The sequence below is a fragment of the Rhizobium sullae genome, from assembly GCF_025200715.1.
In the GTDB taxonomy this organism is placed as follows: domain Bacteria; phylum Pseudomonadota; class Alphaproteobacteria; order Rhizobiales; family Rhizobiaceae; genus Rhizobium; species Rhizobium sullae.
In genome coordinates this window covers 2,991,174-3,047,862 of the sequence record NZ_CP104143.1, presented here as the reverse complement: position 1 = coordinate 3,047,862, position 56,689 = coordinate 2,991,174, and the positions used below count along the sequence as shown (strand labels likewise).

General features: G+C 59.9%; 51 protein-coding genes and 3 pseudogenes (2 of these 54 only partly in view). 29 read left to right on the top strand and 25 right to left on the bottom strand.

Annotated features, from left to right (window positions below; genetic code table 11):
* From N2599_RS15390 to N2599_RS15370, 5 genes are all read right to left on the bottom strand, one after another.
* Window positions 1-668 carry the 5' portion of an ABC transporter permease gene (locus N2599_RS15390; RefSeq protein ID WP_027507920.1) on the bottom strand. Its footprint begins 148 nt before the window's first position, so 668 of the gene's 816 nt are visible here — the first part of the coding sequence; it begins with the start codon at window positions 666-668; its stop codon lies off the left edge, out of view.
* Window positions 658-1,626, bottom strand: coding sequence for an ABC transporter permease (locus N2599_RS15385; RefSeq protein ID WP_027507921.1), 969 nt, complete (start codon window positions 1,624-1,626; stop codon window positions 658-660). Before N2599_RS15385 ends, N2599_RS15390 begins: the two co-directional genes overlap by 11 nt.
* The gene (locus N2599_RS15380; protein WP_027507922.1) at window positions 1,623-2,609 is read right to left on the bottom strand and encodes an ABC transporter ATP-binding protein; all 987 of its coding nucleotides are present in this window, start codon (window positions 2,607-2,609) and stop codon (window positions 1,623-1,625) included. The genes N2599_RS15385 and N2599_RS15380 overlap by 4 nt, the downstream gene beginning before the upstream one ends.
* A gap of 164 nt (window positions 2,610-2,773) precedes the next feature.
* A complete protein-coding gene (locus N2599_RS15375; protein WP_027507923.1) occupies window positions 2,774-3,934 on the bottom strand; it encodes an ABC transporter substrate-binding protein in 1,161 nt (386 codons plus the stop codon).
* Window positions 3,935-4,056: 122 nt separating this feature from the next.
* Entirely contained in the window at window positions 4,057-4,965 is a 909-nt protein-coding gene (locus N2599_RS15370; protein WP_027507924.1) for a LysR family transcriptional regulator, read from the bottom strand.
* Between the two features lie 179 nt (window positions 4,966-5,144).
* On the opposite strand from N2599_RS15370, the gene N2599_RS15365 reads away from it, so the two are divergent.
* Window positions 5,145-5,834: a hypothetical protein gene (locus N2599_RS15365; protein ID WP_027507925.1), complete on the top strand. Its 690-nt coding sequence runs from the start codon at window positions 5,145-5,147 to the stop codon at window positions 5,832-5,834.
* Between the two features lie 76 nt (window positions 5,835-5,910).
* Here N2599_RS15365 and lysS read toward each other — a convergent pair whose 3' ends face one another.
* From lysS to N2599_RS15345, 4 genes are all read right to left on the bottom strand, one after another.
* On the bottom strand, window positions 5,911-7,407 hold the full coding sequence (lysS, locus tag N2599_RS15360; RefSeq protein WP_027507926.1) for a lysine--tRNA ligase: 1,497 nt from the start codon (window positions 7,405-7,407) through the stop codon (window positions 5,911-5,913).
* A 16-nt stretch (window positions 7,408-7,423) separates the two neighbouring features.
* Complete coding sequence (gltX, locus tag N2599_RS15355) at window positions 7,424-8,881, bottom strand: glutamate--tRNA ligase (RefSeq protein WP_027507927.1); 1,458 nt, start codon at window positions 8,879-8,881, stop codon at window positions 7,424-7,426.
* Between the two features lie 195 nt (window positions 8,882-9,076).
* Window positions 9,077-10,846 (bottom strand): SLC13 family permease, encoded by a 1,770-nt coding sequence (locus tag N2599_RS15350; RefSeq protein ID WP_027507928.1) that lies wholly within the window; start codon window positions 10,844-10,846, stop codon window positions 9,077-9,079.
* Window positions 10,847-10,958: 112 nt separating this feature from the next.
* A complete protein-coding gene (locus N2599_RS15345) occupies window positions 10,959-11,714 on the bottom strand; it encodes a bestrophin-like domain (protein ID WP_027507929.1) in 756 nt (251 codons plus the stop codon).
* A gap of 145 nt (window positions 11,715-11,859) precedes the next feature.
* Between N2599_RS15345 and N2599_RS15340 the strand changes: the two are divergent.
* Window positions 11,860-12,214 (top strand): annotated as a pseudogene (locus N2599_RS15340) (hypothetical protein).
* Window positions 12,215-12,259: 45 nt separating this feature from the next.
* Here the strand turns inward: N2599_RS15340 and N2599_RS15335 are convergent.
* The 3 genes and pseudogenes from N2599_RS15335 to N2599_RS15325 form a co-directional block, all read right to left on the bottom strand.
* Entirely contained in the window at window positions 12,260-13,009 is a 750-nt protein-coding gene (locus N2599_RS15335; RefSeq protein ID WP_027507930.1) for a TerC family protein, read from the bottom strand.
* Window positions 13,010-13,111: 102 nt separating this feature from the next.
* Window positions 13,112-13,509, bottom strand: a pseudogene (locus N2599_RS15330) (GyrI-like domain-containing protein); the annotation flags it as partial.
* Between the two features lie 64 nt (window positions 13,510-13,573).
* Complete coding sequence (locus tag N2599_RS15325; RefSeq protein WP_027507932.1) at window positions 13,574-14,251, bottom strand: TetR/AcrR family transcriptional regulator; 678 nt, start codon at window positions 14,249-14,251, stop codon at window positions 13,574-13,576.
* Window positions 14,252-14,406: 155 nt separating this feature from the next.
* Here N2599_RS15325 and N2599_RS15320 point away from each other — a divergent pair, with 155 nt between their 5' ends.
* The 5 genes from N2599_RS15320 to xylA all read left to right on the top strand — a co-directional run bounded on the left by N2599_RS15320 (window position 14,407) and on the right by xylA (window position 21,362).
* Window positions 14,407-15,633: an HlyD family secretion protein gene (locus N2599_RS15320; RefSeq protein WP_027507933.1), complete on the top strand. Its 1,227-nt coding sequence runs from the start codon at window positions 14,407-14,409 to the stop codon at window positions 15,631-15,633.
* Between the two features lie 22 nt (window positions 15,634-15,655).
* Complete coding sequence (locus N2599_RS15315) at window positions 15,656-17,242, top strand: DHA2 family efflux MFS transporter permease subunit (protein ID WP_027507934.1); 1,587 nt, start codon at window positions 15,656-15,658, stop codon at window positions 17,240-17,242.
* Window positions 17,243-17,374: 132 nt separating this feature from the next.
* Complete coding sequence (locus N2599_RS15310) at window positions 17,375-18,400, top strand: LacI family DNA-binding transcriptional regulator (protein ID WP_027507935.1); 1,026 nt, start codon at window positions 17,375-17,377, stop codon at window positions 18,398-18,400.
* 16 nt (window positions 18,401-18,416) lie between these two features.
* Window positions 18,417-19,871, top strand: a complete 1,455-nt coding sequence (gene xylB / locus N2599_RS15305; RefSeq protein WP_027507936.1) for a xylulokinase — start codon at window positions 18,417-18,419, stop codon at window positions 19,869-19,871.
* Window positions 19,872-20,051: 180 nt separating this feature from the next.
* Window positions 20,052-21,362, top strand: a complete 1,311-nt coding sequence (gene xylA, locus N2599_RS15300; protein WP_027507937.1) for a xylose isomerase — start codon at window positions 20,052-20,054, stop codon at window positions 21,360-21,362.
* A 47-nt stretch (window positions 21,363-21,409) separates the two neighbouring features.
* Here the strand turns inward: xylA and N2599_RS15295 are convergent, their stop codons facing one another.
* A complete protein-coding gene (locus tag N2599_RS15295) occupies window positions 21,410-22,441 on the bottom strand; it encodes a LacI family DNA-binding transcriptional regulator (protein WP_027507938.1) in 1,032 nt (343 codons plus the stop codon).
* A 167-nt stretch (window positions 22,442-22,608) separates the two neighbouring features.
* Here N2599_RS15295 and N2599_RS15290 point away from each other — a divergent pair, with 167 nt between their 5' ends.
* The 10 genes from N2599_RS15290 to N2599_RS15245 all read left to right on the top strand — a co-directional run bounded on the left by N2599_RS15290 (window position 22,609) and on the right by N2599_RS15245 (window position 35,897).
* Window positions 22,609-24,135: a sugar ABC transporter ATP-binding protein gene (locus N2599_RS15290; protein ID WP_027507939.1), complete on the top strand. Its 1,527-nt coding sequence runs from the start codon at window positions 22,609-22,611 to the stop codon at window positions 24,133-24,135.
* A 73-nt stretch (window positions 24,136-24,208) separates the two neighbouring features.
* On the top strand, window positions 24,209-25,219 hold the full coding sequence (locus N2599_RS15285; protein ID WP_027507940.1) for an ABC transporter permease: 1,011 nt from the start codon (window positions 24,209-24,211) through the stop codon (window positions 25,217-25,219).
* 67 nt (window positions 25,220-25,286) lie between these two features.
* Window positions 25,287-26,237 carry a substrate-binding domain-containing protein gene (locus N2599_RS15280; protein WP_027507941.1) on the top strand — a complete coding sequence of 317 codons (951 nt, stop codon included), beginning with the start codon at window positions 25,287-25,289 and terminating at the stop codon, window positions 26,235-26,237.
* Window positions 26,238-26,485: 248 nt separating this feature from the next.
* Window positions 26,486-27,538 (top strand): sugar phosphate isomerase/epimerase family protein, encoded by a 1,053-nt coding sequence (locus tag N2599_RS15275; protein WP_027507942.1) that lies wholly within the window; start codon window positions 26,486-26,488, stop codon window positions 27,536-27,538.
* A 190-nt stretch (window positions 27,539-27,728) separates the two neighbouring features.
* Window positions 27,729-28,916, top strand: a complete 1,188-nt coding sequence (locus tag N2599_RS15270) for a Gfo/Idh/MocA family protein (protein ID WP_027507943.1) — start codon at window positions 27,729-27,731, stop codon at window positions 28,914-28,916.
* Between the two features lie 277 nt (window positions 28,917-29,193).
* On the top strand, window positions 29,194-30,567 hold the full coding sequence (locus N2599_RS15265; protein ID WP_027507944.1) for a GH1 family beta-glucosidase: 1,374 nt from the start codon (window positions 29,194-29,196) through the stop codon (window positions 30,565-30,567).
* Between the two features lie 412 nt (window positions 30,568-30,979).
* Window positions 30,980-32,053, top strand: coding sequence for a methionine ABC transporter ATP-binding protein (locus tag N2599_RS15260; protein ID WP_027507946.1), 1,074 nt, complete (start codon window positions 30,980-30,982; stop codon window positions 32,051-32,053).
* A complete protein-coding gene (locus tag N2599_RS15255; protein ID WP_027507947.1) occupies window positions 32,043-32,708 on the top strand; it encodes a methionine ABC transporter permease in 666 nt (221 codons plus the stop codon). The genes N2599_RS15260 and N2599_RS15255 overlap by 11 nt, the downstream gene beginning before the upstream one ends.
* Window positions 32,709-32,740: 32 nt before the next feature.
* Entirely contained in the window at window positions 32,741-33,517 is a 777-nt protein-coding gene (locus tag N2599_RS15250; protein ID WP_027507948.1) for a MetQ/NlpA family ABC transporter substrate-binding protein, read from the top strand.
* A 172-nt stretch (window positions 33,518-33,689) separates the two neighbouring features.
* Window positions 33,690-35,897, top strand: coding sequence for a bifunctional diguanylate cyclase/phosphodiesterase (locus N2599_RS15245; protein WP_027507949.1), 2,208 nt, complete (start codon window positions 33,690-33,692; stop codon window positions 35,895-35,897).
* 2 nt (window positions 35,898-35,899) lie between these two features.
* Here the strand turns inward: N2599_RS15245 and trhO are convergent, their stop codons facing one another.
* The 3 genes from trhO to N2599_RS15230 form a co-directional block, all read right to left on the bottom strand.
* Window positions 35,900-36,829 (bottom strand): oxygen-dependent tRNA uridine(34) hydroxylase TrhO, encoded by a 930-nt coding sequence (trhO, locus tag N2599_RS15240; protein WP_027507950.1) that lies wholly within the window; start codon window positions 36,827-36,829, stop codon window positions 35,900-35,902.
* A 94-nt stretch (window positions 36,830-36,923) separates the two neighbouring features.
* Window positions 36,924-37,820, bottom strand: a complete 897-nt coding sequence (locus N2599_RS15235) for a CHAD domain-containing protein (RefSeq protein ID WP_027507951.1) — start codon at window positions 37,818-37,820, stop codon at window positions 36,924-36,926.
* The gene (locus N2599_RS15230; RefSeq protein ID WP_027507952.1) at window positions 37,798-38,286 is read right to left on the bottom strand and encodes a CYTH domain-containing protein; all 489 of its coding nucleotides are present in this window, start codon (window positions 38,284-38,286) and stop codon (window positions 37,798-37,800) included. Before N2599_RS15230 ends, N2599_RS15235 begins: the two co-directional genes overlap by 23 nt.
* Window positions 38,287-38,437: 151 nt before the next feature.
* Between N2599_RS15230 and N2599_RS15225 the strand changes: the two genes are divergently transcribed.
* The 4 genes from N2599_RS15225 (at window position 38,438) to N2599_RS15210 (ending at window position 40,860) form a co-directional block, all read left to right on the top strand.
* Window positions 38,438-39,076 (top strand): 2-dehydro-3-deoxy-phosphogluconate aldolase, encoded by a 639-nt coding sequence (locus N2599_RS15225; RefSeq protein ID WP_027507953.1) that lies wholly within the window; start codon window positions 38,438-38,440, stop codon window positions 39,074-39,076.
* 104 nt (window positions 39,077-39,180) lie between these two features.
* The gene (locus tag N2599_RS15220; protein ID WP_027507954.1) at window positions 39,181-39,900 is read left to right on the top strand and encodes a tellurite resistance TerB family protein; all 720 of its coding nucleotides are present in this window, start codon (window positions 39,181-39,183) and stop codon (window positions 39,898-39,900) included.
* 64 nt (window positions 39,901-39,964) lie between these two features.
* Entirely contained in the window at window positions 39,965-40,657 is a 693-nt protein-coding gene (locus N2599_RS15215) for a GNAT family N-acetyltransferase (protein WP_027507955.1), read from the top strand.
* On the top strand, window positions 40,654-40,860 hold the full coding sequence (locus N2599_RS15210; RefSeq protein WP_027507956.1) for a hypothetical protein: 207 nt from the start codon (window positions 40,654-40,656) through the stop codon (window positions 40,858-40,860). Before N2599_RS15215 ends, N2599_RS15210 begins: the two co-directional genes overlap by 4 nt.
* Before the next feature lie 4 nt (window positions 40,861-40,864).
* Here the strand turns inward: N2599_RS15210 and N2599_RS15205 are convergent, their stop codons facing one another.
* The 3 genes from N2599_RS15205 to N2599_RS15195 form a co-directional block, all read right to left on the bottom strand.
* On the bottom strand, window positions 40,865-41,938 hold the full coding sequence (locus N2599_RS15205) for a nickel/cobalt transporter (RefSeq protein ID WP_027507957.1): 1,074 nt from the start codon (window positions 41,936-41,938) through the stop codon (window positions 40,865-40,867).
* Window positions 41,932-42,573 (bottom strand): DUF1007 family protein, encoded by a 642-nt coding sequence (locus N2599_RS15200; protein WP_027507958.1) that lies wholly within the window; start codon window positions 42,571-42,573, stop codon window positions 41,932-41,934. Before N2599_RS15200 ends, N2599_RS15205 begins: the two co-directional genes overlap by 7 nt.
* Before the next feature lie 103 nt (window positions 42,574-42,676).
* A complete protein-coding gene (locus tag N2599_RS15195) occupies window positions 42,677-43,570 on the bottom strand; it encodes a LysR family transcriptional regulator (RefSeq protein ID WP_027507959.1) in 894 nt (297 codons plus the stop codon).
* A 524-nt stretch (window positions 43,571-44,094) separates the two neighbouring features.
* On the opposite strand from N2599_RS15195, the gene odc2 reads away from it, so the two are divergent.
* Together odc2 and N2599_RS15185 are read left to right on the top strand one after the other, a co-directional pair.
* Window positions 44,095-45,228, top strand: coding sequence for an ornithine/lysine decarboxylase (gene odc2, locus N2599_RS15190; RefSeq protein ID WP_027507960.1), 1,134 nt, complete (start codon window positions 44,095-44,097; stop codon window positions 45,226-45,228).
* Between the two features lie 88 nt (window positions 45,229-45,316).
* A complete protein-coding gene (locus tag N2599_RS15185) occupies window positions 45,317-45,907 on the top strand; it encodes a GNAT family N-acetyltransferase (RefSeq protein WP_027507961.1) in 591 nt (196 codons plus the stop codon).
* 33 nt (window positions 45,908-45,940) lie between these two features.
* Here N2599_RS15185 and N2599_RS15180 read toward each other — a convergent pair whose 3' ends face one another.
* The gene (locus N2599_RS15180) at window positions 45,941-46,900 is read right to left on the bottom strand and encodes an NAD-dependent epimerase/dehydratase family protein (RefSeq protein ID WP_027507962.1); all 960 of its coding nucleotides are present in this window, start codon (window positions 46,898-46,900) and stop codon (window positions 45,941-45,943) included.
* Window positions 46,901-47,050: 150 nt separating this feature from the next.
* Here N2599_RS15180 and N2599_RS15175 point away from each other — a divergent pair, with 150 nt between their 5' ends.
* Window positions 47,051-48,061 carry a serine hydrolase domain-containing protein gene (locus N2599_RS15175; protein WP_027507963.1) on the top strand — a complete coding sequence of 337 codons (1,011 nt, stop codon included), beginning with the start codon at window positions 47,051-47,053 and terminating at the stop codon, window positions 48,059-48,061.
* Window positions 48,062-48,105: 44 nt separating this feature from the next.
* On the opposite strand, the gene N2599_RS15170 is transcribed toward N2599_RS15175, so the two are convergent.
* From N2599_RS15170 to N2599_RS15160, 3 genes are all read right to left on the bottom strand, one after another.
* Window positions 48,106-49,095, bottom strand: coding sequence for a WD40 repeat domain-containing protein (locus N2599_RS15170; RefSeq protein WP_027507964.1), 990 nt, complete (start codon window positions 49,093-49,095; stop codon window positions 48,106-48,108).
* Window positions 49,095-50,192 carry a CobW family GTP-binding protein gene (locus tag N2599_RS15165; protein ID WP_027507965.1) on the bottom strand — a complete coding sequence of 366 codons (1,098 nt, stop codon included), beginning with the start codon at window positions 50,190-50,192 and terminating at the stop codon, window positions 49,095-49,097. The genes N2599_RS15170 and N2599_RS15165 overlap by 1 nt, the downstream gene beginning before the upstream one ends.
* 132 nt (window positions 50,193-50,324) lie before the next feature.
* Window positions 50,325-51,218 carry a LysR family transcriptional regulator gene (locus N2599_RS15160; RefSeq protein WP_027507966.1) on the bottom strand — a complete coding sequence of 298 codons (894 nt, stop codon included), beginning with the start codon at window positions 51,216-51,218 and terminating at the stop codon, window positions 50,325-50,327.
* A gap of 104 nt (window positions 51,219-51,322) precedes the next feature.
* On the opposite strand from N2599_RS15160, the gene N2599_RS15155 reads away from it, so the two are divergent.
* The gene (locus N2599_RS15155; protein ID WP_051336450.1) at window positions 51,323-52,234 is read left to right on the top strand and encodes an NmrA/HSCARG family protein; all 912 of its coding nucleotides are present in this window, start codon (window positions 51,323-51,325) and stop codon (window positions 52,232-52,234) included.
* Window positions 52,227-52,488, top strand: a pseudogene (locus N2599_RS15150) (DUF2798 domain-containing protein). The gene N2599_RS15155 and the pseudogene N2599_RS15150 overlap by 8 nt, the downstream one beginning before the upstream one ends.
* Window positions 52,489-52,578: 90 nt before the next feature.
* On the opposite strand, the gene N2599_RS15145 reads toward N2599_RS15150, so the two are convergent.
* A complete protein-coding gene (locus tag N2599_RS15145) occupies window positions 52,579-53,370 on the bottom strand; it encodes a creatininase family protein (RefSeq protein WP_027507967.1) in 792 nt (263 codons plus the stop codon).
* Window positions 53,371-53,457: 87 nt separating this feature from the next.
* Between N2599_RS15145 and N2599_RS15140 the strand changes: the two genes are divergently transcribed.
* The 3 genes from N2599_RS15140 (at window position 53,458) to N2599_RS15130 (ending at window position 56,086) form a co-directional block, all read left to right on the top strand.
* Window positions 53,458-53,970, top strand: a complete 513-nt coding sequence (locus N2599_RS15140) for a MarR family winged helix-turn-helix transcriptional regulator (RefSeq protein ID WP_027507968.1) — start codon at window positions 53,458-53,460, stop codon at window positions 53,968-53,970.
* Between the two features lie 120 nt (window positions 53,971-54,090).
* The gene (locus N2599_RS15135; RefSeq protein WP_027507969.1) at window positions 54,091-55,113 is read left to right on the top strand and encodes a LacI family DNA-binding transcriptional regulator; all 1,023 of its coding nucleotides are present in this window, start codon (window positions 54,091-54,093) and stop codon (window positions 55,111-55,113) included.
* 16 nt (window positions 55,114-55,129) lie between these two features.
* Window positions 55,130-56,086: a 2-hydroxyacid dehydrogenase gene (locus N2599_RS15130; protein WP_027507970.1), complete on the top strand. Its 957-nt coding sequence runs from the start codon at window positions 55,130-55,132 to the stop codon at window positions 56,084-56,086.
* On the opposite strand, the gene N2599_RS15125 is transcribed toward N2599_RS15130, so the two are convergent.
* Window positions 56,075-56,689, bottom strand: the 3' portion of a protein-coding gene (locus N2599_RS15125; RefSeq protein ID WP_027507971.1) for a gamma-glutamyl-gamma-aminobutyrate hydrolase family protein. Its footprint extends 168 nt past the window's final position; the window shows 615 of its 783 coding nt (coding positions 169-783); its start codon lies off the right edge, out of view — the gene reads right to left on this strand; its stop codon occupies window positions 56,075-56,077. The genes N2599_RS15130 and N2599_RS15125 overlap by 12 nt on opposite strands.

Sequence of the window (56,689 nt, the reverse complement as noted above, 5' to 3'; positions counted from 1 at the left end):
ATCGGCAGCGTCGATTGCTGGCCGCCGGTGAAGGTGGTGACGATGACTTCATCGAAGGACAACGCAAAGGCGAGCATGCCGCCGGCAAGCAGCGCCGTGCCGATATTCGGCAGGATGACGTGCCGGAAAGTCTGGAAGCTGTCGGCGCCGAGATCCATCGAGGCCTCGATCAGCGAGCCGGAGGTGCGGCGGAAGCGGGCGACCGCATTGTTATATACGACCACAACGCAGAAAGTGGCGTGACCAAGTACGATTGTCCAGACCGAGAACGGGATGTCGAACAGGCTGAAGGCCGAGCGCAGCGCAATGCCCGTGATGATGCCGGGAAGCGCGATTGGCAGGATGACGAGCAGGGAGATTGCCTCACGGCCAAAGAACTTCGTCTGGCTGACGGCAGCGGCGCAGAGCGTGCCGAGCACCAGCGCGATGGCTGTGGCGATGCAGGCGACTTGCACAGAAAGGCCGAGGGCCGCCCAGACATCAGGCCGGTTCCAGGCCACGTCGAACCACTGCGTCGTCAGGCCGGGCGGTGGCCACTGGTAGCTCTTTTCCTCGGTGGTGAAGGCATAGATGAAGATCAGCAGGATCGGCAGATGCAGGAAAAGCAGGCCGCCGGCAGCTGCGATCTTCAGGAGGAGAGGGGAGCGTTGTCCGCGATCAGAGCGCATCGAAAGCTCCCTGCTTCTTCGCCATCCAGAGATAGATGGCCATGATGACGATCGGCACGACGGAGAAGGCGGCGGCAAGCGGCACGTTTCCGGCTGTGCCCTGCTGCGCATAGACCGCCTGGCCGATGAAGAGACGCGAGGAACCGATGATCTGCGGGATGATGTAATCGCCGAGGGTCAGCGAGAAGGTAAAGATGGAGCCGGCGACGATGCCGGGCAGCGCCAGCGGGAACAACACCGTGCGGAAGGTCTGGCTCGGCGTGGCGCCGAGATCGGCGGACGCCTCGATCAGGTTTGCAGGCACGCGCTCGAGGGCGGCCTGCGTCGGCAGGATCATGTAGGGTAGCCAGATATAGACGAAAACGACGAAGGTGCCGAGATAGCTCACCGAAAGCGAATTGCCGCCAACGACCGGCAGCGTGAGAATGCTGTCGAGCAGCCAGGAGAGGTGCAGCTTGGCGAAAATCCAGGTGAGGATCCCTTCCTTGGCGAGAATCAGCTTCCAGGCGTAAACCTTGACGAGATAGCTCGACCAGAGCGGCAGCATAACGGCCAGATAGAAGAAGGCCTTCCATTTTCCCTGTGCGTAGCGCGCTGCGTAGTAGGCGATCGGGAAGGCGATGACGGCAGAGGCGATCGTCACCATGGCCGCCATCACGACGGTACGGACGATGATATCGAAATTGGTGGGGTTCAGAAGCTCAGCATAGGTCGCGAGCGTGAACTCGTAATTGACCAAGCCGGAGAAATCGTCGATTGAGAAGAAACTCTGCAGCAGCAGTGCGAACAGCGAGCCGATATAGATGATGCCGAGCCAAAGCAGTGGCGGCGTCAGCATCAGCAAAAGCAGTAGCTTCGGATGGCGCCAAAACGCGTCCGAGAGTCCACCGAAGAAACCGCCGCGCCCAGGCAGGATTGAGGTCGTAGCGCCGGGCTTTGTCATGGCGAGCGCTGTCATGCTGCGTCATCCATGTAGTGCACGTCGGCCGGCTGCCAGGCGAGGCGCACGCTGGCACCGATATCCGGCACATTGACGCCGGCAGGCAGCGTGACATGCAGGCGCGTGCCCCTCATGCCGACCGTCAGGCGAGTCGCGGCGCCAAGGAAACTGGTGTTTTCGACCGCTGCCTCAACGCCGTCGCCGGAGATGTGAATCGCTTCAGGACGCAGGCTCGCCCAGCGCCTTTCGCCGCCGAGGAGGATCATCACATCCGGCGAGATCACGTTCGAGGAACCGACGAAATCGGCGACGAAGCGTGTCTTCGGGCGGCGATAGATATCCTGCGGCGTGCCTTCCTGCACGGTGCCACCGTTATTGAAGACGGCGACGCGGTCTGCCATGGATAGCGCCTCGCCTTGATCGTGGGTGACGAAAACGAAGGTGATGCCGAGTGCGCGCTGGAGGCTCTTCAACTCTTCCTGCATTTGCTCCCGCAGCTTCAGATCAAGCGCGCCGAGCGGCTCGTCGAGCAGCAGAACCTTTGGCTTGTTGACCAGCGCGCGGGCGAGCGCCACGCGCTGCCGCTGTCCGCCGGACAACTGGCCCGGACGACGCATGCCATAGCCTGGAAGCTTCACCAGCTCGAGCGCTTGCTCAGCCGCCTTGGTGCGTTCCACCTTACCGATACCCCTGACCATCAGCCCGTAGGCGACATTGTCCAGGATGTTGAGATGCGGGAAGAGCGCGTAGTCCTGGAAGACGGTGTTGACGTTGCGGCGGTAGGGCGGGACGCCTTCAGCCTTTTCGCCGAAAATCTGGATATGTCCCTCGGTCGGCTGTTCGAAGCCGGCGATCAGACGCAGGCAGGTGGTCTTGCCGGAGCCCGAAGGGCCGAGCATCGCGAAGAACTCGCCCGGCGCGATTTCGAGATCGACGCCGTCGACGGCGCGAACCTGGCCGAAATGGCGCGAAACCTTCTGGAAACGGACGGCGTAGGTCATTGGGGCTCCATGGTGTCTACGAGGTCGGGCGCATCAGCCAACCCCTTACAACCCTCCTCACAAGGGGGAGGGATGTAAATTGCCGTGTTCGCTATCTGCCGGCACATGGCAGCACGTTGCCGTTCAAGCCTCTCCCCGTGGGGAGGGGTTGGAGAGGGCTTTCCTTACCGCCCGCCGATCACGCCGATATAGTCCGACACCCAGCGATGATACGGCACGCATTCGCTCTGCGTCGTGCACTTGGCGACGGGCGTCTTCCAGAATTTGATCTTGTCGAAATGGTCGAAGCCGTTGGTGGTGCAGCCGGCATCGGTCAGCAACTCGTTGCCCTTGCAGGCGGCCGGAACGGAGGGCACCGTGCCAAACCAGGCGGACACATCACCCTGCACCTTCGGCGACAGGGAGTGCTCCATCCACATGTAGGCGCAATTCGGATGCTCGCTGTCGACGTGCAGCATGGTGGTGTCGGCCCAGCCCGTCACACCTTCCTCCGGAAAGGTCGAGGCGATCTTCTGCTTCTCAGCTTGCAGCAGGTTGACCTGGAACGGCCAAGAACCGGAGGCGACAACGCCCTCGTTCTTGAAATCGTCGATCTGGATCATAGCATCATGCCAGTAGCGGCCGATCAGTTTGCGCTGGCCGCGCAGCAGGTCGAGAGCTGCCTTGTACTGGTCCTCGTTCAACTCATAGGGATCCTTGATGCCGAGTTCCGGTTTGTGCGCCATCAGGTAAAGGGCGGCATCGGCGACGTAGATCGGTCCGTCATAGGCCTGGACGCGGCCCTTGTTGGACTTGCCGTCGGGCAGTGTTTCTTCCTCGAAGACCACCTTCCAGCTGGTCGGCGCCTTATCCTTGAACGCGTCGGTATTATACATCAGCACGTTCGGGCCCCAAACATACGGGGTTCCGTAGTGAACGTCGCCGACCGTGTGCCACGGCGCGTTCTGCAGACGCTCGTCGATTTTCTTCCAACTCGGAATAAGATCGGTATTGATCGGCTGCACGCGCTTGCCAGCAACGAGACGCAGCGAAGCATCGCCCGAAGCGGTGACGAGATCGAAGCCACCTTCGTTCATCAGCGCCACCATTTCATCCGAGGTCGCCGCGGTCTTCACGGAAACCTTGCAGCCGGTCTCCTTTTCAAAATCGGTAACCCAGTCGTAATTCTTGTCGGTCTCGCCGCGCTCAATGTAACCGGCCCAGGCGACGATGCTGACCGCACCCTCACCCTTGCCCAAGGCCTTCAATGGTTCGGCAGCGGCAACCTGCGTCACGAGGCTCAAGCTCGCTAGGGCAGTGGTGCACGACTTCAGAAGATACTTCATCGCCTGTCTCCCGGTTGGTGCCGCTTGCCGCGGCGTTTTGTTCCCGGCAGAAAAGGTGCGCTGAAAAATCCGGTTTCGCAAATTCATTTGTCAGAAAGGCGATATCGGAAATTCCGATATCGTCATCGCGGACGGCCGGATCTCATCGCTTCGGCGATGCCGACGAAATCGCGGGCCGCCTGAGGCAGACTCGAGCCTTTACGCCAAACCATGCCAACCTGCACGACCGGCAGCGAACCGGAGACGTCGCGGCTTTCGATGCGGTCGCCTTCCAGCGACCAGGGGCGGTAGACGAGATCGGGAAGTAGGGCGACGCCGGCGCCTGTTGCAACGAGACTGCGCACGGCTTCGACCGAGCGGGTGCGGAAGGCGACATGCGGTCGGGCGCCGAGGGCTGACAGCAGCTTGCCGGTATTCTCTTCGATCTCATCGACCGTCAGCATGATCAGCGGCTCGCGGGCGATGTCAGCGACGGAGATGATGTCGGCTGAAACGAGCGGGTGGCCTATCGGCAGCCAGAGACGATAGGGTGAAGTCTCGAGAATTTCCGCCTGGAGCGCCATGCGGTCGCGAAGGTTGGAAATGACCATGACCGCAACATCGAGTTCGCCGCCAACCAGCAGATGCTCGAGATAGCCACCATTGTCTTCGATTGCGCTCACCTCCACACCCGGGCAGGCACGGCGGTAGCGCGCCAGGAGGTCGGAAAGTACATAGCCTGCGACCAGCGAGGTGACGCCGATGTTCAGTGTGCCGGAAAGAGCGCCTTGCAGGCTGGAAAAACTGGCGCGGGCATCGGAGACACTGGCTAGAATTTTTGTCGCATGCCGGAGAAATTGATGGCCGTTATGCGTGATCGTCAGCCCGCGCGGGTGACGTTCGAAAAGCTCGACGCCGAGGTCGGTTTCCAGCTCCTTCAGCGCTTCCGTCACGGAGGATTGCGAGATCGATAGATTCTGCGCAGCGCGCGTCACCGAACCCTGTTCGGCAACGGCGACAAAATACTGGATCTGACGAAGTGTGAAGGCCATGCATGTTTAGAACACGGCCGAACGGATCATGACAAGCGTAGTGTGTGGTGGACCTTTTTTGGTCTTTCAGCAGAATTGGTATGTTTCTTGGAAGACCACTTAAGCATTCCGAAACGTCGTTTGACTAGCTTCACTGGCATGTGTTGCGTTGGAGTTTTTTCGATGGCGGAGCAGTTGGCGTGAAGGCCTTACTGCGCATCTTCCGGCCCTCCCGGAAATTGGTGGTCGTGATCGGCGGAATGGCCCTCTTTGCGGGCGCTTCCGGCGGCGCTGCGCTTTATATCGGCAGGGACAATATTATCGGCCGGTCCCTGGAAGAGCTGAACGGCGTCTCCTGCACAGATGTCAACCTCGTGACCATCAAGAAGCAGGATCGCGTCTGGATCCGCAAATACATCAAGACCGAACCGACCGACGGCATGACGCGGGTGAAGACTGCCTTGCGCGTCGCGCAAGCCGTCTATGAGCAGGAAAAGCCCGATCTGGTGCAGGTCGTGGTTCTCGATGAGAACGGGCCGACGTTGCGTTCGGATATGCGAGGCCGCGCGATCGGCGCAGATGTGGTCTATATCCCGCATCCCGACCAGTTGGTCGAAGGGCTGAACGGCAAACCCTATACTGCCCGCTATTACGATGGTCTGGCGAGCGAGAATGGGCTGTTCTTCGGCGAGCGCATCGACTTGCCAGCCGAAGAGATCCAGGCGCTTAGCGCCTCCTTCAAGCAACGCTCCGATTGTATCGATCCGACCGCCGTCGCCGCAACCGAAAGCGAGAGCAAGATGAAGGACGGCGAGGAGGACGCATCACCGGAAGGCGAAAGCGCTTCTTCGCCAGAAAGCGGCAAGGCTGCTCCAGCTTCCGGCCATTAGATCACTCACATGCAAAAGGCGGGCAACCACCGGCCGCCTGCCTTTTTGAATCTGCTTATCTTCGCTAGCCTTGCGCTCAGTCCGCCTTGCTGCGGCGAGCCGGGAAGAGGATGATGTCGCGGATCGAAGGTGAATTCGTAAGCAGCATGATCAGGCGGTCGACGCCGATGCCGAGACCGCCTGCCGGCGGCATGCCTTGGTCGATCGCATCGAGGAATTCGTCGTCCAGCTGCTTTTCTTTCTCGCCGCGCGCGTGTGCCTGCTCCAACTGCTCGACCATCCGCTTGCGCTGCTCTTCCGGGTCGTTGAGCTCCGAGAAGGCGTTGCCGAGTTCCCAAGCGTTGCAATAGGTCTCGAAACGCTCGACGAGGCGAGGCTCGCCCGGCACTTCTTTGGCGAAGGGCGAGATGTCCTTCGGGAAATGCGTGACGTGCGCGGGCTGAATCAGTGTGCTTTCGACCTTCTCCTCGAAGATGAAGGCGAGGCATTCGCCCCAGGTCGCGTCCTTTTCAATTTCGAAACCAGCCGCCCTTGTGGCGGCGCGGGCTTCCTCATCGGTCTTGATTGCCAGGAAGTCGATGCCGGTTGCTTCCTTAACGGCATCGGGCATCGGCACGCGGCGGAACGGACCCTTGAAGGAGATCCGCTTGTCGACGAAGGTGAATTCCGTGCTGCCATGGATGGAAATCGCGAGTTCGGCGAACAGGCGTTCCACGAGGTCCATCATGTCCTCGTAGTCGGCGTAGGCCCAGTAGCACTCCATCATGGTGAATTCGGGATTGTGCCTTGTCGAGACGCCTTCGTTGCGGAAGTTGCGGTTGATCTCGAATACCTTGTCGGTGAGACCCGAGACGAGCGTGCGCTTCAGAAAGAGTTCCGGCGCAATGCGCAGGTACATGTCGAGCTTCAGCGTGTTGTGATGCGTCTTGAATGGCTCGGCTGTTGCACCGCCATAGACCGACTGCAACATCGGCGTCTCGACTTCCATGAAGCCGTCGTTCTCCATGAAGCGGCGGATCCCGGAGACGATCTTCGAACGTTGCTGGAAGCGGAGCTTGGATTCCTCGTTGGTCATGATGTCGAGGTGGCGCTTGCGGTAGCGCAGCTCGATGTCAGAGAGGCCATGCCACTTCTCGGGCATCGGCAGCAGCGACTTGGTCAGCATGGTGATCTGCTGAGCGTTGATCGTCAGTTCGCCGCGCTTGGTGCGGCGGACGACGCCAGTCACACCGATGATGTCGCCAATGTCGATCATCGGCAGCAGCGCGCGAGCCTCTTCGCCCGTCACATCCTTGTGGCTGAAAATCTGGATTTTGCCGGAGGCGTCATGGATATCCATGAACATACCGGAGTTGCGCGAGGAATAGACGCGGCCGGCAACGGTGACGACATCCTGCGTCTCGGTGTCTGGCTCCAGGTCCTCGTATTTCGCAATAAGTTCGGCATTGGTGATCGTCCGGTGGAAATGCGCCGGATAGACATCGCCGACCTGTTCGCGCAGCAGCTTCAGCTTCTGGGCGCGGACTTCCGTTGCGTCGGAGGAAAGGGTCGCTGTTTCGGTCTTTTCAGTCATGATGCAAACGTCCGGTTCAGTTCTTCGGGCCGACGAGGGAGGCGACTGCCTGCGACGCAAGTTTCAGCCGTTGCCGCACGACCGCGCGGCCGAGGATCGCCATGGAATCGAAGAGGGGCAGCGAACGCGACGAGCCGGAGATGGCAACGAAAAGCGGTGCGACGACCACCTTCAGCTTCTTGCCCATGCGGTCGGCAACGGCACGCAGCTCGGCTTCGATCGACTCGACGTTCCATTCGAGGATCTTTTCGAGGTCCGGCTGCACCGTGTTGAGGATCTCCAGGATCTCTTCCGGCGGCGACTTGATCTTAGCAAAAGCGGACGGATCAAGGTTCAGGTCCGATTTGAACAGGAAACCCGTGAGGTCCGGCAATTCGCCGAGCTTGGAGATGCGCGACTGTGAGAGCGCAAGCCCTGCCTTCAGGCGATCGTTTTCCATCGCCCAGTGCAGAACGCGGTGCTGGAATTCCTCTTCCGAAAGCTTCTCGCGGATCCAGCGGCCGTTCAGCCAATCGAGTTTCTGGATATCGAAGATTGCGCCGGCCTTTGAGAGGTTCTCCGGATCGAACTTTTCGGTGAGTTCGTCCATCGTCATCAGCTCTTCGCCTTCGGCGATCTGGACGAAGAACAGGCCGAGGAAGTTCATCAGCGCCTCGGGGATATAGCCGAGTGCGGTGTAGTAAGAGATCGAGGTCGGGTTTTTGCGCTTCGACAGCTTCGACTTGTCGGCATTGCGCATCAGCGACAGATGCATGAACACGGGCGGCTCAAGGCCGAGATACCGGTAGATCAGGATGTGTTTCGGAACCGATGCCAGCCACTCCTCGCCGCGGGCGACGTGGGTGATCTTCATCAGGTGGTCGTCGACGACGTTTGCCATGTGATAGGTCGGCATGCCATCTGCCTTGAGCAGAACTTGCATGTCCACCGCATCCCACGGGATTTCCACGTCGCCATAGACGCCGTCGGTAAATTTGCAGGAACCCTCGGTAGGGATCTTCATACGCACGACGGAGGGTTCGCCCGCTGTCATGCGCGAGCTGACTTCCTCGGCCGAAAGGTTCAGGCAGTGCCCGTCATACTTCGGCGGCAGGTTGGCAGCGCGCTGCGCCTCGCGCATCTTTTCCAGGCGCTCCGGCGTGCAGAAACAACGGAAGCCGTGGCCAGCAGCAACGATCTTCTCGACATATTCGCCGTAGATATGCTTGCGGTCGCTCTGGCGGTACGGGCCATAAGGGCCGCCGACATCCGGGCCTTCCGACCACTTCAGCCCACACCATTTCAGCGCGTCCAGCACCTTCTTTTCGAATTCGGGGGTCGAGCGCGTCGCATCGGTATCCTCGATGCGCAGAATGAACTCGCCGCCGTGCTTCTTGGCGAAAAGGTAATTGAAGAGAGCGATGTAAGCGGTGCCGACATGCGGCTCGCCGGTCGGCGAGGGAGCGATGCGGACGCGGACGCCGGAAGCTGTCATTTTATGTGCCCGTCAAATGAATGCCGGACGGCTTTCCTTGGCGAAAGCGACGTTCGGCGGAAGAATGCAGGTTACTGGATCAGGAAACCGGCCGGATAAGGGCATTCTGCCCGGTTCATCCGCCGATTGTCCGTTTGGCTGGCCTTAAGGCCATATTCGACCGCGCACGTCAAGGAAAATGGGCAGTACCCTGCCTCAGTGGACCGGCCAGACGTGGAGAAGCATCGGCACGCTGACGAGAATGATGATGAAGGAGAGCGGCAAGCCAAGGCGCGGATAGTCGCTGAACCGGTAGCCACCGGGGCCGAAGACCAGCGTATTACACTGATGACCAATCGGCGTGAGGAAATCGCAGCCTGCGCCGATCGCAACCGCCATCAGGAAGGCTTCCGGCCTGTACCCTAGCGTCTGCGCGAAGCTTGCGGCGATCGGTGCCATGACAAGCACGGTTGCCGCATTGTTGAGGAAGGGTGTTATCGCCATCGCCGTTATGAGGATTAGCGCAAGCGCTCCGGAAGGCGGCATCTGGGTCGCGAAGTGACCAAGCCACCCGGCGATCAGCTCGCTGCCGCCCGTCGTCCTCAGGGAGTCCGAGACGGGAATGAGCGCCGCCAGCATGATGAGAATTGGCCCATCAAGCGATTTGTATATCTCGGCCAAAGGGATCACGCGGAAGATGACCATGGAAAGGGCCGCGCAGAAGAAGGCAACGGAAACCGGGGCGAGCCCTGCGGCAGTCACACCCATGGCCGCGACAAGGATGAGGATCGGCATAAAGGCGCGGCGCTGCGTGCCTAGCATGATATCGCGCTGCGCCAACGGCAGGCACGAGAATTCCTGCAGAAAGCCCGGCAGGTTCTTTCGGCTTCCCTGAAGCACCACAACGTCGCCCGCGCGCAATGTGACCTCACTTAGCCGCTCGGTCAGACGATGGCCATGGCGGCTCACGGCCAGCAGGTTGATGCGCCGCCGGTTGAAGAGTGAAAGCTGGCGCGCCGACCAGCCAATGAGCGACGATTCCGCCGAAATGACGGCTTCAATTGACGTGACGTCGCCTTCCGCCCTCATCTGCGGCATCTGCTTTCCCGAGAGCCTCAACTTGGCGTTGGAAACGACACGATCGAGGACTTCTGGTCTTCCCTCAAGCAGGATCGTGTCGCCGGCCCTAAGCGTGATATCCGGAAAGGGCGACATCCGGGCATGGCCTCGAAGGATCGCTGTCGCCACGACTTCTCCATCACCCAACTGCAGGATCTCGTTGAGCGCCCTCCCATCGAAGCTGGAACCCTCGACCACGCTCGCCTCGGAAAAGTAGGTCTTCAGATCGAGCGCTTCTTCCAGCGTTGGATTCTCGTTCTGCCGTTCGGGCACCAGCCAATAAAAGAAGATCAAGAACGCGACGCCGACGAGCGTTAGCGTTGCGCCGACGGGCGTGAAATCGAACATGGTGAAGGGGGTGCCGGTGATCTCGTCACGCAGCCGCGATACGACGATGTTCGGTGAGGTGCCGATCTGCGTCATCAGGCCGCCGAGCAAGGCCGCGAAGCTCATCGGCATCAGGTAGAGCGAGGGCGACTTGCCAGTTTTCCTTGAGAACTGGAACGCGACGGGAATCATGATCGCCAGCGCACCGATATTCTTGATGAAGGCGGAAAGCACTGCGACGACGATCAGAAGAAGCGCCAGCTGCAGATGCAGTTTGTCGAGGTTCGGGAAGAAGCGTTTGATGGCGTTGTCGACGACGCCGGAACGCGCTACGCCCGCACTTACCATCAGCGCGCTACCGACGATGATGACGATCTCGTCGCTGAAGCCGGAAAAGGCCTTGTCGAAGGGAACAACGCCCACTGCGATGGCCAATACCAGCGCGCAACAGGCAACGAGATCATAGCGGAACCGGTCCCAGATGAAGATTGCCATCATCAGGCCAATAACGCCGAAGGCGAGAATCTGCGCAGTAGTCATGCTGCTCCAGGACTCGGACCGATCGGCGGAAGAAGATCCGCCGTCGGACAGTAAATGTGACGCTTGCGTGGCTTATCAATGCGGCGGCGCGATCAATGTTCCTGCCACCTTCCTAGCTCTTTATTTCGGCAAGTGCCCGCTGAAGTGGTGCATCGGAAATCTGGATCAATCCCGCAAAGGGGATGTCCATATCCAGGACGAGATACAGCGAGGCCGAAATAAGCAGCGCAGACATGACGAACATTGCGGCAACAATGATATTCTTGGGTGCCCGGTAGCCGAAGCTCGCAAAGATCAGGGTAAGCCAGGCAGCGAGCATGCAGATGATAGGTAGGGGGATGACCCCTTCCGACTGCTCGACGATGACCCATCGCTGCTCGACGATCTTCTGATATTGCTGGCGTGCGTTATCCCACAGAGCGACATGACCGGCATCGATAGGACTGATCACCGACAAACTATCGCCTACGCCGTTTAGGGCTAGTTCCGACGCCCGATCGCTTCTGACGAGCGAGCCGTCGATACGCGCCGTATTGGTCAATGCTTTTTCGACATAGGCAACAAGACTTTGTCGGGCGTCATGAGCTTCGAGGCCATAGGTGCGCAACGTTCGATCGAGAAGAATGATCTCCGTAGCGAAGGAATGAACGTTGTTGTCAAGTGCTTCGAATGTGTTCTTCGCCGAGTTGATCATCAGCCCGAATACGAGGGAGGTCATCACAACGAAAATATTGGCGACCAGCCGGACGACAGTGTTGGTTTCATCCTGGCGGTGATGTACAGGCAACTTCGAATAGCCCAGCATCGTTCCGAGCGAAGCGATCACGAGGCAGGCGAAAACCAAGGCCGCTACAAGCACTTCCCGCACGGTTCTTCCCCCATAGAATGCGCTGTCCTTCGCATGCAAACTAGCTGCTTTGAGATGATTTGCCCACTATGCGGACCATCAACCCGCTGGACAAACGAAGGTGCGGGTATCGTTTTCGCTTCGGGATTCGAGCTGGAGAATGGCTATGACTGATCTTTTGAACGTATCGGCAAAGTTGGCCGATGGCCGTGAAACGACGCTGAGCAACTATCGCGGCAAGGTGATGCTGGTCGTCAACGTTGCCTTGAAATGCGGCTTGACCAAACAATATGACGGCCTCGAAAAATGACGGCCTCGAAAAGCGCTGTGAAGACAAGCGCGAGCGCGGCTTCGTCATCGCGGCCTTCCCGGCCAAGGGCGAAGATACACACCCGCTCTATCAGCGTCTGACCACCGCTGGCCGCAGTGGGAAGGTCGTCGCCCGCTTCGCGCCGGATATCACGGCAGAGGATCAGCGGCTGGTGTCGGCGATCGACGGGAAACTCGTCAGGGCTGGCTGAACAAAAGCAAAGGGCGCGGTGTTGCCGCGCCCCGCTTCAATTTCGTCAATGCCCGCCGGCCTTCTTCCGCATTCGGGCGTTTCTCGCGAACATATTCAAGATTTCGACCAGCGCCGAGAAGGCCATGGCGGCATAGACATAGCCCTTCGGCACATGGAAACCCATGCCATCGGCGATCAGCGTCGTGCCAATCATCAAAAGGAAGGCGAGCGCCAGCATGACGATCGTTGGGTTCTTCTCGATGAAATTCGCAAGCGGCGCTGCTGCAAACAGCATTACTGTCACCGCTGAGATGACCGCGATGATCATGATCGGCAGGTGCGGCGTCATGCCGACAGCGGTGATGATGCTGTCCACCGAGAAAACAAGATCGAGTAGCAGGATCTGGCCGATCGCCGCCGCAAATCCCGTCGTCGCCGAACTCGCGATGAAATCCTCGTTGTGATCCTCCGGATCGACACTGTGGTGGATTTCCTTGGTGGCCTTCCATACGAGGAACAACCCGCCGGCAATCAGAATCATGTCCTTCCACGAGAAGCCGTGACCGAAAGCCTCGAAAACAGGCGTGGTGAGCTGGACGATCCAAGCCACGGTGCCAAGCAATGCAAGACGCATGACGAGCGCGAGGCTGATGCCCACCTTGCGGGCCTTGTCACGATGCTCGACCGGCAACTTATTGGTGAGAATGGAAATGAAGATCAGGTTGTCGATACCGAGAACGACTTCCATGACAACCAGGGTCACCAGAGCCACCCAGGCTGCCGGATCCTGAACAAGCATCATGATATCTTGCATATCGATATTTTTCCTCGCGCCATCGAATCTGACGCACCGCAATTTAAGGTGAAGGCGCCAAGAAACAAGCGCGCAGGGGGATATACGAAAGCGGGAAGGCTTTTATTCCCTCACCCGTATCCAGACTTCCGTGACGCCCATGCCGATATGGGGATCAAAATGCTCGCCGTAACGCCTGAACATGTCCGGCATCTCGGCGTGCTGCAGACCCGAGGAGGGGAGCCAAATCCCAAGATATGATGCATCGTTGCCGGAATAGCGGAAACGTGACCGCGATGGGTGACGACAGCGTAGCGCTGACTTGGCACCTGCGTAGTAGAACCCTCCCGCGGGTCGCCCGTGTCTGTGACTTCGGCACCTGCCACATAGCGGAACTTCTCGGCTTCTCCTTCGATATGCGTGCAGATGCCATAGGCGGCGATACCGCGCTGGCCGGGAATATTGCCGCCGAAATAGGTATTTAACTTCTGCCAAAGCGAGGGAATCGCGGTATTGCCGCCCGGGTGGCAGGGCTTGATCGCTAATGCTGGATTTTAGTGCGACGCCGGGCGAAATCGAAGACGTTTAGGCCGACCGGTTCTGGTGAGTGCCGTAAGCCGCAAGGAAAACGCGGATCGCGCCGCGGATGATACGGCTCATCTCTTCTTCGGAGGGAGGACCCGCCATGTCGCCCAAGAGGCGTAGCTTGAAGAAGCCTCCGCCGCAAAGTTCCAGGAACTGGCGCGCCGCGAGTTCGACATCCTCGATCACAAAATGCCCGGCGGCGACCTGCGTCTTCAGATAGTCGGTGAGGACGGTCCGGATGTTCTCGGGGCCGGTGAAGAAGCGTTGACAGAGGTGCGGCATGCGGTCGCGCACCCCGATGACGGTGCGTATAGCATTGATGACCTTTTCTTCGGTCGTGTGCCGGACGAAGGTCATGCCGAAATCATAAAGAGCCGTATCCGGGTCAGGATTTGCATTGAGAGCCGCACGCACGCTGGCGACAAAGGCGGCGCGCTCGGTCTCCATCATCGCGGTAAAAAGTTCTTCCTTGTTCGCGAAGTAGACGTAGAGCGTTCCTTTTGAAACACCTGCCTCGCGCGTCACGTCGTTCATGCTCGCGGCATCGAAACCGAGTTTCATGAAGACGCGCTTGGCACCTTCGAGGATCTGTTTGCGCTTTGCCGGATCCTCTCCCGCCGCCCATCGGCCGCTCGCAGCCGGGGCTTCTAAGACGGAATCTTTGAAAACCTCTGTCATTGTCTCCTTAACCACGTTCGCACTCGCGAAGATTCTTTAGCAAAAATCGAACCGCGCGGTTCGATGTGACTTGATATGGCTTTAAAAAGGCTCTATGTCAACTGAACCGAACCGTTCAGTTCGATCATTATCACTCGTTTACCCGGTATCTGTTCATGTCGTCCAGTCAGAAAACCAATGTTGCACGCATTGTTAGCGATTCCGCCGAGGCCGAAGCGGCCAAGCCGGAAGCCGTAGCCTCCGCGGACGCCCCCACCGCGGAGGCTCGCGGCGCTCCGCAGGTGCAGAGCGTTGAGACGATGCCTGATGGCAAGGTCGAGGAAAAGAAGAAGCGCCGCAGCCTGGCGCTGCCGGTCATTGCGCTTGCCCTCTTCGCAGGCGGTGCATGGTACGGCTACGAATGGTGGACGAACGGCCGCTTCATGGTCTCGACCGATGACGCCTATATTGAAGGCGATATCGCAACGATCTCGCCGAAGGTCACCGGCTATGTCGCCAAGGTGAACGTCTTCGCCAACCAGCAGGTGAAGGCCGGTGACGTGCTCGCCACGCTCGACAATGGCGATTATCAGAATGCGCTCGAACAGGCCGAAGCCCAGATCGCGACTGAAAAGCTGTCGCTGAGCCGTATCGACGCGCAGATCGAGGGCGCCAAGGCGGCGCTTGCGCAAGCGCAGGCTTCCAAGGTCGCTCTCGAGGCAGCGGTTCGCGGCGCCGAGATCACTCAAAAGCGGCAGTCGGAGCTTCAGGCGAAAGCGGTCGGCACGACAGCCGATCTCGACAACGCCAACATCGCTCTCGACCAGGCCAAGGCCAATCTCATCGGCGGAGATGCCAGCATCAAGTCATCGGAAGCCAACATCGCCATTCTCGATGCGCAGCGCAAGGAAGCCGAAGGTTCGGTCCGCACGCTCGAACTCCAGCGGGACAAGGCTGCCCGTGACCTCTCCTTCACTGTCCTCAAGGCGCCTTATGATGGCGTCGTCGGCAACCGTTCGGTTCAGGAAGGCGACCTCGTTTCGCCGGGGCAGCGTCTGATGGCGCTCGTTCCAGTGCGCCAACTCTATATCGACGCCAATTTCAAGGAAACGCAGATCCAGCACCTGGTTCCAGGCTCGAGAGTCAACGTGCATGTCGATGCCTACGACGATCATCCGATCGTTGGCACCGTGGAGTCGATTTCGCCGGCTTCCGGCTCGGTCTTCTCGCTGCTGCCGCCGGAGAATGCGACGGGCAATTTCACCAAGATCATACAGCGCGTCCCGGTCCGCATTGCCCTGTCTCAGGATGCGCTTAACAGCGGCCGTCTGCGCGCCGGTCTGAGCGTCGTCGTCGATGTCGATACCCGCACGGCGCCCGCTGCAGAGCAGGCAGCAAAGTGACCAGCCAGCCGGAGTAGGGCCAATGGCTACCACCACCGCTACAGCAGGAGCCATTCCGGGCGCTGGTGCCGAAGAGCGAATGGACCCGCGCAAGCTCATCGCGTTCTTTGCGATGGTGCTTGGCATGTTCATGTCGATCCTCGACATCCAGATCGTCTCTGCATCGCTCGCGGAAATTCAGGCCGGCCTTTCCGCCGGCTCGGATGAGATCGGCTGGGTGCAGACGTCCTACCTGATTGCGGAAGTCATCATGATTCCGCTGTCGGGCACTCTCGCGCGCATCATCTCGACACGCTACCTTTTCGCGATCTCAGCTGCCGGCTTCACGCTGTCGAGCGTGCTCTGCGCAACGGCAACGAACATCGACCAGATGATAGTCTACCGGGCCATCCAGGGCTTTATCGGTGGCGGCATGATCCCATCGGTCTTTGCGGCAGCCTTCACCATCTTCCCGCCGTCGAAGCGCAGCATCGTCTCGCCGATCATCGGCCTGATCGCCACGCTTGCGCCGACGATCGGCCCGACCGTCGGCGGTTATCTCAGTCACGCCTTCTCGTGGCACTGGCTGTTTCTCGTCAACGTCATTCCCGGCATTGTGGTGGCGACCGTCACCTGGAATTTCATCGATTTCGACAAACCGGAACTGTCGCTCTTCAGGAAATTCGACTGGTGGGGGCTCCTCTCCATGGGCATCTTCCTCGGCGCACTGGAATACGTGCTGGAGGAAGGCAGTTCGAACGACTGGTTCAACGATGACTATATCGTCGCCGGTGCTGTGGCTTCCGCGGCAGGCGCGATCATCTTCTTCTATCGCGCCTTCACCGTGGACTTTCCCGTCGTCGACCTCAGGGCCTTTACCAACAGGAATTTCTCCTTCGGTTCCGTGTTCTCATTCGTCATGGGGATCGGGCTATACGGCCTCACCTATATCTACCCGGTCTATCTGGGGCGCATCCGCGGCTACGATTCGCTGATGATCGGCGAGACCATGTTCGTGTCTGGGCTTGCGATGTTCCTCACCGCACCGATCGCTGGCCGGTTGTCGACAAAGATGGACCTGCGCCTGATGATGGCAATCGGCTTTACCAGCTTCGCGGCCGGTACCTTCATCATGACACATCTGACGGATGACTGGGACTTCTACGAGCTCCTCATCCCGCAGATCCTGCGCGGCTTCGGGTTGATGATGTGCATGGTGCCAATCAACAACATCGCGCTCGGCACGATGCCGCCTTCACGTATCCGTGGTGCGTCCGGACTGTTCAACCTGACTCGTAACCTCGGCGGGGCTGTCGGCCTTGCGGTGATCAATACGGTGCTGACCAATCGGCAGGACGTGCACTATGAGCGCCTGCGCGAAAACATTGACTGGGGAAATCCGGCCGCGGTCGACCAGATCAACAACCTGACTGCCAACTTCAATTCCTATGGCATGGACGGGGCGTCGGTTGCCATCAAGCAGATGGTCGGGCTTGCCACCAAACAGGCGATCATCCTCTCCTTCAGTGACGTATTCCTGATCCTGACCGTACTTTTCATGGCCATGATCCTCGGCGTCGTGATGATCAAGAAGCCGGCACCTCAGGGCGGTGGCGGCGGAGGCCACTGAGCGTTCAAAGACATGAAATTACGGCCGGCTTGGAAGAACCAATGCCGGCCTTTTTATGTGCGTTTGGCAACTGCCAAAAAATTTGATTTACGTACATCAGATTTGGAGTTAATGGTTTCATCAGGAGGAGCGATGAGGCCTACAGTTCATGATATTGCCGCTGCGGCAGGGGTCAGTCTCGCGACCGTCGATCGCGTGCTGAACCAGCGCCCCGGTGTCCGCCGCATCACGCGCGAGAAGGTGGAAACGGCAATCCGCCAGATCGGTTATGTCCGCGATGTCGCTGCCGCCAATCTTGCCAAGGGCCGCACTTATCCGCTGGGTTTTATCCTGCCTGCCTCCGACAATTCCTTCATGCACGGCCTCAACGCCGAAATCCGCGAAGCGATGATCCGCTCGCCGGCCGAGAGGACAAGCATCAGGACGGTTGAAGTTGCCGCCTTCGATCCCGCTGCTTTGGTCGCGGCACTCGAAAAACTTGCCGATGAACGTCCGGCCGGGATCGCGCTCGTCGCCATCGATGCACCGGAAGTGGTCGCCGCGGTCGACAAGCTGGTAGCCGTCGGCATTCCTGTCGTCACGCTGGTTTCGGACCTCACAGGATCCCGCCGACATCACTATGCGGGTATCGACAATATCGCCGCCGGAAGAACCGCAGCGCGTCTTCTCGGACGCTTTCTTGGCGATGCCGAGGGCGAGGTGGCAGTGCTTGCGGGTTCCATGCTGGTGCGCGACCATCGCGAGCGGCTGGAAGGCTTCGCCGCGTTGATGGCGCAGGAATTTCCAAAGCTTTCCGTCCTGCCGGTCCTCGAAGGCCGCGACGATCCCGAACTGGCGCATATGCTGGTCGCCGATGCCTTGGCCAAGCACGAGCGGGTGATTGGCGTCTACAGCTTGGGCGCCGGCAACCGTGGCCTTATCAGAGCGCTGAAGGCGAAAGCATCATGCCGCAATTTGACGGTCGTTGCCCATGAGTTGACCGTCCATACACGCGCGGCCCTCATCGACGGCACGATCGATGCAATCCTCAATCAGAACGCCGGCCACGAGGTGCGCAGTGCAATCCGTGTTCTTAAAGCAAAGGCCGACGGGCTTGCCGTCATCGATGCGCAAGAGCGCATCCGCCTCGACATATTCCTGAAAGACAATCTGCCGTAACGGCAAGGAGAATGACATGTATCTGGGTCTCGATCTCGGAACCTCGGGCGTCAAGGCGATGCTCATCGACGGCAATCAGAAGATCATCGGTTCGGCGAATGGTTCGCTTGAGGTTTCGCGTCCGCATTCCGGCTGGTCGGAACAAGAACCGTCGCATTGGATTCGTGCGACGGAGGAGGCAGTAGCGGGCCTGAAGGGCAAACATCCGAAGGAATTTGCGGCCGTCAAGGGTGTTGGCCTTTCCGGCCAGATGCACGGCGCGACGCTGCTCGACGCCGATGACAAGGTGCTTCGTCCCTGCATTCTCTGGAACGATACGCGTTCTCACGTTGAGGCTGCCGCGCTGGATGCGGATCCGAGGTTCCGTAGGCTCACCGGTAACATCGTCTTTCCCGGCTTCACCGCGCCGAAGCTTGCCTGGATCGCCAAAAATGAGCCGGAAGTCTTCGCCAAGGTACGCTGGGTGCTGCTGCCGAAGGACTATTTGCGGCTCTGGCTGACCGGTGAGCACATGTCGGAAATGTCGGACTCGGCAGGCACGTCATGGCTCGACACTGGCAAGCGCAAATGGTCGCCGGAGCTTCTGGCCGCGACGGGTCTCGACGAGAACCAGATGCCTAAGCTGGTCGAAGGGACTGAGCAGGCCGGCAAACTACGCGGCGAACTTGCCGCCAAGTGGGGCATTGCGGGCGATGTCGTCGTTGCCGGCGGGGCAGGGGACAATGCGGCATCTGCCTGCGGCATGGGCACGGTCAGTCATGGGGCGGCGTTCGTCTCGCTCGGCACCTCCGGCGTTCTCTTCGCGGCGAATTCCGCCTATCTGCCGAAGCCAGAGAGTGCGGTCCATGCCTTCTGCCACGCATTGCCGAACACCTGGCATCAGATGGGCGTCATTCTCTCGGCCACCGATGCTTTGAACTGGCATTCGAACGTCACCGGCAAATCCGCCGCAGACCTCACGAACGAACTCGGCGAGGCGCTGAAGGCACCATCCGGCGTCACCTTTCTTCCTTATCTTTCAGGCGAGCGCACGCCGCACAATGATGCCGTCATACGCGGCGCCTTCATCGGCCTTGAGCATGAAAGCAGCCGGGTGGTGCTGACGCAGGCGGTGCTCGAAGGCGTGTCCTTCGCCATCCGCGACAATCTTGAAGCCCTGCGTTCGGCAGGCACGGATATTTCCCGCGTTACCGCCATCGGTGGCGGTTCACGCTCGCGCTACTGGCTGGCGTCGATCGCAACGGCGCTTGGCGTCCCGGTAGACCTGCCGGCGGACGGCGATTTCGGCGCGGCCTTCGGTGCCGCCCGCCTCGGCCTGATCGCGGCCACACGTGCCGATCCGGTTGCCGTATGCACGCCGCCAAAGACGGCAGGAACGATCGAGCCGGTCGCGGCTTTGAGCGGTACGTATGAGGATGCCTACAGACGCTACCGGGCGCTTTATCCGGCGATCAAGTCGCTGGTGCATTAGTTCGGATAGCCCCCTCACACTACCCTCTCCCCGAGGGGAGAGGGGGAGCCTCGCAGAACCGGCTTCGAAAGAGGCGCGATGTTGCAGCGGGTCTCTTCTCCCAACTGGGAGAAGGTGCCGGCAGGCGGACGAGGGGGCCGTCTGGCAGAACAACAATTTGAAACCCAAGGAGACAAAACCATGAGCACCGGATTTTTCGGCGACATCCAGAAAGTGAAATATGAAGGGCCGGATAGCACCAATCCGCTGGCCTTCCGCCACTACCAGCCCGACGAAATTGTCATGGGCAAGCGCATGGAAGACCATCTGCGCTTCGCGGTTGCCTACTGGCACACTTTCACCTGGCCGGGTGGCGACCCCTTCGGCGGCCAGACCTTCCTGCGTCCGTGGTTCGAAGACACGATGAAGGCTGCGAAGCTAAAGGCCGACGTCGCTTTCGAATTCTTCCAACTGCTCGGAACGCCGTTCTATTGCTTCCATGACGCCGACGTGCGTCCGGAAGGCAAGAACTTTGCGGAGAACACGAAGAACCTCAACGAGATCGTCGACTACTTCGCCGAGAAGCAGGTGGCGTCCGGCGTCAAGCTGCTCTGGGGCACAGCGAATCTCTTCTCCAACCGCCGCTTCATGTCCGGGGCTGCGACCAATCCGGATCCGGATGTCTTTGCATTTTCGGCTGCGACGGTGAAGACCTGCATGGATGCGACGCAGAAGCTCGGCGGCGAAAACTACGTTCTATGGGGCGGCCGCGAAGGCTATGAGACGCTGCTGAACACTGATCTCAAGCGCGAACTCGACCAGCTCGGCCGCTTCCTCAACCTCGTCGTCGAATACAAGCACAAGATCGGCTTCAAGGGCACGATCCTCATCGAGCCGAAGCCGCAGGAGCCGACCAAGCACCAGTACGACTACGATGTTGCGACGGTTTACGGCTTCCTGAAGAAGAACGGCCTCGAAAACGAAGTGAAGGTCAACATCGAGCAGGGCCATGCGATCCTCGCCGGCCATTCCTTCGAGCACGAGCTGGCGCTTGCCAACGCGCTCGGCATCTTCGGCTCGATCGACATGAACCGCAACGATTACCAGTCCGGCTGGGATACTGACCAGTTCCCGAACAACGTTCCGGAAATGGCGCTCGCCTACTACCACGTCCTGGCAGGCGGCGGCTTCAAGACCGGCGGCACGAACTTCGACTCCAAGCTCCGCCGCCAGTCGCTCGATCCGGAAGACTTGCTGATCGGCCACATCGGCGGCATGGATTGCTGCGCCCGCGGTCTCAAGGCGGCGGCCAAAATGATCGAGGACAAGGCTCTCTCCAAGCCGCTCGAAGACCGTTACGCCGGCTGGAACACCGCCGAAGGCCAAAAGCTGCTGCGCGGCGAATACTCGCTGGAGCAGATCGCCGGTTGGGTCGAGAGCAAAGACATCAATCCGCAACCGAAGTCCGGAAAGCAGGAACTGCTGGAAAACGTCGTCAACCGCTACGTTTGAGCGATGCGGCCGGCGGCAGCTTTCATTGGCTGCCGCCGCCATCTGTCCTACTTCCACGTCCAGTTGCGCGAGGGCGCGGAGACCGAGTTGCGGACCACCAGATCGGGTCTGAGCAGGATTTCGGTCTCGGCTGGCTGGCCGTCTGACAGGAGTTCGAGCAGGAGCGCCATGGCATGCTTGCCGATGGCTGTGCGTGGCTGGCGGATCGTCGTCAGCGATGGCGATATGAAGACCGCCTGCGGCACGTCGTCGAAGCCGGTCACGGAAAAATCCCGTGGAATATCGTAGCCGCGCGCACCGAGGCCTATCATCACGCCGATCGCTGTCTGATCGTTGACGCACATGAAGGCCGTCGGCAGGGTATCGCGCATGAAAAGTTGTTCGACCGCCAGTCGTCCGCTTTCGATCGTGCCGTCACCTTCGAAGACAATTCGAAGATCGGCACCGATGCCTGCGGCATCCAGTCCCGCGTCATAACCCATGCGCCGTCGGCTATAGGCCAGGCGGGTGCGCGAATCGCCGATGAAGGCGATCTTCTGGTGGCCCTCAGCAATCAGCAGATCAACTGCCTTGCGGGCTCCGGCGGTATCGTCGACGCCGACATAGGGAATACCACCGTTGAAGACCGGCTCGAATACGCCAACGCTGGGCGGCAGGCGCGCCGTCATCGTCTGATGGCCGAAGGGCAGGATGCCGGTGAAGAGGATCAGCCCGGCCGCTTGGTTGGAATTCAGGAATTTCAGATATTCGAGGCCGCGTTGCGCATCATTCTGCGTATGGCCGATAAGGATGCCGTAGCCATGTGCGCGCGCCTCATTCTCCAGTCCGATCAAGATGTTGGAGAAATTCGGATCGCCGATGTCAGGCGCGACGACAAGAATCATGTTCGAGCGCCCGAGCCGCAGGCTGCGCGCCATCGCATTCGTTGTGTAGCCGGTGATGGCGATTGCCTGATTGACTTTGAGGCGCGTCGAGTTCGCGACTTTCTCAGGCATATGGATTGCGCGGGAGACCGTTGCAATCGAAACCTCGGCAATTCGGGCGACATCTTCGATTGTTGCGGGGCTGGAATTCGACACTGCGCTCTGCCTTGGGTCTCGTCTTGACCCGGGACACTACACAGACTTCCCCGAAGGTCAAAGGCGACGCTGAAAAATTGCCGTGTAGGCTATGATGTAAACCTTTACATGGGCAATGTAAAGGTTTACACAATCCGTCAGCGGACGGGAGCCGTATGGAGGGAATAATGGGTCCGGAGACCGTCGACGACGGCGCGGTGGTGCTGTCCGCAAGGCGAATTAGCAAGTCGTTCAGCGGCGTGCAGGTCCTTTTCAGCGTCAATTTCGATCTTCGCGCCGGCGAAATCCATGCGCTGATGGGCGAAAACGGTGCCGGCAAATCCACCCTCGTCAAGATCCTTTCCGGTTTCGAAGAGCCAAGCTCCGGCGAAATCCTGCTCGACGGCAAGCCGGTGAAGCTGCCGCCCAATGGTGCCGCCGAAGCGCTCGGCATCGTCATCATCCATCAGGAATTCAATCTCGCCGAACATCTGACCGTCACCGAGAGCCTGTTTCTCGGCCGCGAGGTCACGCGTTTGGGCGTCCTCGACCGCAAGTATATGCGTGCTGAAGCGCGGCGTGTCCTCGATCTTCTCGGCTCGCATGTCGACGTGAATGCGCAGATCAGCACGCTCTCGATCGCAGACAAGCAGATGGTGGAGATCGCCAAGGCGATCAGCCGCAATGCGCGGATCGTGTTCATGGACGAGCCGACCGCCGTGCTCTCTCGCGAGGAGATCAACAGCCTGTTCAAACAGGTGCGCAAGCTTCGCGACAAGGGAACGAGTTTCGTTTTCGTTTCCCACAAGCTTGACGAAGTCATGGAGCTGACGGACCGGGTCACCGTGCTGCGCGATGGCCAATGGGTGAAGACCTCGCCCACCTCCATCCTAGACGGTGAATCGATCGCCCAATTGATGGTCGGGCGCGAACTCTCCAGCCTATATCCTGCCAAGCATGAGCCCAATGTCGACGAAGTGATTGTTCTCAGCGTCAAGTCCGTATCGACCCACTATGTCCGTGATGCGAGTTTCGAGGTCCGGAGGGGCGAGATCTTCGGCTTTTCCGGCTTGATTGGCTCCGGCCGCACCGAGCTTATGGAGGCGATCATGGGTCTGCGCTCGCGCTCGGCTGGCGAAGTCACGGTCAACGGGCAGTCCGTGCCCGCGCACGATGTTCATGCCGCAAACCGCGCGGGCTTGGCCTATATGACCAAGGACCGCAAATCTAAGGGACTGCTTCTCAATTCCGGCATGATCGCCAATCTTACGCTGCAATCCTTGGACAAGCATGGCCGGTTTGGCTATCTGAGCGCCGCGAGTGAAGCCTCTGCGATGGCGAGAGCGCGCCGCCGCTTCGACATTCGTGTCAGGGACGGCAACATCGTTGCCGGCCGCATGTCCGGTGGCAACCAGCAGAAATTGCTTCTGGCCAAAGTCATGGAGATCGAGCCGCAGATCATCATCATAGACGAGCCGACCCGCGGCATCGATGTCGGCACCAAGCAGCAGATCTACCATTTCATTTCGGCTCTGGCCCGTGATGGCCATTCGATCATCGTGGTCTCTTCGGAGATGCCGGAGGTGATCGGACTTTGCACGCGTATTGCCGTGATGCGCGAAGGGCGGGTCGTTGGCATTCTGGAGGGTGATGAAATCTCCGAACAGGAAATCATGCGCTACGCGGCGGGATTGAAAAAGAAGATTGCTGCCTGACCAGGTGAAATATCCGGTCGAGGCGTAGCGGGCGAATTCCCAGGGGCAATGGGACGGGAGGTTGGTTTTGAGCATGAGTGCAAGTGAGGAAAGCAGCGAAAAAGAAAGTCGGCGCCGATTGTGGCGCGATGTCGATCTTCGGGCGGTCGCGCCCTTTGCGGCATTGGCTTTGCTTCTCGTGGTTGGCGCGCTGGTCAATCCGAATTTCATCGGCATCACGAACCTTGCAAACGTCGCGACGAGAAGCGCTTTCATTGCCATCATCGCGGTCGGCGCGACCTTCGTGATCTCTGCGGGCGACCTGGACCTTTCCGTGGGGTCGATGGTCGCTTTCGTCGCCAGCCTGATGATCCTGTTCATGAATTCCGGAGCGATCGCCGATCCGGCGCTGATGCTGACGGCTGCTGTCGTGCTTACGATTGTGATCGGCGCGTCATGCGGGCTCGCGAACGGTCTCATCACCACCGTCGGCAAGATCGAGCCTTTCATCGCGACGCTTGGCACCATGGGCGTCTATCGCGGCTTGACCACCTGGCTTTCGCAGGGCGGGGCCATCACGCTGCGCGAGCCTGAACTGCAGACGCTCTACCGTCCGGCCTATTTTGGCTCCATCCTCGGCGTGCCGGTTCCGATCGCCGTGATCCTTGCCGTCACCGGCGTTGCAGCCTTCGTCCTCTACCGCACCCGCTATGGGCGGCATGTCGTGGCGGTCGGCTCCAGCAGCGATGTGGCGCGTTATTCCGGCATCGCCGTCAACCGTGTGCGTACCATCGCCTTCGTCATCCAGGGCCTGTGCGTAGCCATCGCCGTGCTTCTCTACGTGCCGCGGCTTGGCTCGACATCGGCGACGACCGGCATCCTCTGGGAGTTGCAGGCGATCACCGCCGTGGTGGTCGGCGGCACGGCGCTCAAGGGTGGCGCGGGCCGGGTCTGGGGCACGATCTGCGGCGCCTTCATTCTCGAACTCGTCGGCAACATCATGCTGCTTTCGAATTTTATCAGCGAATACCTGATCGGTGCCATCCAGGGGGCGATCATCATCATCGCCATGCTGGTTCAGCGGTCGCTGGTGCGCAAACCGTGAATAGCCGGGTTTATGGGTCGCCCGGTCCTCGATCGATAGGCCCAGTCATTATTTGGGAGAGAGAAAAATGCGTAAACGAATTATGGGGCTGGCCGTCGCCGCCATGGCGGTCCTCACGGGCGTCTCGTACGCCCAGGACAAGAAGGTAACGATCGGCGTTTCAATTCCAGCAGCCGACCATGGCTGGACTGCTGGCGTCGTGTTTCATGCGGAACGCGTGGCCAAGTTGCTGATGGCCGAGCATCCAGGCCTCAACGTTATCGTCAAGACCTCGCCGGATGCTGCAAGCCAGGCAAACGCCGTGCAGGATCTTGCCACGCAGGGCATCGACGCGCTGGTCATCCTGCCGTCGGATCCGGATCCGCTCGTCAACGCCATTAAGGAAATCAAGGACGCCGGCAAGTTCGTGGCGCTCGTTGACCGTGCGCCGAGCAACAACGACGATTCCGTTCGTGACCTCTACGTTGCCGGCAATAACCCGGCGCTCGGCGAAGTTGCCGGCAAGTACATCAAGGAAAACACGCCGGATGCGGAGGTCGTCGTCATCCGCGGCCTGCCGATCCCGATCGACCAGCAGCGCCAAGACGGCTTCGACAAGGGCATCGCCGGTTCGAACGTTAAGGTTCTTGATCGCCAGTACGGCAACTGGAACCGCGACGACGCCTTCAAGGTCATGCAGGACTATCTGACGAAGTATCAGAAGATCGACGTCGTATGGTGCCAGGACGACGACATGGCAGTCGGCGTGCTGCAGGCCATCGAGCAGGCCAAGCGTACGGACATACAGTATGTCATCGCCGGCGCCGGCTCTAAGGACATGGTCAAGAAGGTCATGGATGGCGACAAGCTGATCCCGGTCGACGTTCTTTATCCGCCGGCAATGGTCGGCACGGCGATGGAAATGACGGCTGCGAATTTCTACGATCAGGTCCCTGTCCGCGGCACCTACATTCTCGACGCAACGCTCGTTACCAAGGATAACGCCAAGGATTTCTACTTCCCGGATTCTCCGTTCTAATCATCCGACTGCAATGCGCCCATTCGCAAGGACGGGCGCATTTTCTTTGTTTGCGCACACGCTGCGGCAAAGATTGCTGCACGTACCTCTTGCAGCCTCCGGGCAGGCATGATTAGTTCGCTTCGGTTTGACTTTCGGCTTTTCAGGTACATCTGCTGCAAGAAGCGTGGAGGCGCCTTGCACCCGCCAGAACGCGTGTTGGAAGTTATCATAAACGTTTACGGTCGATCATCAGGGAGGATTCTGACATGAAGACGATCAAAGGGCCTGGCCTGTTCCTCGGGCAGTTTGCGGGCGACGCCGCGCCTTTCAACTCATGGGATTCAATCACCAAATGGGCGGCTGATGTCGGCTACAAGGGCGTGCAGGTTCCGACGTGGGCTGGTCAGCTGATCGATCTGAAGAAGGCTGCCAGCTCCAAGGATTATTGCGACGAATTCGCCGGCAAGGCGCGCGAGAATGGTGTCGAGGTCACCGAGCTTTCGACCCATCTCCAGGGTCAGCTGGTAGCCGTGCATCCGGCCTATGACGAGGCCTTCGACGGCTTTGCCGCACCGGAAGTGCGCGGCAATCCGAAGGCGCGGCAGGAATGGGCAGTCGAGCAGGTGAAGATGGCGCTGACGGCCTCCAAGCATCTCGGTATCAAGGCGCATGCCACCTTTTCCGGCGCGCTTGCCTGGCCCTTCATCTATCCGTGGCCGCAGCGTCCAGCCGGTCTTGTCGAAACGGCCTTCGATGAGCTTGCCCGCCGCTGGAAGCCGATCCTCGACCATGCCGATGCCCAAGGCGTCGATGTCTGCTATGAGATCCATCCGGGCGAAGACCTGCATGACGGTGTGACCTATGAGATGTTCCTGGAGCGCGTCGGCAATCATCCGCGCGCCAACATGCTCTACGACCCGTCGCACTATGTCCTGCAGTGCCTCGATTATCTGGACAACATCGATATCTACAAGGACCGCATCAAGATGTTCCACGTCAAGGATGCGGAGTTCAATCCGACCGGGCGTCAGGGCGTCTATGGCGGTTACCAAGGCTGGGTCGAACGTGCCGGCCGCTTCCGCTCGCTCGGCGACGGCCAGGTGGATTTCGGCGCCGTCTTCTCGAAAATGACCGCCAACAATTTCGACGGCTGGGCCGTTGTCGAATGGGAATGCGCGCTGAAGCATCCGGAAGACGGTGCGCGTGAAGGCGCCGATTTCGTCAAGGCACACATTATCCGCGTCACCGAGAAGGCCTTCGACGATTTTGCCGGCAGCGGCACGGACCAAGCGGCGAACCGCCGCATGCTCGGGCTCTGAGCCTTGCTTTTTTCTTCTCCCCGCTGGGGAGAAGGTGTCCGAAGGACGGATGAGGAGTGGAGCGACGTCCTGAGCAAACAGCGAAAACTGCGTCCCCTGCCGCTCATCCGGCTACCGCCATCTTCTCCCCCGCCGGGAGAGAAGGGAATCGCGGCACCGTCGGTGAACACTCATTTCTTTGGAGGAACGAATGGCAATTGAAGGATCAACGGAACAGGCGCGCGAGCCGCGCATCCGCCTCGGCATGGTCGGCGGCGGGGCGGGCGCCTTCATCGGCGCCGTGCATCGGATAGCGGCCCGCATCGACGACCAGTACGAACTCATCGCAGGTGCGCTGTCGTCGACACCGGAAAAGGCGACCGCATCGGGCCGCGACCTCGGGCTCGATCCGTCGCGCACTTACGCGAGCTACCGGGAAATGGCGATCCGCGAGGCGAAGCTGAAGAACGGCATCGAGGCGGTCTCGATCGTCACGCCGAACCATGTTCACTACGATGCCGCCAAGGAATTCCTGCGCCGGGGCATCCACGTCATCTGCGACAAACCGCTGACCTCCAACCTCGCCGATGCAAAGAAGCTGAAGAAGGTCGCCGACGAGAGTGGCGCGCTGTTCATCCTGACGCACAACTACACCGGCTATCCGATGGTCCGCCAGGCGCGCGAGATGATTGCCAATGGCGAACTCGGTGACATCCGCATCGTGCAGGCCGAATATCCGCAGGACTGGCTGACCGAACCTGTCGAGCAGACCGGCGCCAAGCAGGCCGTCTGGCGCACCGACCCGGCGCAGTCGGGTGCGGGCGGTTCGACCGGCGATATCGGCACGCATGCCTATAACCTTGCCTCCTTCATCACCGGCCTCGAACTGGATAGCCTCGCTGCCGATCTCGATAGTTTCGTCGAAGGCCGCCGCCTGGACGACAATGCTCACGTGCTTTTGCGCTTTAAGGCAAAAGGCAAGGAGAAGCCGGCCAAGGGCATGCTCTGGTGCAGTCAGGTGGCGCCCGGCCATGAAAACGGCCTGAAGATCCGCGTCTACGGCACCAAGGGCGGCTTCGAGTGGGTGCAGGCGGATCCGAACTACTTGTGGTACACGCCGTTCGGCCAGCCGAAGCGGCTGATCACCCGCAACGGCGCGGGTTCAGGTGCCGCCGCTGCTCGCGTCTCACGCATTCCGTCCGGTCATCCGGAAGGCTACCTCGAAGCCTTCGCGACGATCTACACGGAGGCGGCGCACGCCATCAATGCGCACAAGAAGGGCAAAGCGGTCGACAAGGCCGTGGTTTATCCAACTGTCGATGACGGCGTGAAGGGGGTTGCCTTCGTCGAGGCCTGCGTTGCTTCATCGAAGCGGAATGGCGCTTGGGTGAAGGTCTGATGGCCAAGTTTCTGGACTAACCTCTCATCCGGGTGCCGCCACCTTGTCGTCGCTCGCGGGGAGGGATATGCCGCGCCGTTTCAGCAGAACGTGCTGTGAGTGAGGCACGTTCCCTCGCCCCGTTTACGGGGAGAGGGCCAGGGTGAGGGGTGGACCCCATACCGCTAGGTCCGGTATCCGTCTGCAACGTTACAGTTTTGACATTTCCACTCTGTACAACGCCGGTTCACTTGGCTAAACCGCCGCTCGAACGACCAGTCCATCACCAGGGGGTCAAATGATCGATCCTAAGACACTCGCCGCCCGTTTTCCGGGCGATTTCACCTTTGGCGTCGCGACGGCTGCCTTTCAGATCGAAGGCGCTTCCAAGGCTGATGGCCGCAAGCCGTCGATCTGGGATGCCTTCTGCAACATGCCGGGTCGTGTCTATAACCGCCACAATGGCGACGTCGCGTGCGATCATTACAACCGGCTCGAACAGGACCTTGACCTGATCAAGGAGATGGGCGTCGAGGCCTATCGCTTCTCGATCGCCTGGCCGCGCATCATTCCGGATGGCACCGGGCCTGTGAACGAAGCCGGACTCGATTTTTACGATCGTCTCATCGACGGTTGCAAGGCGCGCGGCATCAAGACCTTTGCAACACTTTTTCACTGGGATTTGCCGCTCACGCTCATGGGCGACGGCGGCTGGACGGCGCGTTCCACGGCCTATGCCTATCAGCGCTACGCGAAGACCGTCATGGCGCGTTTTGGTGACCGCCTCGACAGCGTCGCGACCTTCAACGAACCATGGTGCATCGTGTGGCTCAGCCACCTCTACGGCGTCCACGCCCCGGGCGAGCGCAACATGCAGGCAGCGCTTCACGCCATGCACTACATGAACCTTGCGCACGGACTTGGAGTCGAGGCGATCCGTGCCGAGGCGCCGAAGGTGCCGGTCGGCCTAGTGCTGAACGCAATGTCCGTCATGCCGGGATCGCAAAGCGAGGCGGATTTCGCCGCCGGCGAGCGCGCGCATCAGTTCCACAATGGTGCTTTTTTCGATCCCGTCTTCAAGGGAGATTATCCGAAGGAGTTCGTGGAATCGCTCAGTGATCGCATGCCCATCATCGAAGATGGAGATTTGAAGATCATCAGCCAGAAGCTCGATTGGTGGGGGCTCAACTACTACACACCGCTGCGTGTTGCCGACGACCCGGCGAAGAACGGCGATTTCCCCTGGACGGTCGAAGCGCCGCGTGTGAGCGATGTGAAGACGGATATCGGTTGGGAAGTCTATGCGCCCGGTCTCAAGCACGTCGTCGAAGACCTCTATCGTCGCTACGAACTGCCGGAATGCTACATCACGGAGAACGGTGCCTGCTACAACATGGGTGTGGTCAACGGCGAGGTCGATGACCAGCCGCGTCTCGACTACTACAGTGATCACCTTGCTGTCGTCGCCGATCTCATCAAGGACGGCTACGCGATGCGCGGCTATTTCGCCTGGAGCCTGATGGACAATTTCGAATGGGCGGAGGGCTACAAGATGCGTTTCGGCCTCGTCCACGTCGATTACGACACCCAGGTCCGCACCGTGAAGAAGAGCGGCAAATGGTACCGGGAGCTGGCAAGCCAGTTTCCCAAGGGTAACCATAAGGTCGCTTGAATTCCGAAGGCCGGAGGAGGATCGTACGGCCGGCTCGACTTCATTGTTGTCGGTCGTTCGCTCCTTTTGTCGCTCACCCCATCGCCGCGCTGACGCTCCGGCACTTCTCCCCACCAGGGAGGAGAAACAAGCGGCGCGCTTCGTGATTCAGACAATTGGACAATGAGTGGTTTTTTGCTGCTCTAGCCGATTCAAAGAAAAAATCTCTCTGTCAATCGCGACTGGAACTCCGCCATAAACATTACATCCCAGCGTATGGCAGCCATGCGCAGATCAAATTGAATATTCCGGTTGTGCGATGATAAAGACTGCCTCTCTGTTCCGAATGCGTTGCCGAATGCCGGCCTGACCAGACGCGCCGCGTCCTCAGCCATTCAGCGACTGCGGACCTTTTTGAACATCGAGAGCATCCATGCATTCCGACTCTTCCAACGCGGCAAATGCCGCAAATACCGTCCTCTTCGAAGGCATATCGAAACGCTTCGGCGCCGAGGACAAATCGTTTACCGCGCTTGATGCAATCGATTTTGCCGTCGCGCGCGGCTCCATTACCGGCATCATCGGCCGTTCCGGCGCCGGCAAGTCGACACTGATCCGTCTTGTCAACGGCTTGGAACGTCCGACAAGCGGCAAGGTCATCGTCGATGGCGTCAACGTTTCCGATCTGGACGAGGCCGGCCTGCGCGCCCTCCGCCGTTCGGTCGGCATGATCTTCCAGCATTTCAACCTGCTGTCTTCGCGCACGGCCTTCGGCAATGTGGCGCTGCCCCTGGAAATCGCCGGTTACGACAAGGAAGCCATTCGCGGACGCGTCGAGCCGCTGCTCGATCTCGTCGGACTTTCCGATAAGCGCGACCGCTATCCGGCAGAACTTTCCGGCGGCCAGAAGCAGCGCGTCGGCATTGCCCGCGCGCTCGCCACGCAGCCGAAGCTCCTGCTTTCCGATGAAGCGACCTCCGCGCTCGATCCAGAGACCACCCAGTCGATCCTCGAGCTCTTGAAGCGCATCAATGCGGAGTTTGGGCTAACGGTGCTTCTGATCACCCACGAGATGGAGGTCGTCAAAGCCATCACCAGCGACGTCGCCGTCATCGACGAGGGTATCATCGTCGAGCGCGGCCACACTTTCGATGTCTTTACTCGGCCGCAACATCCGACGACGCGCGCATTGCTGGCCGGCCTGCCGGGCTCGAAGCTTCCTGCAGCGCTCGCATTCACCTTGCGGCCGCAAAAGACAGCGGGTGGGCGCGTTGCCGTGCGCATCACCTTTTTCGGTCGGACGGCAGAACAGCCGCTGATCTCGCGGCTTATCCAGACGCTGGGTTCGGATATCAACATCATCGCCGGAACCGTCGACGAGATCGGTGGCGAACCCTATGGCTCCCTCATCATCGCCTATGCAGCGGACGATGCCACTATCGCGAATGCGGACAAATTCTTCGAGGCGAACGGTCTCGTTGCGGAGGTGCTCGGCTATGTCTCCTGATCTCCTGCTTCTCATTGGCAAGGCAACGCTCGATACGCTGCGCATGGTGGCGATCGCGGGCTTCATCGGCTCCCTTATCGGGCTGCCGATCGGCGTGTTCCTGGCGACCAGCGGTCGCGGCGAGCTCTTTCCGGCGCCTTCCGTGAACCGGATCGTTGGATTGATCGTCAACGCGACACGCTCGACGCCATTCATCATCCTCGTTGTCGCAATCATTCCTTTCACACGCCTCGTCACCGGCACGTCGATCGGCACCAAGGCGGCGATCGTGCCGCTGACGATCGCAACCATCCCGTTCTTTGCGCGGCTCGTCGAAGCCGCCATTCGCGACGTAGACAAGGGTCTGATCGAAGCCGCCCGCGCCATGGGTGCGACCCCGATGCAGATCGTACGCAAGGTGCTTCTTGCCGAAGCGCGTCCGGCGCTGACGCTGGCGCTCACAATGACGCTGGTCAGCCTCATCGGCTACTCGGCGATGGTCGGCGCGGTGGGCGGAGGCGGGCTCGGCGATCTCGGCATCCGTTACGGCTACCAGCGCTTCATGCCGGATGTGATGCTGGTCGTCGTCATCGTCTTGATCCTGCTCGTCCAGGCCGTGCAGAGCGCCGGCGATGCGCTCGCGCGCCGCTTTGACAAGCGATCCCGCAAGAATTGATCGAATTGCCCATAACCCAAGGAGAAAACCCGATGAAGAAAATCATCCTCGCGGCTGCCTTTGCGGCGGTCTTTGGAACTGCCGTCGCGGCGGAAACTATCAAGATCGGCGTCACGCCGGGTCCGCATGCACAGATCATGGAGAAAGTGAAGGAAGTCGCAGCGCCCAAAGGCCTCGACATCGAGATCCTGGAATTTTCCGACTATGTCGTGCCGAACCAGGCGCTTGCCGATGGCGAGCTGAGCGCCAACTCCTTCCAGCACAAGCCCTATCTCGACAACCAGGTCGCCGATCGCGGCTTCAAGATCGTTGACGTCGCCTATACGGTCAACTTCCCGATGGGCGTCTATTCCAAGAAGGTGAAGAGCCTGGACGAGCTTGCTGATGGCGCTACCGTTGCGATCCCCAACGACCCGACCAATGGCGGCCGTGCTCTGCTGATCCTCGCCGATAAGGGACTCATCAAGCTCAAGGATGGCGCGAGCCTGAAGGTCGGCCCTGCCGATGTCACCGAAAATGCCAAGAATCTGAAGTTCGCCGAACTCGATGCCGCCCAGCTGCCGCGCTCGCTTGACGACGTGGATGCCGCTGTTATCAACACCAACTATGCACTGGAAGCCGGTCTTGACCCGGCGAAGGACCCGATCGCCCGCGAAGGTGAGAAGGCGCCTTACGTCAACATTCTGGCGGTTAGCGAGAAGGACAAGGATCAGCCTTGGGTCAAGACGCTGGTCAAAGCCTACCACAGCGATGCTGTGAAGCAGTTTATCGCCGATACTTTCAAGGGCTCGGTCATCGCAGGCTGGTAAGCCGCGGCTAAAACACCGTTATGAAATCAAGCCCTTCCCGTTCCGCGGGGAGGGTTTTTAACGCCGAGTGATTTTGATGGAGAAAAATCACACGGATGAGGCCTTGTACCGTTCGCTTTAACCGTTTTTGAAGCCTTGACTGGCAAAGTCCTCCGTTATCGGGGAGCAATGTATGCCTGCGTTCTTTAGGCAAAAAAATCAAGCTTTGGGGATTGGCCGCCACGCAACTGTTACGGGTGTGCTTTTTTCCTTTGCGGTCATGGTCGCGGTCGTAACCGTCATGGTGCTGACGGCGCTGTCACGCGTCACAGATAACGCCAATATTCTCGACGACGAACGTTCTCGTGAAACCACGGCTGGCGCTCTCAAGACATTCGTAGCCCAGCTCGGCGCAACGTTGAACGACTATGCCGCCTGGGACGATGCGGCCGTCAATGTCTATGCCCCGGATGGCATGGCTTGGACGATCAGCAACTACGGCGAAATGTCCTCCAACAGCGCGCTTTTCGACATGGCAATCGTCGTAGATGACGATAAGAAGCCGCTGATGGTCTATCGCGATGGCCTGTCGATGAGTGAAGCGCTTGATGATTTCTTTGCGCCATCGCTTTGGACGTTGTTCGACAAAGTGAAGGCCGCCGGACTTGAATCACCGGAAGCCGTGGGTTTCATCGGCACCAAGAGCGGCATCGCGGCAGTTGGCGTTGCGCTCGTGCGGGAAAAATCCGGCGCCTTGAATACACCCGTCGGCCAGCGCCGCTACCTGATTTTTGCTCGGCATCTGAACGACGCGACGATCAAGGGCCTCGGTGAGACCTACGTTATTCAGGGTTTGAAGCTGGTGCCAGCCGCTTACGACGCGCAGTATTCCGTGGCGATCGATGATGCCGCCGGTAAGGCGCTTGGCAAACTCGTGTGGATTTCGCGTTCGCCGGGCGACATCAGCTACGCCCAAGTGCGTCCGACGGTTGTGAAGGCGCTCGGTCTCGTCGGGCTGTTCTTCGCTGTGCTGCTCGTCATAGGCTGGCTCGCTGGACGCCGGCTGAAGGCAGAGGAAAACAATGCCCGCGAGGATGCCCTCCGCGATCGCCTCAGTGGGCTATCGAACCGTGAAGGCTTGGGAATTGCTGTCGATGACGTCGTTGCCAAGGCCAAGCAGACCGGCAAGAACGTGCTGCTTCTTTATCTCGACCTCGACGGTTTCAAGGAAGTCAACGACAGCTACGGGCACGGGACCGGTGACCAGTTGATCCGCGCGGTTGCTGCCGGTCTCAAGGTGCTGATCCCAGAGGGTGCGGTTCTGGCGCGCATTGGCGGCGACGAATTCGCGATCGCCTTCCAGTCCGAAGGCGGCAACGCCGATGCACTGCAGCTTTCGGAACAGATTCTGGATTTCCTGGCGGAGCCGCTGGAGATCGGCCGGCGCGTCGTAGTCATTGGCGCCAGTATCGGCATCGCGATGGCTGCTGGCGGGACGATCGGCCGCGAAGAATTGGTCCGCCGTGCCGATCTTGCGATGTACAAGGCCAAGGAAGCCGGTCGGGCCCGCATGACGCTTTACGATCCCGCTATGGATGCCGACCGCGAGGAGCGAAATGCGCTTGAACTCGATCTGCGCATCGCGATCGAAAGCGGCGATCTGACACTGGCCTATCAGCCGCTGATCGACGCCTCCTCTCATGAGATGAATGGTGTCGAAGCGCTGGTGCGCTGGAACCGTCCCGGCTACGGGCCAGTCTCGCCGGAGGTTTTCATTCCGATCGCAGAAACCAGCGGGCTTATCGAGGCACTCGGTCTCTTCGTGCTGCGCAAAGCCTGCGAGACGGCCAAGCAGTGGCCCGAACTGCGTGTTGCCGTAAACGTTTCCCCCGGCCAGTTCCGGAACCCGGCCTTTACCGACTATGTCCGCTATGTCCTAAAACAGACGGAGATCGAGGCGGAGCGCATAACGCTCGAGATCACCGAAGGCTACATGATCCAAAACCCGCAGCGCACCCGCCATTCGATCGAGCGGCTGAAGACGCTCGGCGTCAAGATAGCGCTCGACGATTTCGGTTCGGGCTTTTCATCGATCGGCTATCTCCGCCAGTTCGGCTTCGACCGCATCAAGATCGACCGCTCGCTGATTGAGGGCGTCACCGAAAGCGACAGCCAGCGCGAGATGCTGCAAGCGACGGTCGCGCTGGCCCGCTCATTGGATATTCCGGTGACGGCCGAGGGCATCGAGACAGAAGAGCAGGCGCTCGCCGCCCGTCTCTTCGGTTGCGATTGCCTCCAGGGTTATTTCTTCAGCAAGCCGGTGCCGGCAGACAGAATCACCGAAATGCTTGAGGCACGCCGTGCGCTTGACGCGATGCCGCGCCGGATAACCGCTGCCTGACCCTAAATCCCGATGTGCTTCTGACCGCGCTTCTTGGCAAGCGCGATCTGGAGCTGCCGTTGACGGTAGCGCAGCCGGTCGTCGTCGGTGCGCGTGTGGTAGCAGTTGCTGCAGGAAACGCCTTCCTCGTAGAGAGGCGACGTGATCTCCTCTGCGGTAATTGGATTGCGGCAGGCATGACAGAGCTTGTGCTCGCCTTCCTTGAGTCCATGCTCGACCGAGACTCGCTCATCGAAGACGAAGCAGGCGCCGTCCCAGAGACTTTCCTCCTGCGGAACTTCTTCCAGGTATTTCAGAATGCCGCCCTTGAGGTGGTAGACCTCCTCAAAACCTTGCTCTTTCATGAAAGCCGTCGCCTTTTCGCAGCGGATACCACCTGTGCAGTACATGGCGATCTTCGGCTTGTTGTGCAGGCCGGTGTTCTGGCGCACCCATTCCGGAAAGTCGCGGAAGGTCTTCGTCTTCGGGTCGACCGCGCCGCGGAAGGTACCGATCGCCGTCTCGTAGTCGTTGCGTGTGTCGATGACGATGGTGTCGGGGTCGGAAATCAGCGCATTCCAATGCTGCGGCGTCACATAGGTGCCGACGACCATGTTAGGGTCGATATTCTCGACGCCCATCGTGACAATCTCTTTCTTGAGCTTCACCTTCATGCGCAGGAAAGGCATCTTGGATGAGCGGCTTTCCTTGTGCTCTAGCGCCGCGAATTCCGGCTGCGCGCGCAGATAGGCGAGCACCGTCCGGATGCCCACATCCGGCCCGGCGATCGTTCCGTTGATGCCCTCATGCGCCAGAAGCAGTGTGCCTTTCACGCCGTTTTCTTCGCAAAGCGCCTGCAGAGGCTCGCGCAGGCTTTCGAAGCGCGGCACGGAAACAAAATGGTAAAGCGCCGCCACGAGGAACGGGCTGGTGTGATTGATGCTGTCGGTCATGCGCGCTGAAATACAGTCTGCAGCGTTTTCGCGCAAGCGTTGGCAATGCGACCTGAAGACACGGATCAGCCCACCTTCGAGATTCAGCTTCAAACTACAGCCAGAGTGCTTCGATACGGCTAGCCTCGCGCCGCGGTTTGTCGGCAAAGACGCGTTCGGCGCTGGCAAGAGCGCTGTGCCGCTCTTCCTGCTGGCGGAAGATGATGGCGTCGAGCAGATGAGCGAGATCTTCGTTGCGGGTAATGAGCTGCGGCTCGGCCTCAACCAGTTGCGAAAGCACCGAGAGATCATTTATACGGCCGAGCTGCTCTGCCAGTTCCTCGGCGTCATCGTGCTTCGCCTTCATCGCGGCGGGCCACAGATTGCGCAGCAGCGCGTGATAGAGCCGGTAGTCATAGGTTCGCTTGCGCAGTTCATGAAAATCTTCGGCTGCTGCCGTATCGTGGCATGCCGTGAGCGCCGCCCGCGCCCTTCGCAAGGTTCGCTGCCAGCCTTTGGCGAGCATGCGAGCGTTTCTGCGATGGCTGTTTTTGAAGGAAACCTCGTCGAGTGCGGCGATCGCATCCTTCAGCGTCACGGCCGTCTCGTGAAGCTTCTGTTCAAGCCCGCTTTCGGCCTTGGCCATCCAGTCGCGGCGTGCTTCGAGAACGGCGACGATGCGGCTGAGCGCCTCGCTCTCTGCGTCGCTGCGGGCGCCTTTTTGCAGATATTCGGCGGTGCCGATCAGAGCTGCTGCGTCCCTGATCGCCGAGAGCGATTTTGCGATGTCGCGCAGTCTGGCATTTTCGCACTTCTGAAAGTCCGGCACCTCTTTCGCCACGAGCCGGTAAAGCGAGCGCAGCCGCTTCAGGTTCTTGCGAAAATCATGAACCGCTTCGTCCGCGCCGTCCGGCCGCTTCTCAAGAACGGCAATGGCGCGTTCAAGCTGTTCCGTCGCCACCCTTCGGAACTCATCGGTAAAATCCGCATCAGGCCGTATGCGAAAGGGCATCCTGATCGTACTCGAATTCGGTGGCGAGTGCCTGGTTGGAATAGCGGAAATCGCCGGTCACTTCGCGGCCGAGCCAAGCGGGACGGGAGGGATTGTCATCCTCGGACCCCATTTCCACTTCCGCAATCACCAGCCCGCGGTGCGCGCCGGCAAAAACGTCGACTTCCCAGACGAAGCTGTCATGCGGCACGCGGTAGCGCGTCTTTTCAATCACGAGGCCGATGGCGCTCTGCATCAGTTCTTCGGCATCGGAAACAGGGATTTCGTATTCGAACTCGTCGCGGGTGACAGTGCTGCGGCCAATCTTGATCGTCAGCTTCGCTTTCTTTCCGTCGAGGATGCGCACACGCACGGAGCGGTCGTCCATCGAGGCGATGTAGCCCTGCCTAAGGAGCGATTTCGTCTCGGCCTTTGCGCGCCAGCCGTCGTTGCGTACCAGAAATTTCCGCTCGATCTCTTTCGCCATTTCAGTGAACCTTTTGTGACGATCGGCGTACCGTAACGTAAATCTCCCAGGAGGGATACCCACTTCTTGCCGCATCTGTTTTGTCTCGACAAAGCCCGTCCGCAGGGGTATTCGGGAGCCCGAATTCAACGCTTTAAGGAACCGTGCTGCTATGGGCGAGAAGACAGAAAAGCTCCTTTCCATCCTCAAACTCCAGCCAGTCGTTCCGGTGCTCATCGTCGATGACGTGAAGTCCGGCGTTTTGTTGGCGCGCGCGCTGGTCGCAGGCGGTCTGAAGGCGATCGAGATCACCATGCGCACGCCTGCCGCACTCGATACGGTCCGCGCCGTTGCGCAGGAAGTCGAAGGTGCCGAAGTCGGCACAGGCACGATCCTGAACGCCCAGCACTGGGATGCAGCCGTTGCCGCCGGCTCGAAGTTCGTCGTCAGCCCAGGCGCCACGCAGGAACTGCTCGCCGCGGCATCGAAATCGCCGGTTCCGCTGCTACCGGGCGCTGCGACGGCCAGCGAAGTCATGGCGCTTCGCGAAGAAGGTTATCAGGTGCTAAAGTTCTTCCCGGCCGAGCAGGCGGGTGGTGTGGCATACCTCAAGGCGCTCTCCTCACCGCTCGCCGGCACGTTCTTCTGCCCGACCGGCGGCATTTCGCTCAAAAATGCCAATGACTACCTGTCGCTGCCGAACGTCATTTGCGTCGGCGGATCCTGGGTGGCGCCGAAGGAACTCGTCGCCGCGGGCGATTGGGCAGGCATCACCAAGCTCGCCTCGGAAGCGGCTGCGCTGAAGGCCTGACATTTTCCCCGAGTGTTCTAGGATGCGGGCGGTTTTGCCGGCATTTGTATTTGCAGGTTTGCTTCCTATCTTCAGGTCTGCCTTTAACAGGGAGACGATGAAGGATGTTCGACGCGAAGAAACTTCTTGACCAGTTTCTGGGCTCGCAAATACCGGGCGTTGGCGGCAGTGTCCGCGACAGAGCCGGAGATACCGTCCAGTTGGCCAAGGACAATCCGTGGAAGGCCGGAGCGCTGGCAACCGTGCTTCTCGGAACGAAAACGGGCCGAAATATCGCCGGAAATGCGCTTGCGATCGGCGGGCTTGCGGCTATCGCCGGTCTCGGCTACCAGGCCTACAAGAATTACCAGGCAGGTCAGGCACCCGCCACGCCTTCGGATGTCACTCCACCTTCGACGCCCGTTCTGCTGCCGGCACCGGCCGAATCTGGCTTCGGCCCGGCATCGCCCGCAGGCAGCAATGAATTTGCCCTTGTGCTCATCCGCGCCATGATCGCGGCGGCCAAGGCCGACGGGCATATCGATGATGCCGAGCGTGCGCATATCATGGACAAGATGAAGGCCGCCGATGTCAGCGGCGAAGCCGCGTCCTTCATCGAGCATGAGCTTGCCTCGCCGACCGATCTCGACGCGCTGGTCGCCGCCGCCGGGACCGAGGAACAGAAGGTCGAGCTCTATACGGCCTCGCGCCTGACGATCGAGCCGGACTCGCGTGCTGAGCGCGGCTATCTCGACCTTCTTGCCGGCCGTCTCGGCCTTGCCGATGCGCTTGTGGACCACATCGAAGCAACGGTTTCCTCCGCCAAGGTTTCCTTGTCACAGTGACATGCGGGCCGGTTGCCTTTCCCGGGCGGCTGGCCTATCCACTCTTCCGATGAGAGGAGTGAGCATGCGCGATCTATCGAATTTCAAGGTGCCGGCACCTGATTATGTGACACTGAAGGGGCGCTACGTGACCGTCGAGCCCTATGTCCGCGCGGAGCATCTTCGGGCGCTCTGGGACGGCCTCGGCGGCATGGGTATCAATCCGCTGCTTCTCTATTTCTCGCAGGACGATTTCACCGGCTTGGACGATTTTGCCAAGTGGCTCGAGAACGCCCATGCCAAGTCCGGCTGGCTTACCCACGTCTTTCGCGACAATGCCACCGGCAGGATCGTCGGCATGGCCAATTACATGCGCGCCGACCCGGCCAACGGCGTCGTCGAAATCGGCGGTGTGGCGCATGGGCCGGATATGAAGCGTTCGCCGCTTTCCACCGAAGCGCATTACCTGATGGCCAAGCATGTCTTCGAAGACCTTGGTTACCGCCGCTACGAATGGAAGTGCGACAACAACAACGAAGCCAGCAAGACGACGGCGGCACGCTACGGCTTCACCTTCGAAGGCGTGTTCCGCCAGCATATGATCTCCAAGCGCCGCAACCGCGATACCGCCTGGTTCTCCATGATCGACAGCGAATGGCCGATAATCAAGGATGCTTTCGAGACCTGGCTTGCGCCGGATAACTTCGATGCCGAAGGCAAGCAGCGCCGGCGCCTGCAGGATATCCGTGCCGATCTCGAAAAGGAAAGGCTCGCATGAGCCCGGAAAGCCGTTCTCAGGCGATCGCCGCCGGGATCATCCTCGTCGGGGTAGGGCTGGTCATCTATTTCCTGCCGACGCTTGTTCTTTGGATCGGCAATTACTCTCCAGTGCTCGCGTTTGTCGCCGGCGCTGCGCTGCTGCTCGGCTTCTTTGCGATATTCTGGCTGAGGGCGCGGTATCAACGAGGTAGGGGGAAGTAGCAGCCTACCCCTGAAGCGAGGCTCCCAGCAGCAGCACGCCCATGAAAATCACTAGAACGGCACCCAGAATTTCGATCGCGTTGCCAACCCAGACTGAAGTCGTCGAGCCGCGGCCCGAGATACGAACGGCGGTGCCTTTGGCGGTGACGGCAAGGATCGCGAGGACGGCGACCGTGATGGCCGTGCCAAGCGACATGGCGAGCACGGAAAAAATACCGCCGAGATAAAGGCCGTTCAGCAGCGAAAAGGTCATGACGAGCAGCGCGCCGGAGCAGGGGCGGAGGCCGACGGCAACGATCGCCGACCAGGCTTCCCGGATGCTAAACGTGTCGCCGCCCAGTAGCGACGGGTCCGGCGCATGAGAGCGGCCGCAGGTCTCGCAGGCCATGCCGGAGATGAAGTTGTGCCCCGCCCGGCGTGCCTGCTTCTCGCCGAAGGCAGAGGTCTCCCTGCGGCTTTCGTTGTCCCTCCAGTCGAGCACCATGCTGATCGGACCGGCCGAGGTTTCCACGACCTCGCGTTTTGGTAGGCCGCTGACCATCGAACGCAGTTTGCGAAAAAGCAGCCAGCCGCCGAAGGCGATGACCATCAAGAAGCTTGTGATCTCCATCGCATTCGTCGCCTGCGTCAGTGTGATGCCACTACCACGCAGGATGAGCCAGGCACCACCAACAAGCGCCACTGCCACCGCACCCTGGAGGAAGGCTGAGATGAAGGAGATTGCTACGCCGCGCTTCAGCTCGATTTCGTTGGCGATCATGTAGGAGGAGATCACTGCCTTGCCGTGCCCGGGGCCTGCTGCATGGAAGACGCCATAGACGAAGGATAGGCCGACCAGAGACCCGAGTTGCCAGGGGTCTTCGCGCATCGCCCTCAGTGCCGCGGTCAATGCGCGGTAGAAGGCCTGCTGCTCATAATTGATATAGGCAAGCAGCGGTGCCAGCGGGCCGCCTGTCGGCTGGAAACTCGGCTCCGCAGTTCCGATCCCGAGCGGCGACTGCGCATGTGCCCCGCTCATCAGCGCAAGCAATGCAAACGCGGCCATCGGAAGGAACAGCGAAGCGTTCCGTTTCAGCATGAAACCTCCAGCTTGGTGGCAAAGAGCTTGGACATGTTGGTGCCGGTCGGATCGTTGAAGAAGGCGTCGGTGAGCGACTGCTTGTTCTGAGAAATCACCTGATCGGCGTCCGGCCGCAACACATCGTGCTTGCAGTTCTTGAAGCCGTCGCCAACCATCGCCAGTTCCTGGTCCGTCGGAAAGTCGATCGAGGTGTAGAGCGTCGGATCGTAGACGCCGAAAGTGAGCTTGCCCTTCAGCGGCATCTTCTCCGTGGGTTTGACCGCGAAGAACATCAGAAGCTGGCCCTCCTTGTAGTCGACGTGAATGATGTCCGGCTTCTGCACGGTAACGTTCTTCCCGTCGATCGTCAGGTTCATGTAGTAGTCGTAGTCCGCGAGCGATTCCCGGACGGTCTTGCCGACTTCGGCGAGTTCGTTCGGCTCCAGCTTCAAATCGGTGTTCTTGTCGAAATCCATGACGACCGAGGAGGAGAACACCTCGTCGAAGCGCCAGACGTTCCGCAGCTCCTGAATGCTGCCGTCGGGCGCTGCCACGACTTCGAGCCGAGCTTCCACGAAAATATGCGGATGTGCCATGGCGGTGACCGGCGCAAGCGAGATCAGCGCGGCCGTAAGGAAAGTCGATTTTTTCATGCTTCGGGTTACCGCTCTGTCCCAAATTGGTTGGTGTTTTCTTGCCGGAGAATGGGACGGAATTGGGACCGGCCTCAAAGCGGCAAGGTGAACCAGGTCTGATTCAAGGGTGCTTCTTGAACCAAGCATGGAGGTAGTCCACGAAGATGCGGACCTTTGCGGGCAGGTAGCGCCGGTGCGGATAGACGGCATAAATCCCGCGATCGGTGGGTATGTAGTCGTTGAACAGCGTCACGAGCCGGCCGTCCTCGATCGGTTTGCGGGCGATGAAATCCGGAATGACTGCGATGCCGATTCCGGAGAGAGCCGCGCGTAATGTCGCATGCGGACTGTTCACTTCGATCGGTCCGGAAACTGCGACCGCGAAGGACGTGCTGTCCGGATTATAGAATCGGACGCTGGCCTGCGTACGCGAATTCGTATCGACGATGAAGGGAACGTTGGAAATGTCCGCCGGATGTTCGATGTTTGGATAACGCTCGAGAAACTCCGGTGTCGCGCAGACATGCACGCGGAAATCCGAGATCTTGCGCGCAATCATCCCCGAATCTTCAAGCTTCGTAACGCGGATCGCCAGGTCGAAGCCTTCTTCGATCAGATCGACGAACCGGTCGTCCGCCGCGATTTCCAGCTGCAGGTCCGGGTTCTCCTTGGCGAAATCGATCAGCGATTGACCAACATCAGCGTCGACAAAGGTACGTGGCACCGAGATCTTCAGCCGGCCTTTGAGCTGCGCGTTGTTCTCGCGCACCAGATCGGCGAGGTTGTCGATCTCCTTGAGGATGTCAGAGGCGGTGCGATAATAGGTGTGACCGGCTTCCGTCATCGAGAACTGGCGAGTGGTGCGGTTGAGCAACAGGGCGCCGAGTTCGTCTTCCAACTCGCGCACATATTTGGAGAGCAGCGCCTTGGAGCGGCCGGTGCGCCGCGCTGCGGCGGAAAAACCTTCCGCTTCAACGACATCGATGAAGGCGCGTATGCGCGTCAGTGTGTCCATGGCCATCCTCCGTTGTTGAGGAAGACTGAACAAATTGCGCGTGTTTGTTCAATTTATTTTTTGAGGGAGGGGCAAAAAAATTCTTGATTATGACTGCGAATATTCTTATCTCGTCCTCAGCCCAAAGTCGCACGTGCCCATGGGTGTCCGCCGACCCTCGATTAGGTGAGGTCATCGGTAAGGTACCTGGAACTAACCCCTCCAGTCGCTATTCCGGCCAACCGGGAAATGCGAGGACGCCTAAGCAACGACGGTGCGGGCCTTTCTGGTGTCTTCCGGCTTTCCATCAGCCGGGGTTACTGAAGAGGCACACCTTCATTGCCGGAAGTGCGGTTGGGATTTTCCCTCCAATCCATGGCAGACAAAGCCGAACTATGCCGCTGTCGTGGCGTTGGTTCAATATTTGCGCATCGAGCGCTTGCTATGGTTCCGGGGTCTCCACCGGCTGGTTCCAACGCGAGCATTCGTATGCCCTTTGTCCTCCGGTTTTTGCCGGAGCTCTGGAATTGGAAGAGGGAATCGATATGACCACCCAGCGCATCCGCGACTTTCTCGCAACCCGACGTCCCGACGGTCCGTGCCTCGTGGTCGACCTCGACGTCGTGCGCGACAATTTCAACGCCTTTCGTCATGCGATGCCGGACAGCGCGATCTACTATGCCGTCAAGGCCAACCCGGCTCCGGAAGTGCTGAAGCTGCTGGCAAACCTCGGCTCCAATTTTGACTGCGCGTCCGTCGCCGAAATCGAAATGGCGCTGGATGCCGGTGCGACCTCTGCCCGCATTTCCTACGGCAACACGATCAAGAAGGAACGCGACGTCGCCCGCGCTCACGCGCTCGGCGTCAGCCTCTTTGCTGTCGACAGCCACGAAGAAGTCGAGAAGATCTCACGCGCTGCGCCCGGCGCCCGCGTGTTCTGCCGTGTGCTAACAGATGGCGAAGGTGCTGAATGGCCGCTGTCGCGCAAGTTCGGCTGCGTCCCGCAGATGGCCGTCGACGTTCTCGTCTACGCCCATCAGCTTGGCCTCGAATCCTACGGCGTGTCGTTCCATGTCGGTTCGCAGATGACCAAAGTCGATGCCTGGGACTCGGCTCTCGCCGATGCCAAGCGCGTCTTCGTGCAGCTCGCTAAGCAGGGCATCCACCTGCAGATGGTCAACATGGGCGGCGGCTTCCCGACGAAGTACCTTCGCGATGTTCCGTCGGCTGAGGCTTACGGCCGTTCGATCTACCAGAGCCTGCGCGATCACTTCGGCAACCAAATCCCGAAGACGATCATCGAGCCGGGCCGCGGCATGGTCGGCAATGCCGGCGTCATCAAGTCTGAAGTGGTGCTTGTCTCGAAGAAGTCGGACAACGACACGGCACGCTGGGTGTTCCTCGACATCGGCAAGTTCGGCGGTCTCGCCGAAACGATGGATGAGGCCATTCGTTACCCGATCCGCACCGAGCGCGACGGCGACAAGATGGAACCTTGCGTCATCGCCGGCCCGACCTGCGATTCGGCCGACGTGCTCTACGAGAAGAACCTCTATCCGCTGCCGGTGAGCCTCACCATCGGCGACGAGGTTCTCATCGAAGGTACCGGTGCCTACACGACGACCTATTCGGCGGTCGCTTTCAATGGCTTCGAGCCGCTGAAGGCCTACGTTATCTGATCCAGCCGGCCCCGTAGCCAATCGGGGCGGCAACCTCACAATTCTCTTCAATCGCCGCTGATAACGGTATTGGGTACGGGAGGCCAAGATGGCCGCTGTTCTTGATTCTGTCCGCGCATTCTTTGCGCCCTCTGTCTTCACCATCGACGCCGAGAATCCGTCGGATGTGGTTGCACGCGAGAACCTGCTCGATCGCGCAATGGGTCCGGATCGCCGCAAGAAGTCGTCGGAGAAGATCCGCCGCGGCCGCATTCCGGCCGAAGGACTGGCACTCGTCGCGCGCGACCGCGACGGCCATGTCATTGGTACCGTGCGTCTTTGGAATATCGAAGCCGGCATCAACACCGACGGCACGCCGATCAATGCCCTGCTGCTTGGCCCGCTCGCCGTCGATCCGACCTTTGAGGGCAAGGGTGTCGGTTCGGCGCTGATGCGCGCAGCCGTTCTCGAAGCCAAGAACCGCGGGCACGGTGCCATCGTGCTCGTCGGCGATGCTGCCTACTATGAGCGTTTCGGCTTTTTCGCCGAAAAAGCTTGCCATCTCGTCATGCCCGGTCCCTTCGAACGCTCGCGCTTCCTGGCGCTGGAACTGACGGAAGGCTGGCTTGACGGCGCGGCCGGCATGATCGTTCCCTCGGGGCGCATGCTGACCAGCGCGCCGGTCCGGAAGGCCGCCTGACAGGTTGAAGCCTCTCCCTGAAAAGGGGGCGCTTCAAGCACCTATGCGTTGCCCCTGCGCTATCAGCCATTGGACCGACTCCTGTATAGCCTGGAGAGAGCTGTAGCGCGGCGTGAACTGCAGCAACCGTTTCGCCTTCTCCATCGAGCAATTCGGGCTTCGGGCGATGTGCTCCAACGTTGCCTTCGCGTCCTCGGCGCTCTCCATTTTTGACCATTCGTCATAGGGGAGGAACTCGAGTCTCGGCTCATGCCCGAACCAGCGAAACATCGCTTCGGCATAACCTCTCAGTGTCAGGGCTTGACCGGAGACCGCATGGAAGCTCTCTCCGGTCGATGCGCGCCAATTGCCGGTAGCAGCCATGAACATGCCTGCTACGTCGTCGGCGTGAACGTGATGAACCGTCTCCAGGCCGAAATTCGGCAGCCTCAGCGTCTCGCCGCGAGCAATCGTTGAAAAGACGGAAACGCTGAAGTGTCCGGCAGGATTGAGTGGAGACCAGCCGGGTCCGACGATATGGCCGGGATGGATGAGGGTTGCGGGAAAGCCCCGCCCCCGTGCCTCGCCTAGAAGATAGTCCTCGATCGCCTTCTTTTGCACGCCGTAGTCTCCAAAGGGCGTTTTTGGCGCGTCCTCGCGCGTCGGAACCGAAATGGAGTGGCCGTGTGTCCAGATAGTGCCGGTGTGCAGAAAATGACCGACATGGCCGTCCAATGCTTTCACCAGGTGGCGAGCACTTTCCGGCGTGAAACAGATCATGTCGATGACGATATCCGGTTTCAGCGCGCGGATGGCGGGGCCGAAGCTGCCTTCCTCCTCCAAAGGCGCTCTATCCATCTTCCGTCGCTCGACACTTTTCCATGTCGTATGGGGAAGATAGGGTTCCGCTTTGCCCCGGCTGATGGCGACCACCTCATGGCCAGCTTCCACAAGATGTGGGACGAGATACGTGCCGACATGACCGGTCGCTCCGATTACGATTACGCGTGCCATAGTCTGACGCTCCTGCCGTGTGTTGATCTGGTCCGGCCGATATGTTGGGCGGTCTGTCGATAGGGCAAGCAAGATCATAAACTTTCACGTCCGCGTGAATCGGCTTCGCGAGTGGATGAATTCTTCCTGGGATTGCGCTAGCTCATGGCGATGATCAGAGCCTTCCTCATATGGTTTGCCCTATTCCTTTCCGCCGCGCCGGTCTCAGCCCAGCAGGAAGACGATCGCCTTGCGTCCTTGCTCGAAAACTTCGCTTCCCGCGAGGAGCTGAAACCGCTGAAAACCATCATCATTTCACGTGACGGAAGGATCGTGGCTGATCGCGGCTATCGCGGACATACGGTCTCCGAATCGACGAATATCAAGTCTGCGTCGAAAGCGATCATCTCCGCGCTTGTCGGTATCGCCATCAGCAAGGGTGTGCTCGAAGGACCGGATCAGAAGATTGCGCCGATCCTAAAGGCGGATCTGCCGCAATCACCCGATCCACGGCTGAACGAGGTCACCATCGGAAACCTGCTGTCCATGCAGGCAGGGTTGGGCCGCATGTCGGGACCGAACTACGGCCGCTGGGTTTCGAGCCGAAATTGGGTGCGCTTTGCACTCTCCCAGCCCTTCGATGACGAACCCGGCGGCCAGATGCTTTATTCGACCGCCTCGACACATCTCCTGTCTGCAATCCTGACGACGGCGAGCGGTAAGACAACCCTTGCCCTGGCACGAGAATGGCTCGGGCCAGTCGAAGGCTTCCGCATCGGCGCCTGGGAGCGCGATCCGCAGGGCATCTATCTCGGCGGAAACCAGATGGCCATGAGCGCCCGCTCGTTGCTTGCCTTCGGCGAGCTCTATCGCAACGGCGGCAGGACGCCAGAGGGGCGACAGGTCGTTCCTGCCGAGTGGATTGCGTCCTCCTGGCAGCCGCGCACCAACTCGCGCTTTTCGGGCGATGCCTATGGCTACGGATGGTTCGAGCGCAATCTCGGCGGCGAGGACGTGCATTTCGCATGGGGCTACGGCGGGCAGATGCTCTACATCGTGCCGTCGCTCAATCTGACCGTGGTGATGACGTCGGAGGAAAGCGGGCCATCAGCCCGCAACGGCTATCGCGATGCTTTGCACGGGGTGCTGGGCGAGATTATCGAAAATGCGCGAACATCTTAGGGATGATGAAGGCACACCGCAATCATCATCCGCAGATCAATCGGTCAGGCCGAAATATCGACGACGCCGCAATCGCCTGCTTCCGACGCGAAGGCAAGCAGCTTGCCATTCTTGCTCCAGCTCATTGCCGTGATTGCGCCCTTGCCAGGGCGGCGGATCAGCGCTTCCTTGCTGTCGGCGATGCGCACGGCAAGGATCATGCCGTCGATGAAGCCGATTGCAAGGATGTCCTCTGCCGGGTGGAACTTGACCGCGGTCGCCATGATGTTGGCGCGTGTGCCGAGTTCCAGAGGCGCCTTGCCCATCGGCCCGTCCTTGCCTTGGAAGGGCCAGACGATCGCTGCCGGTGCGCCAGATGAGGCGAGCCACTTGCCCTTGGCGGACCAGGAAACTGACTTCACCTTAGCCGGGTAACCGGTCATGCGCATGTGGCGGGCCTCGGCGCCAGGTTTGATGTCGAGTTTCCAGCCGTGCAGCGCATTTTCCTGCATGCTGGTCACGAGGAAATTGCCATCAGGCGAAAAGGTAACGCCGGTATGCGCACCCTTCCATTCCAGATCAACCGGCTTTGCGTTCATGCCGACCCAGTGCAGCGACACGCCGTTGTAGCGCGCCGCGGCGATGCGCATGCCCTTCGGCGCGAAGGCGAGGCCTTCGACGGTGCGTTCCTCGGCGAATTCCTTGGTCTCGCCATTCGACAGGCGAACGAACGTGCTCTTTCCGTAGGCATAGGCAACAGCGCCTTGCGGGCCTGCGGCCACCTGCGAAATCCATTTGCGCGGCGCACTGGCAATGTCGCTGACGCCGGCATCGGCCACAATGCGCAGCACCTTGCCATCTTCGCCGCCGGAGATCAGGCTTTCGCTGTAGGGATCGCGAATACAGGTGAGCATGCCCTGATGGGCTTCGGAAACCTTCTCGCCGCCATCCAGCCGGTGAAACGTGCCGTTGGCGTTCGCGAAGAAGGGGACATCACCTAAAAATTCGACGGCCAGAATGTGGCCGTCGAGATCAAGCGGGGCAACTGTAGGCATCAGGCCGCGGCCTCACATGCCTTGAAGGAGGCTTCGAGCTTTTCGCGGTCGAGTTCGCGGCCGATGAAAACGAGGCGCGTCTCATGCTTCTCGCCGTCCTTCCACGGACGCTGATGGTCGCCCTCCACGATCATGTGCACGCCCTGGATGACATAGCGCTCGGCATCGTCCTTGAAGGCAATGATGCCCTTGAGGCGCAGGATGTTCGGGCCCTGCGTCTGGGTGACCTTCTGGATCCAGGGAAAGAAGCGTTCGGGGTTCATCTCGCTGCCGCGGAGCGATACTGACTGCACCGTCACATCGTGGATCGGCGACACCGCGCCGTGGTGATGATGGCCGTGATCGTGACCATGATGGTCGTGGTCATGGTCATGCGCGTGATGATCGTGATCGTGGTCGCAATCCGGGCCGCAGACATGATCGTCGTGATCGTGCTCCAGGAAGTGCGGGTCGTTTTCCAGGGCGCGCTCCAGATTGAAGGCACCTTGGTCGAGTACGCGGGCAAGATCGACGCCGGAGCGGCTGGTCTTGTAAACGCGAGCCGACGGGTTGATGGCGCGGACGATATCCTCGATCTGCGCCAGTTCTTCTGGCGTGACGAGGTCGGTCTTGTTGATGAGGACGACGTCGGCAAAGGCGATCTGGTCCTCGGCCTCGCGGCTGTCCTTCAGGCGCAACGGGAGGTGCTTGGCATCGACGAGGGCGACGACAGCATCGAGCTCGGTCTTGGCGCGCACGTCGTCATCCATGAAGAATGTCTGGGCGACCGGCACCGGATCGGCAAGGCCGGTGGTTTCGACGATGATGCCGTCGAAGCGGCCGGGGCGGCGCATCAGGCCTTCAACCACACGGATCAGGTCGCCGCGCACGGTGCAGCAGACGCAGCCGTTATTCATCTCGTAGATTTCCTCGTCCGACTCGACGATCAGGTCGTTGTCGATGCCAATCTCGCCGAACTCGTTGACGATCACCGCATATTTCTTGCCGTGATTTTCGGACAGGATGCGGTTGAGCAGCGTCGTCTTGCCGGCACCGAGATAGCCGGTGAGCACAGTGACGGGGATGGGCTTCTGCAGGGTCGAAATTGCGTCGGTCATGAGAACCTCGAAGAATGGGTTTGCCGCCGAGGGGGCTTTAAACGGTCGGTTTCATATAAGGGTTCGAGCGGATCAGTTCAAAGGGTTTTATAATGTTATAAGATCACATCGCCTCTGCTGCAAAAGCAGCAACTAGAGACCAGCGAGTTTCAGCCGCACCGTCAGAAGATCGATGAAAGCGCGGACTTTCGCTGGCGGAAATCTGTTCTCCTGCCAAAGCGCATGGATGGGAACCGGCTTCGGTTCGAATTCCTTCAGCACAAGCTCGATGCTGCCTTCGTCAACGAGATGCCTGACCTGCCAGAGCGGAGAATACGCTATCCCGAGACCATGGCTCGCCGCCGAATAAATCGCCGCCATCGTGCTGGCCCGAAACGACCCGCTGACCGTGATCGTGCGCGGTTTCCCATCAATCAGAAACGACCATTGGCCTGGTCGTTGATCGATCGTTCTGACGAGACAGGCGTGGTGCCGTAAATCCGAAGGGTGCTCAGGGCGGCCATGGCGCTCGAAATAGGAGGGTGCACCGAAGACAACCCTGCGCAGCGCGCCGAGACGCTTTGCCTGCAGGCCGGAGTCCGGCAAATCGGCAATTCGCAGCACGAGGTCGAGGCCTTCCGCGGCCAGATCCACGAATGCGTCCGAAAGCTGGAGGTCGACCTCGATGCTCGGATAAGCACTCATGTATTCCGCGATCATCGGTACGAGAAACTCCGGGCCAAACAGAACCGGTGCGCCGATACGCACAGTGCCGGACGGTTCCGAGCGTCTGTTGTTGGCTTCGAGTTCTGCCTCTCTGATCTCGGCTACGGCCGGCTTTAGGCGCTTGTAGAAAGCCAACCCCGCTTCGCTTGGACTGGATTGACGCGTCGTGCGGTGGACGAGCTGGACGCCGATATCCTCCTCCAGTGCCGCGAGCGCCCGGCTGACGGCCTGAAGCGACCGGTCGAGATGGCGGGCCGCGGTGGTCAGGCTGCCATGTTCGATAATCGCAATGAATGCTTCCAGATCTGCAAGGCGGCTCATTCTATTATCTCATTTTTCGAGATGAAGAATGAATTTCTACGATGATTGTTTCGAGGATCGCAACTGCATACTTCCAGGTCATTCGCAAACTTGGAGAAAGCACGATGCAATCGACTGGTCCGACCATCCTCGTTATAGGTGCGACTGGAAAATTCGCCCGCCTCGTAGTGCCCGAACTCGCGCGACGAAAAGCTGTGGTACGTGCGCTTGTGCGCAAGCCCTCCCAAGGTGACGGCGCGCTGGCGGCGGGCGCAACAGAACTTGCGATCGGAGACCTTCGAAACGCCGACAGTCTCATCAGTGCAATGGCGGGGGTCGATGGCGTCTTTCATATTGGCCCTGCCTTCTCGCCCGATGAAGCCGCTATGGGCGTGGCGTTGGTCGAGGCCGCAGAGCGCGGTGGCGCGCGGAAGTTCGTTTTTTCTTCCGTCATCCAGCCCACGAACACGCGGCTGAAGAACCACGCCAGCAAGGTCCCCGTAGAGGATGCGCTGTATTCATCGAGCCTGGAGTACACGATCCTGCATCCGGCAAACTTCATGCAGAACATCGGTCTGGCGTGGCCCGGCGTTGTCGAAAGCGGCCGCTTTTCGGAACCCTTCCCGAATGAAGCCAAGGTTGCGCGCGTGGATTATCGCGACGTCGCGGAAGTGGCGGCCATCGCCTTGACGAGCGAACTGCTTGCTTATGCCACATTGGAGCTCTGTACGGGCATGTTCAATCGAAACGAGATCGCATCCATCATGTCGGAAGAACTCGGTCGGACCATCCAGGCGTGTGAGTCCAGCTTCTCGCAATGGGCCGCCGGTGCGCGCCTTCCATACGGCGATCGTGAGCTGCAGCTGCTCGCCGATGTTCATGAGCACTACAGCAAGTACGGTCTTGGGGGAAACAGCCTGTCGCTTGCCGCGGCTCTTGGACGAGAGCCTCGCTCGCTGCGTCAATATATCCGTGAGCTCGTCCAAGGCACCCCCTCTGTTGTTCCTGCGCAAGATAAGGAGAAGAAGCATGGCTGATTTCGAACGCCGGTCGCGGACAAGGAAGCTCCCTTCCTCGTTTACTGTTGTGGTGATGCCGCTGGTGCTTTCCGTCCTCATGTCGGGCATCGTGTCGGCTGTTGCGACTGGTGAACATAGGGCTTGGAGCCACCTTCATCACCAAATGGCCCGGTGCGTGGGGAACGTCCTGGGTGGTTGCGTTTCCCAGCCTGCTGATGATCCTTCCGGTGGTACGCCGTATCGTATCGGCAGTTGTCGAAACGCCGCGATGAGGCAGTAGATCGTGCGCCCATTTCTTTGTTTCGGCTGGCTCCAACGCTCACCGGTCTTATTCTGCAAGGCGCAATTGACAAACCGAGCTGCTAGCTTAGCACCTCCGTGTCAAACGCATCCACATCCTGCAGCAGTTCGACCAGCCCCTTGACCGCATGCGCGATCAGCGCTTCGCCCTTTTCGACCGTAGCGGCGGCGGCGTTCCCTGCTGCGCCTCGGGCATTCAGATCGGACATCTTCCAGCCGAAGGCGTGCGGTCCGTAGGCCCGCAGATGCTTGAAGCGTGTGATGAATTCAGACTGCTGCGAAGTAAAGTTCCGAGCTTCGGAGATCGCAACCTTGCCGGGATGCAATGCGAGCATCACCGAGGTTTCGATATCACCGCCATGGATGTCGATTGCTTTATTCTGCGCTGAGATCACGTCTTCCGGCACGCCGAAACGGGTCCAGCTGGTTGCGACGGCCAGCATGTTGAACTTCACTCGTGCTTCGGTCGCGACGATGGTCATCAGCGGCGAATTTCCGCCGTGGGCGTTCAGCATCATCAGCTTGCGAATGCCGAGATCGTGCAGCATTCCGGCAATCCCGAGCCAGCGGTGGATCGCTTCGCAGCAGGTCAGCGTCTTGGTACCGTCGACATCCATGTGTTCCATCGAATAGCCGATCGGCTCTGCGGGCAGGAAGGTGACAGGCAATGCGGAGGGAAGGGTGGCTTTCAGCCTTTCTACGATACCTTCGGCAATCAGCGTGTCGGTTTCGAAAGGAAGGTGTGGGCCATGTTGCTCGTGCGCGCCGAGCGGCAATACCGCGATCCAGTTCCGACGGTCTTCGGGCGAAAGTGCGGCGTCGTTGTCCGCGAAGTTCCGGGCAGGCGCTGTCATCCGGTTTCAATGCCCCTTGTTTATGACGTGAACCTGCGCAATGTCATAACGCAGCGTTATCACGGCTTAAAGATCAAAGGGATGGCGATGGGGAAGAAGCACAAAGACGGCAAGAAAAACAAGTCCAAGAAAAAGGACCAGACCGAATATACGCTTGCCGATCTTTCGCCGGCTTTGACGCAAGCTGCGCGGTCCATGCGCACGGTGCTCTCGCGTAATCTGCTTGAGAGTGGGCTTTACGCCGGCCAGGACGGCGTCATTCTTTTGCTTGCTGAAACCGATGGCATGACTGCAGGCGGGCTTGCGCAGAAACTCGGCGTCAAGGCGCCGACCATGACCCGCACCATCGGCCGCATGGAAGCCCAAGGCTTCCTCGAACGCAAACCGGATGCTGAAGATGCGCGGCTGACGAAGGTCTATCTCACCGAACTCGGCCGCGGCAGCGTGAAGGCAATTGAGATGGCGGCGTCGGCCTGCGACCGGACGGCTACGCTTGATTTTTCGGAGAAGGAAGTCCGCAATCTCGTGCGCTTGCTGAAGGCGATCGACAACAATCTGCAGGCCGAAGCCGTGCCGTTCGAAGAACCCGACGAAATTTGACAGCCGATTAAAATTCGGTTTGCCTCGCTGCGTTTAATCTTTTAATTAAACATTTTAAGGAGCGCTCTTTTCCGGTTTCGCGACGTGCTCCATATCTTGCGCGTTGCCTTGGGAGGATGCGTGGCACAAAAGATCAAACTTTCGACGATTGCCGAAACGCTCGGTATTTCAACGGCAACCGTATCGCTTGCCTTACGCGACAGCCCGCTCGTTGCGGGCAGTACGCGAGACAAGATCAAGGAACAGGCACGCGCGCTCGGCTATATTTACAACCGCCGTGCGGCGAGCCTGCGCACCTCTCGCTCAGGCATCGTCGGCGTCGTCGTGCACGACATCATGAACCCGTTCTACGGCGAAATCCTGAAGGCGATCGAAAGCGAGCTCGATCGCAGCCGTCATACCTTCATTCTGTCCAATCATTACGATTCGGTCGAGAAGCAGCGCACCTTCATCGAGACGCTGCTGCAGCTCGGCGGCGATGGCGTCATCATGTCGCCCGCGATCGGCACGCCACCGGAGGACATGCAGCTTGCCGAAGCCAACGGTATGCCGGCGATTCTGGTCGCACGCTCGATGGAGGGGATGGACCTGCCGACCTATCGTGGTGACGACAGCTACGGCATTTCGCTTGCCACCAATCACCTGATCGGGCTCGGCCACCGCTCTATCGCCATGATCGGCGGAACGGATCAAACCTCGACTGGCCGCGATCGCTATCAGGGCTATGTTAATGCGCTGCGCAAGGCGGAAATCGAAGTCGATCCGAACCTGCGCATTCCCGGTCCGCGCTCGATGCAGGGTGGGTTCGAGGCGGCTGTGCATTTCCTGTCGCTGCCGCAGAAGCCGACGGCTGCCGTCTGCTGGAACGATCTCGTCGCCATCGGGCTCATGAATGGCATTGCGCGTGCCGGTCTTGTGCCGGGCAAGGACATCTCGGTTACCGGCTATGACGATCTCGAAGAAGCCTCGCTGTCGACGCCAGCGCTGACGACGGTCTGGAACGGGCAGGCCGAAGTCGGCCGCCTTGCCGCCCGGGCGCTTCTCGATCGCTTGGCCGGCAGCCACGAGCCGGACGGCATCCACCTGATCAAACCCGAGATGCGCATCCGCCAGTCGACGAGCCCCTACAGACCCCGCCAGTAAGACAAGAGGAAGAGCCATGTCCCGCATTGCCATTCTCGTTCCAGGGAAGATACACGAGCGCGTTCTAGCGACCTTGAGGGACCGTTTCGAGATTGTCGCGATTGAGAACAACGAGACGCTGAAAATCGACGCCGACACCGCAAGCCGCATTCGCGGCGCGGCCGTCAGCGGCGCGTTTCCCGGCAGGTGGATGGATCAATTGCCGAGTCTCGAGGTGATCGCGAGCTTTGGTGTCGGTTATGACGCCGTGGACGTCAAGCATGCTGCTGAAAAGGGAATCGTCGTCACCAACACGCCAGATGTGTTAAACGACGAGGTCGCCGACACCGCAATCGGCCTGCTGCTCAACGCCGTCCGCGAGCTGCCGCGGGCGGAGAACTGGCTGCGCGAGGGCCACTGGAAGCCGGGTTCTGCCTACCCATTATCGCGCTTTTCCTTGAAGGGGCGGCATGTCGGTCTCTATGGCCTCGGCCGCATCGGTCAGGAGATCGCCAGGCGCCTCGAACCGTTCAAGGTGAAGATCAGCTATTATACGCGCACGAAGCATCCGGACGTCGCCTACGACTATCATGCGACGCTGAAAAGCCTTGCCGACGCCGTCGATACGCTGATTGCGATCGTGCCGAAGACCCCCCATACCCACAAGACCATCGACGCGGAGATCCTTTCGGCGCTCGGCCCCGACGGCGTTCTGATCAATGTCGGCCGCGGCTGGACGGTCGATGAAGCGGCACTCGTCTTGGCGCTGAAGAGCGGCGCGCTGGGTGCTGCGGGCCTGGATGTCTTCTACGACGAGCCGGTGGTTCCGGCCGAACTATTCAGCTTGCCGAATGCCGTGCTGCTGCCGCATGTCGCTTCCGCCTCGATCCCGACTCGCAACGCGATGGCCGATCTGGTTGCCAGCAATCTCATCGAATGGTTTGAGAAGGGCAGGCCGCTGGCGCCGGTGCCGGAGACACCTTCAAAGCGTTGATTCGTGGACCGCAGCCGGTTGCATCTTTCCGGCTGCATATTCCCTTGCCGCATCACCGAAGGCGGCGAAGATCTGGTTCGAGGGTTTGTCGGTTTCAGCCCAGTATTCCGGATGCCATTGCACACCGACGGCGAAGGCTTTGGCGTCGATGACGGAAACCGCCTCAATCGTTCCATCTTCGGCGATCGCCTCCACCTGCAGGCGAGGCGCCGTCCTGGCAATTGCCTGACGGTGCAGCGAGTTCACCTGGATTTCGCCGGGGCCGATGATGCGGGCGATGCAGGAGCCTTCCTTGACGAAAACGCTCTGGCGGATCGCATACATGCCGTCACGATCGACCTCGGCCGGCTTCCTGTGGTCCCAGATGCCTTCCTGCTCGTGAATTTCGCTGGCAAGCGAACCGCCGAGCGCGACATTCAGCTCTTGTATGCCGCGGCAGATCGCGAGCAGCGGGATGGCTCGATCGATTGCACGGCGGATGAGGGGTATGGCCGTTGCGTCACGCGCGGGATCGAAAGGCCCGTCGCTCTCACGGGATTCAACGCCATAGAGTGAGGGATGGACGTTGCTCGCGGAACCAGAAACGAGCAAGCCATCGACCCG

Excerpts from the sequence above, each read along its gene's own strand:
- xylA (WP_027507937.1), top strand. The coding sequence starts at position 20,052 with ATGAGCACCGGATTTTTCGGCGACATCCAGAAAGTGAAATATGAAGGG.
- N2599_RS15155 (WP_051336450.1), top strand. The coding sequence starts at position 51,323 with ATGCAATCGACTGGTCCGACCATCCTCGTTATAGGTGCGACTGGAAAA.
- N2599_RS15280 (WP_027507941.1), top strand. The coding sequence starts at position 25,287 with ATGCGTAAACGAATTATGGGGCTGGCCGTCGCCGCCATGGCGGTCCTC.
- N2599_RS15310 (WP_027507935.1), top strand. The coding sequence starts at position 17,375 with ATGAGGCCTACAGTTCATGATATTGCCGCTGCGGCAGGGGTCAGTCTC.
- N2599_RS15220 (WP_027507954.1), top strand. The coding sequence starts at position 39,181 with ATGTTCGACGCGAAGAAACTTCTTGACCAGTTTCTGGGCTCGCAAATA.
- gltX (WP_027507927.1), bottom strand. The coding sequence starts at position 8,881 with ATGACAGCTTCCGGCGTCCGCGTCCGCATCGCTCCCTCGCCGACCGGC.
- N2599_RS15275 (WP_027507942.1), top strand. The coding sequence starts at position 26,486 with ATGAAGACGATCAAAGGGCCTGGCCTGTTCCTCGGGCAGTTTGCGGGC.
- N2599_RS15210 (WP_027507956.1), top strand. The coding sequence starts at position 40,654 with ATGAGCCCGGAAAGCCGTTCTCAGGCGATCGCCGCCGGGATCATCCTC.
- N2599_RS15265 (WP_027507944.1), top strand. The coding sequence starts at position 29,194 with ATGATCGATCCTAAGACACTCGCCGCCCGTTTTCCGGGCGATTTCACC.
- trhO (WP_027507950.1), bottom strand. The coding sequence starts at position 36,829 with ATGACCGACAGCATCAATCACACCAGCCCGTTCCTCGTGGCGGCGCTT.
- N2599_RS15200 (WP_027507958.1), bottom strand. The coding sequence starts at position 42,573 with ATGAAAAAATCGACTTTCCTTACGGCCGCGCTGATCTCGCTTGCGCCG.
- N2599_RS15385 (WP_027507921.1), bottom strand. The coding sequence starts at position 1,626 with ATGACAGCGCTCGCCATGACAAAGCCCGGCGCTACGACCTCAATCCTG.
- N2599_RS15130 (WP_027507970.1), top strand. The coding sequence starts at position 55,130 with ATGTCCCGCATTGCCATTCTCGTTCCAGGGAAGATACACGAGCGCGTT.
- N2599_RS15180 (WP_027507962.1), bottom strand. The coding sequence starts at position 46,900 with ATGGCACGCGTAATCGTAATCGGAGCGACCGGTCATGTCGGCACGTAT.
- N2599_RS15320 (WP_027507933.1), top strand. The coding sequence starts at position 14,407 with ATGTCGTCCAGTCAGAAAACCAATGTTGCACGCATTGTTAGCGATTCC.
- N2599_RS15170 (WP_027507964.1), bottom strand. The coding sequence starts at position 49,095 with ATGCCTACAGTTGCCCCGCTTGATCTCGACGGCCACATTCTGGCCGTC.
- odc2 (WP_027507960.1), top strand. The coding sequence starts at position 44,095 with ATGACCACCCAGCGCATCCGCGACTTTCTCGCAACCCGACGTCCCGAC.
- N2599_RS15185 (WP_027507961.1), top strand. The coding sequence starts at position 45,317 with ATGGCCGCTGTTCTTGATTCTGTCCGCGCATTCTTTGCGCCCTCTGTC.
- N2599_RS15285 (WP_027507940.1), top strand. The coding sequence starts at position 24,209 with ATGAGTGCAAGTGAGGAAAGCAGCGAAAAAGAAAGTCGGCGCCGATTG.
- N2599_RS15225 (WP_027507953.1), top strand. The coding sequence starts at position 38,438 with ATGGGCGAGAAGACAGAAAAGCTCCTTTCCATCCTCAAACTCCAGCCA.
- N2599_RS15215 (WP_027507955.1), top strand. The coding sequence starts at position 39,965 with ATGCGCGATCTATCGAATTTCAAGGTGCCGGCACCTGATTATGTGACA.
- N2599_RS15160 (WP_027507966.1), bottom strand. The coding sequence starts at position 51,218 with ATGAGCCGCCTTGCAGATCTGGAAGCATTCATTGCGATTATCGAACAT.
- N2599_RS15315 (WP_027507934.1), top strand. The coding sequence starts at position 15,656 with ATGGCTACCACCACCGCTACAGCAGGAGCCATTCCGGGCGCTGGTGCC.
- N2599_RS15145 (WP_027507967.1), bottom strand. The coding sequence starts at position 53,370 with ATGACAGCGCCTGCCCGGAACTTCGCGGACAACGACGCCGCACTTTCG.
- N2599_RS15140 (WP_027507968.1), top strand. The coding sequence starts at position 53,458 with ATGGGGAAGAAGCACAAAGACGGCAAGAAAAACAAGTCCAAGAAAAAG.
- N2599_RS15230 (WP_027507952.1), bottom strand. The coding sequence starts at position 38,286 with ATGGCGAAAGAGATCGAGCGGAAATTTCTGGTACGCAACGACGGCTGG.
- N2599_RS15235 (WP_027507951.1), bottom strand. The coding sequence starts at position 37,820 with ATGCCCTTTCGCATACGGCCTGATGCGGATTTTACCGATGAGTTCCGA.
- lysS (WP_027507926.1), bottom strand. The coding sequence starts at position 7,407 with ATGACTGAAAAGACCGAAACAGCGACCCTTTCCTCCGACGCAACGGAA.
- N2599_RS15250 (WP_027507948.1), top strand. The coding sequence starts at position 32,741 with ATGAAGAAAATCATCCTCGCGGCTGCCTTTGCGGCGGTCTTTGGAACT.
- N2599_RS15175 (WP_027507963.1), top strand. The coding sequence starts at position 47,051 with ATGATCAGAGCCTTCCTCATATGGTTTGCCCTATTCCTTTCCGCCGCG.
- N2599_RS15325 (WP_027507932.1), bottom strand. The coding sequence starts at position 14,251 with ATGACAGAGGTTTTCAAAGATTCCGTCTTAGAAGCCCCGGCTGCGAGC.
- N2599_RS15375 (WP_027507923.1), bottom strand. The coding sequence starts at position 3,934 with ATGAAGTATCTTCTGAAGTCGTGCACCACTGCCCTAGCGAGCTTGAGC.
- N2599_RS15255 (WP_027507947.1), top strand. The coding sequence starts at position 32,043 with ATGTCTCCTGATCTCCTGCTTCTCATTGGCAAGGCAACGCTCGATACG.
- N2599_RS15195 (WP_027507959.1), bottom strand. The coding sequence starts at position 43,570 with ATGGACACACTGACGCGCATACGCGCCTTCATCGATGTCGTTGAAGCG.
- N2599_RS15260 (WP_027507946.1), top strand. The coding sequence starts at position 30,980 with ATGCATTCCGACTCTTCCAACGCGGCAAATGCCGCAAATACCGTCCTC.
- xylB (WP_027507936.1), top strand. The coding sequence starts at position 18,417 with ATGTATCTGGGTCTCGATCTCGGAACCTCGGGCGTCAAGGCGATGCTC.
- N2599_RS15290 (WP_027507939.1), top strand. The coding sequence starts at position 22,609 with ATGGGTCCGGAGACCGTCGACGACGGCGCGGTGGTGCTGTCCGCAAGG.
- N2599_RS15335 (WP_027507930.1), bottom strand. The coding sequence starts at position 13,009 with ATGCAAGATATCATGATGCTTGTTCAGGATCCGGCAGCCTGGGTGGCT.
- N2599_RS15165 (WP_027507965.1), bottom strand. The coding sequence starts at position 50,192 with ATGACCGACGCAATTTCGACCCTGCAGAAGCCCATCCCCGTCACTGTG.
- N2599_RS15350 (WP_027507928.1), bottom strand. The coding sequence starts at position 10,846 with ATGACTACTGCGCAGATTCTCGCCTTCGGCGTTATTGGCCTGATGATG.
- N2599_RS15380 (WP_027507922.1), bottom strand. The coding sequence starts at position 2,609 with ATGACCTACGCCGTCCGTTTCCAGAAGGTTTCGCGCCATTTCGGCCAG.
- N2599_RS15270 (WP_027507943.1), top strand. The coding sequence starts at position 27,729 with ATGGCAATTGAAGGATCAACGGAACAGGCGCGCGAGCCGCGCATCCGC.
- N2599_RS15370 (WP_027507924.1), bottom strand. The coding sequence starts at position 4,965 with ATGGCCTTCACACTTCGTCAGATCCAGTATTTTGTCGCCGTTGCCGAA.
- N2599_RS15205 (WP_027507957.1), bottom strand. The coding sequence starts at position 41,938 with ATGCTGAAACGGAACGCTTCGCTGTTCCTTCCGATGGCCGCGTTTGCA.
- N2599_RS15245 (WP_027507949.1), top strand. The coding sequence starts at position 33,690 with ATGCCTGCGTTCTTTAGGCAAAAAAATCAAGCTTTGGGGATTGGCCGC.